Annotated in this window: 60 protein-coding genes (1 of these 60 only partly in view); 37 read left to right on the forward strand and 23 right to left on the reverse strand. The window is 60.5% G+C overall.

The genetic code is table 11. The features are described from left to right. Window positions 1-181: 181 nt before the first annotated feature. Both ACW9HX_RS17075 and ACW9HX_RS17080 read right to left on the reverse strand, forming a co-directional pair. Window positions 182-1402: a CaiB/BaiF CoA transferase family protein gene (locus ACW9HX_RS17075; RefSeq protein WP_457381491.1), complete on the reverse strand. Its 1221-nt coding sequence runs from the start codon at window positions 1400-1402 to the stop codon at window positions 182-184. Window positions 1403-1415: 13 nt separating this feature from the next. Continuing rightward, the gene (locus tag ACW9HX_RS17080) at window positions 1416-2597 is read right to left on the reverse strand and encodes an acyl-CoA dehydrogenase (protein WP_085712999.1); all 1182 of its coding nucleotides are present in this window, start codon (window positions 2595-2597) and stop codon (window positions 1416-1418) included. Window positions 2598-2755: 158 nt separating this feature from the next. Here ACW9HX_RS17080 and ACW9HX_RS17085 point away from each other — a divergent pair, with 158 nt between their 5' ends. From ACW9HX_RS17085 to ACW9HX_RS17135, 11 genes are all read left to right on the forward strand, one after another. Next, a complete protein-coding gene (locus ACW9HX_RS17085) occupies window positions 2756-3655 on the forward strand; it encodes a LysR family transcriptional regulator (RefSeq protein ID WP_457381492.1) in 900 nt (299 codons plus the stop codon). Between the two features lie 434 nt (window positions 3656-4089). Beyond that, complete coding sequence (locus ACW9HX_RS17090; RefSeq protein ID WP_457381493.1) at window positions 4090-5211, forward strand: Re/Si-specific NAD(P)(+) transhydrogenase subunit alpha; 1122 nt, start codon at window positions 4090-4092, stop codon at window positions 5209-5211. A 15-nt stretch (window positions 5212-5226) separates the two neighbouring features. Then, on the forward strand, window positions 5227-5547 hold the full coding sequence (locus tag ACW9HX_RS17095) for an NAD(P) transhydrogenase subunit alpha (protein WP_457381494.1): 321 nt from the start codon (window positions 5227-5229) through the stop codon (window positions 5545-5547). Continuing rightward, window positions 5547-6980: an NAD(P)(+) transhydrogenase (Re/Si-specific) subunit beta gene (locus tag ACW9HX_RS17100; protein WP_086794131.1), complete on the forward strand. Its 1434-nt coding sequence runs from the start codon at window positions 5547-5549 to the stop codon at window positions 6978-6980. Before ACW9HX_RS17095 ends, ACW9HX_RS17100 begins: the two co-directional genes overlap by 1 nt. 214 nt (window positions 6981-7194) lie before the next feature. Further along, the gene (locus tag ACW9HX_RS17105; RefSeq protein WP_457381495.1) at window positions 7195-8688 is read left to right on the forward strand and encodes an acetyl-CoA hydrolase/transferase family protein; all 1494 of its coding nucleotides are present in this window, start codon (window positions 7195-7197) and stop codon (window positions 8686-8688) included. Window positions 8689-9009: 321 nt separating this feature from the next. Then, window positions 9010-9225, forward strand: coding sequence for a DUF1127 domain-containing protein (locus ACW9HX_RS17110; protein ID WP_003220409.1), 216 nt, complete (start codon window positions 9010-9012; stop codon window positions 9223-9225). A gap of 258 nt (window positions 9226-9483) precedes the next feature. Next, a complete protein-coding gene (locus ACW9HX_RS17115) occupies window positions 9484-9774 on the forward strand; it encodes a DUF1127 domain-containing protein (protein WP_457381496.1) in 291 nt (96 codons plus the stop codon). A 53-nt stretch (window positions 9775-9827) separates the two neighbouring features. Then, window positions 9828-10145 (forward strand): DUF2388 domain-containing protein, encoded by a 318-nt coding sequence (locus ACW9HX_RS17120; RefSeq protein ID WP_457381497.1) that lies wholly within the window; start codon window positions 9828-9830, stop codon window positions 10143-10145. A gap of 107 nt (window positions 10146-10252) precedes the next feature. Beyond that, window positions 10253-10561 carry a DUF2388 domain-containing protein gene (locus ACW9HX_RS17125; RefSeq protein ID WP_457381498.1) on the forward strand — a complete coding sequence of 103 codons (309 nt, stop codon included), beginning with the start codon at window positions 10253-10255 and terminating at the stop codon, window positions 10559-10561. A 28-nt stretch (window positions 10562-10589) separates the two neighbouring features. Beyond that, window positions 10590-10910, forward strand: a complete 321-nt coding sequence (locus ACW9HX_RS17130; RefSeq protein ID WP_065260625.1) for a DUF2388 domain-containing protein — start codon at window positions 10590-10592, stop codon at window positions 10908-10910. After that, window positions 10907-12868 carry a DUF7844 domain-containing protein gene (locus ACW9HX_RS17135; protein ID WP_457381499.1) on the forward strand — a complete coding sequence of 654 codons (1962 nt, stop codon included), beginning with the start codon at window positions 10907-10909 and terminating at the stop codon, window positions 12866-12868. Before ACW9HX_RS17130 ends, ACW9HX_RS17135 begins: the two co-directional genes overlap by 4 nt. Window positions 12869-12921: 53 nt before the next feature. Here ACW9HX_RS17135 and ACW9HX_RS17140 read toward each other — a convergent pair whose 3' ends face one another. From ACW9HX_RS17140 to trpB, 3 genes are all read right to left on the reverse strand, one after another. Then, the gene (locus tag ACW9HX_RS17140; RefSeq protein WP_457381500.1) at window positions 12922-13365 is read right to left on the reverse strand and encodes an anti-virulence regulator CigR family protein; all 444 of its coding nucleotides are present in this window, start codon (window positions 13363-13365) and stop codon (window positions 12922-12924) included. 120 nt (window positions 13366-13485) lie between these two features. Further along, window positions 13486-14298, reverse strand: coding sequence for a tryptophan synthase subunit alpha (trpA, locus tag ACW9HX_RS17145; protein ID WP_457381501.1), 813 nt, complete (start codon window positions 14296-14298; stop codon window positions 13486-13488). Continuing rightward, window positions 14298-15530 carry a tryptophan synthase subunit beta gene (trpB, locus tag ACW9HX_RS17150; RefSeq protein ID WP_457381502.1) on the reverse strand — a complete coding sequence of 411 codons (1233 nt, stop codon included), beginning with the start codon at window positions 15528-15530 and terminating at the stop codon, window positions 14298-14300. The genes trpA and trpB overlap by 1 nt, the downstream gene beginning before the upstream one ends. A gap of 112 nt (window positions 15531-15642) precedes the next feature. On the opposite strand from trpB, the gene ACW9HX_RS17155 reads away from it, so the two are divergent. Then, window positions 15643-16560, forward strand: coding sequence for a LysR family transcriptional regulator (locus ACW9HX_RS17155; protein ID WP_457381503.1), 918 nt, complete (start codon window positions 15643-15645; stop codon window positions 16558-16560). Here the strand turns inward: ACW9HX_RS17155 and ACW9HX_RS17160 are convergent. After that, complete coding sequence (locus tag ACW9HX_RS17160) at window positions 16533-16859, reverse strand: DUF883 family protein (protein ID WP_007953918.1); 327 nt, start codon at window positions 16857-16859, stop codon at window positions 16533-16535. The two genes, ACW9HX_RS17155 and ACW9HX_RS17160, sit on opposite strands and share 28 nt — an antisense overlap. A gap of 156 nt (window positions 16860-17015) precedes the next feature. Here ACW9HX_RS17160 and ACW9HX_RS17165 point away from each other — a divergent pair, with 156 nt between their 5' ends. Together ACW9HX_RS17165 and ACW9HX_RS17170 are read left to right on the forward strand one after the other, a co-directional pair. Continuing rightward, the gene (locus ACW9HX_RS17165; protein WP_003220389.1) at window positions 17016-17231 is read left to right on the forward strand and encodes a dodecin; all 216 of its coding nucleotides are present in this window, start codon (window positions 17016-17018) and stop codon (window positions 17229-17231) included. Window positions 17232-17356: 125 nt separating this feature from the next. After that, window positions 17357-17581: a DUF1161 domain-containing protein gene (locus tag ACW9HX_RS17170; protein WP_457381504.1), complete on the forward strand. Its 225-nt coding sequence runs from the start codon at window positions 17357-17359 to the stop codon at window positions 17579-17581. Between the two features lie 78 nt (window positions 17582-17659). Here ACW9HX_RS17170 and ACW9HX_RS17175 read toward each other — a convergent pair whose 3' ends face one another. Next, a complete protein-coding gene (locus tag ACW9HX_RS17175) occupies window positions 17660-18661 on the reverse strand; it encodes an LLM class flavin-dependent oxidoreductase (RefSeq protein WP_039764807.1) in 1002 nt (333 codons plus the stop codon). 241 nt (window positions 18662-18902) lie between these two features. Here ACW9HX_RS17175 and ACW9HX_RS17180 point away from each other — a divergent pair, with 241 nt between their 5' ends. After that, on the forward strand, window positions 18903-19334 hold the full coding sequence (locus ACW9HX_RS17180; protein WP_065260634.1) for an OsmC family protein: 432 nt from the start codon (window positions 18903-18905) through the stop codon (window positions 19332-19334). Between the two features lie 102 nt (window positions 19335-19436). Beyond that, window positions 19437-19676: a DUF1161 domain-containing protein gene (locus tag ACW9HX_RS17185; RefSeq protein ID WP_457381505.1), complete on the forward strand. Its 240-nt coding sequence runs from the start codon at window positions 19437-19439 to the stop codon at window positions 19674-19676. Window positions 19677-19682: 6 nt separating this feature from the next. Here ACW9HX_RS17185 and ACW9HX_RS17190 read toward each other — a convergent pair whose 3' ends face one another. Together ACW9HX_RS17190 and ACW9HX_RS17195 are read right to left on the reverse strand one after the other, a co-directional pair. Further along, entirely contained in the window at window positions 19683-20102 is a 420-nt protein-coding gene (locus ACW9HX_RS17190; RefSeq protein WP_408987647.1) for a PA0061/PA0062 family lipoprotein, read from the reverse strand. Window positions 20103-20142: 40 nt separating this feature from the next. Continuing rightward, window positions 20143-20565 (reverse strand): PA0061/PA0062 family lipoprotein, encoded by a 423-nt coding sequence (locus tag ACW9HX_RS17195; RefSeq protein ID WP_457381506.1) that lies wholly within the window; start codon window positions 20563-20565, stop codon window positions 20143-20145. Between the two features lie 59 nt (window positions 20566-20624). Here ACW9HX_RS17195 and ACW9HX_RS17200 point away from each other — a divergent pair, with 59 nt between their 5' ends. After that, window positions 20625-21707, forward strand: coding sequence for an aminopeptidase (locus ACW9HX_RS17200; RefSeq protein WP_457381507.1), 1083 nt, complete (start codon window positions 20625-20627; stop codon window positions 21705-21707). A gap of 102 nt (window positions 21708-21809) precedes the next feature. On the opposite strand, the gene ACW9HX_RS17205 is transcribed toward ACW9HX_RS17200, so the two are convergent. Then, window positions 21810-22460 (reverse strand): HAD family hydrolase, encoded by a 651-nt coding sequence (locus tag ACW9HX_RS17205; RefSeq protein WP_457381508.1) that lies wholly within the window; start codon window positions 22458-22460, stop codon window positions 21810-21812. Between the two features lie 28 nt (window positions 22461-22488). Further along, a complete protein-coding gene (locus ACW9HX_RS17210) occupies window positions 22489-23034 on the reverse strand; it encodes a gamma carbonic anhydrase family protein (protein WP_085647197.1) in 546 nt (181 codons plus the stop codon). A 62-nt stretch (window positions 23035-23096) separates the two neighbouring features. Here ACW9HX_RS17210 and prlC point away from each other — a divergent pair, with 62 nt between their 5' ends. Continuing rightward, entirely contained in the window at window positions 23097-25175 is a 2079-nt protein-coding gene (gene prlC, locus ACW9HX_RS17215; protein WP_457381509.1) for an oligopeptidase A, read from the forward strand. After that, window positions 25172-25456: a YheV family putative zinc ribbon protein gene (locus ACW9HX_RS17220; RefSeq protein WP_457381510.1), complete on the forward strand. Its 285-nt coding sequence runs from the start codon at window positions 25172-25174 to the stop codon at window positions 25454-25456. Before prlC ends, ACW9HX_RS17220 begins: the two co-directional genes overlap by 4 nt. A 46-nt stretch (window positions 25457-25502) precedes the next feature. On the opposite strand, the gene ACW9HX_RS17225 is transcribed toward ACW9HX_RS17220, so the two are convergent. Then, window positions 25503-26147 carry a dual specificity protein phosphatase family protein gene (locus tag ACW9HX_RS17225; RefSeq protein ID WP_457381511.1) on the reverse strand — a complete coding sequence of 215 codons (645 nt, stop codon included), beginning with the start codon at window positions 26145-26147 and terminating at the stop codon, window positions 25503-25505. Between the two features lie 296 nt (window positions 26148-26443). Here ACW9HX_RS17225 and ACW9HX_RS17230 point away from each other — a divergent pair, with 296 nt between their 5' ends. The 6 genes from ACW9HX_RS17230 to ACW9HX_RS17255 all read left to right on the forward strand — a co-directional run bounded on the left by ACW9HX_RS17230 (window position 26444) and on the right by ACW9HX_RS17255 (window position 34011). Then, a complete protein-coding gene (locus ACW9HX_RS17230) occupies window positions 26444-27190 on the forward strand; it encodes a gluconate 2-dehydrogenase subunit 3 family protein (RefSeq protein WP_457381512.1) in 747 nt (248 codons plus the stop codon). Window positions 27191-27192: 2 nt separating this feature from the next. Then, a complete protein-coding gene (locus ACW9HX_RS17235; protein WP_457381513.1) occupies window positions 27193-28977 on the forward strand; it encodes a GMC family oxidoreductase in 1785 nt (594 codons plus the stop codon). Between the two features lie 12 nt (window positions 28978-28989). Further along, window positions 28990-30291 (forward strand): c-type cytochrome, encoded by a 1302-nt coding sequence (locus tag ACW9HX_RS17240; protein WP_457381514.1) that lies wholly within the window; start codon window positions 28990-28992, stop codon window positions 30289-30291. Window positions 30292-30365: 74 nt separating this feature from the next. Further along, entirely contained in the window at window positions 30366-31424 is a 1059-nt protein-coding gene (locus tag ACW9HX_RS17245) for a PA0069 family radical SAM protein (RefSeq protein ID WP_457381515.1), read from the forward strand. 238 nt (window positions 31425-31662) lie between these two features. Beyond that, the gene (locus ACW9HX_RS17250) at window positions 31663-32394 is read left to right on the forward strand and encodes a carbonic anhydrase (RefSeq protein ID WP_457381516.1); all 732 of its coding nucleotides are present in this window, start codon (window positions 31663-31665) and stop codon (window positions 32392-32394) included. A gap of 90 nt (window positions 32395-32484) precedes the next feature. After that, entirely contained in the window at window positions 32485-34011 is a 1527-nt protein-coding gene (locus tag ACW9HX_RS17255; protein ID WP_457381517.1) for a SulP family inorganic anion transporter, read from the forward strand. A 51-nt stretch (window positions 34012-34062) separates the two neighbouring features. Here ACW9HX_RS17255 and ACW9HX_RS17260 read toward each other — a convergent pair whose 3' ends face one another. Continuing rightward, complete coding sequence (locus ACW9HX_RS17260; protein WP_085733841.1) at window positions 34063-34695, reverse strand: hypothetical protein; 633 nt, start codon at window positions 34693-34695, stop codon at window positions 34063-34065. A 369-nt stretch (window positions 34696-35064) separates the two neighbouring features. On the opposite strand from ACW9HX_RS17260, the gene coxB reads away from it, so the two are divergent. The 4 genes from coxB to ACW9HX_RS17280 all read left to right on the forward strand — a co-directional run bounded on the left by coxB (window position 35065) and on the right by ACW9HX_RS17280 (window position 39455). After that, entirely contained in the window at window positions 35065-36192 is a 1128-nt protein-coding gene (gene coxB / locus ACW9HX_RS17265; RefSeq protein ID WP_457381518.1) for a cytochrome c oxidase subunit II, read from the forward strand. A gap of 82 nt (window positions 36193-36274) precedes the next feature. After that, the gene (ctaD, locus tag ACW9HX_RS17270) at window positions 36275-37861 is read left to right on the forward strand and encodes a cytochrome c oxidase subunit I (protein ID WP_102621155.1); all 1587 of its coding nucleotides are present in this window, start codon (window positions 36275-36277) and stop codon (window positions 37859-37861) included. Window positions 37862-37990: 129 nt separating this feature from the next. Then, window positions 37991-38542, forward strand: coding sequence for a cytochrome c oxidase assembly protein (locus ACW9HX_RS17275; protein WP_457381519.1), 552 nt, complete (start codon window positions 37991-37993; stop codon window positions 38540-38542). 25 nt (window positions 38543-38567) lie between these two features. Next, window positions 38568-39455, forward strand: a complete 888-nt coding sequence (locus ACW9HX_RS17280) for a cytochrome c oxidase subunit 3 (RefSeq protein ID WP_457381520.1) — start codon at window positions 38568-38570, stop codon at window positions 39453-39455. A 13-nt stretch (window positions 39456-39468) separates the two neighbouring features. Here ACW9HX_RS17280 and ACW9HX_RS17285 read toward each other — a convergent pair whose 3' ends face one another. Further along, window positions 39469-39672, reverse strand: a complete 204-nt coding sequence (locus ACW9HX_RS17285) for a twin transmembrane helix small protein (RefSeq protein ID WP_065260656.1) — start codon at window positions 39670-39672, stop codon at window positions 39469-39471. Between the two features lie 71 nt (window positions 39673-39743). Here ACW9HX_RS17285 and ACW9HX_RS17290 point away from each other — a divergent pair, with 71 nt between their 5' ends. The 5 genes from ACW9HX_RS17290 to ACW9HX_RS17310 are packed head-to-tail and all read left to right on the forward strand — an operon-like array spanning window position 39744 to window position 43652. Then, window positions 39744-40484 carry an SURF1 family protein gene (locus tag ACW9HX_RS17290; protein WP_457381521.1) on the forward strand — a complete coding sequence of 247 codons (741 nt, stop codon included), beginning with the start codon at window positions 39744-39746 and terminating at the stop codon, window positions 40482-40484. Further along, on the forward strand, window positions 40450-41043 hold the full coding sequence (locus ACW9HX_RS17295) for a hypothetical protein (protein WP_457381522.1): 594 nt from the start codon (window positions 40450-40452) through the stop codon (window positions 41041-41043). Before ACW9HX_RS17290 ends, ACW9HX_RS17295 begins: the two co-directional genes overlap by 35 nt. Window positions 41044-41053: 10 nt before the next feature. Beyond that, window positions 41054-42133: a COX15/CtaA family protein gene (locus tag ACW9HX_RS17300; protein WP_457381523.1), complete on the forward strand. Its 1080-nt coding sequence runs from the start codon at window positions 41054-41056 to the stop codon at window positions 42131-42133. Next, window positions 42121-43020 carry a heme o synthase gene (gene cyoE, locus ACW9HX_RS17305; RefSeq protein WP_085733847.1) on the forward strand — a complete coding sequence of 300 codons (900 nt, stop codon included), beginning with the start codon at window positions 42121-42123 and terminating at the stop codon, window positions 43018-43020. The genes ACW9HX_RS17300 and cyoE overlap by 13 nt, the downstream gene beginning before the upstream one ends. Continuing rightward, a complete protein-coding gene (locus ACW9HX_RS17310; protein ID WP_457381524.1) occupies window positions 43017-43652 on the forward strand; it encodes an SCO family protein in 636 nt (211 codons plus the stop codon). Before cyoE ends, ACW9HX_RS17310 begins: the two co-directional genes overlap by 4 nt. A gap of 280 nt (window positions 43653-43932) precedes the next feature. On the opposite strand, the gene ACW9HX_RS17315 is transcribed toward ACW9HX_RS17310, so the two are convergent. From ACW9HX_RS17315 to ACW9HX_RS17325, 3 genes are all read right to left on the reverse strand, one after another. Next, a complete protein-coding gene (locus ACW9HX_RS17315) occupies window positions 43933-44703 on the reverse strand; it encodes a MetQ/NlpA family ABC transporter substrate-binding protein (RefSeq protein WP_457381525.1) in 771 nt (256 codons plus the stop codon). 74 nt (window positions 44704-44777) lie between these two features. After that, on the reverse strand, window positions 44778-45452 hold the full coding sequence (locus ACW9HX_RS17320) for a methionine ABC transporter permease (protein WP_065260662.1): 675 nt from the start codon (window positions 45450-45452) through the stop codon (window positions 44778-44780). Beyond that, entirely contained in the window at window positions 45452-46459 is a 1008-nt protein-coding gene (locus ACW9HX_RS17325; RefSeq protein ID WP_457381526.1) for a methionine ABC transporter ATP-binding protein, read from the reverse strand. Before ACW9HX_RS17325 ends, ACW9HX_RS17320 begins: the two co-directional genes overlap by 1 nt. A 259-nt stretch (window positions 46460-46718) precedes the next feature. On the opposite strand from ACW9HX_RS17325, the gene katE reads away from it, so the two are divergent. Next, window positions 46719-48860, forward strand: coding sequence for a catalase HPII (gene katE / locus ACW9HX_RS17330; protein ID WP_457381527.1), 2142 nt, complete (start codon window positions 46719-46721; stop codon window positions 48858-48860). 37 nt (window positions 48861-48897) lie between these two features. On the opposite strand, the gene ACW9HX_RS17335 is transcribed toward katE, so the two are convergent. From ACW9HX_RS17335 to zur, 4 genes are read right to left on the reverse strand one after another with little or no spacing between them, the layout of a single operon-like run. Beyond that, complete coding sequence (locus ACW9HX_RS17335) at window positions 48898-49611, reverse strand: PA5502 family lipoprotein (RefSeq protein WP_457381528.1); 714 nt, start codon at window positions 49609-49611, stop codon at window positions 48898-48900. Between the two features lie 37 nt (window positions 49612-49648). Beyond that, window positions 49649-50437, reverse strand: a complete 789-nt coding sequence (znuB, locus tag ACW9HX_RS17340) for a zinc ABC transporter permease subunit ZnuB (protein WP_065260666.1) — start codon at window positions 50435-50437, stop codon at window positions 49649-49651. Next, window positions 50430-51215: a zinc ABC transporter ATP-binding protein ZnuC gene (gene znuC, locus ACW9HX_RS17345; RefSeq protein WP_096822428.1), complete on the reverse strand. Its 786-nt coding sequence runs from the start codon at window positions 51213-51215 to the stop codon at window positions 50430-50432. Before znuC ends, znuB begins: the two co-directional genes overlap by 8 nt. Then, window positions 51215-51697, reverse strand: a complete 483-nt coding sequence (gene zur, locus ACW9HX_RS17350) for a zinc uptake transcriptional repressor Zur (protein ID WP_011331783.1) — start codon at window positions 51695-51697, stop codon at window positions 51215-51217. Before zur ends, znuC begins: the two co-directional genes overlap by 1 nt. A gap of 66 nt (window positions 51698-51763) precedes the next feature. On the opposite strand from zur, the gene ACW9HX_RS17355 reads away from it, so the two are divergent. Then, entirely contained in the window at window positions 51764-52684 is a 921-nt protein-coding gene (locus tag ACW9HX_RS17355; RefSeq protein ID WP_457381529.1) for a zinc ABC transporter substrate-binding protein, read from the forward strand. 40 nt (window positions 52685-52724) lie between these two features. Here the strand turns inward: ACW9HX_RS17355 and ACW9HX_RS17360 are convergent, their stop codons facing one another. Both ACW9HX_RS17360 and ACW9HX_RS17365 read right to left on the reverse strand, forming a co-directional pair. Next, window positions 52725-53678 carry a homoserine kinase gene (locus tag ACW9HX_RS17360; RefSeq protein ID WP_457381530.1) on the reverse strand — a complete coding sequence of 318 codons (954 nt, stop codon included), beginning with the start codon at window positions 53676-53678 and terminating at the stop codon, window positions 52725-52727. A gap of 60 nt (window positions 53679-53738) precedes the next feature. Next, entirely contained in the window at window positions 53739-54029 is a 291-nt protein-coding gene (locus ACW9HX_RS17365) for a DUF2782 domain-containing protein (protein ID WP_457381531.1), read from the reverse strand. Between the two features lie 74 nt (window positions 54030-54103). Between ACW9HX_RS17365 and polA the strand changes: the two genes are divergently transcribed. Further along, on the forward strand, window positions 54104-54864 hold the 5' portion of the coding sequence (gene polA / locus ACW9HX_RS17370; RefSeq protein WP_457381532.1) for a DNA polymerase I. It continues 2044 nt past the right edge of the window; 761 of the gene's 2805 nt are visible here — the first part of the coding sequence; the start codon lies at window positions 54104-54106; its stop codon lies off the right edge, out of view.

The following is a 54864-nucleotide window of genomic DNA, read 5'->3' on the forward strand; positions in this document are numbered from 1 at the left end:
TTGAATCTCAAGGAGTTTTCCGTTTCAACTGCGCCGGAAGTGGGGCGAATTATAGAGACTCAGAATCTGCCGTCAACCCTTAATTTGGGTTTCTTTCAATAACTTGCAGATAGACCAAAAAACGCTCAAGACCCTCTATATAGAAGAAGGACTCAATACCCCTTCTATATAGAGAGAACCTTCAGAGCACCCCATCCTCTTTCATCGCAGCCACCGCCCCAGCACCCAGACCCAGCACCCGCTGCAAAACCTCCAGCGTATGCTCGCCCAACAAAGGAGGCGCACGACGATACTCAACAGGCGTCCGAGACAACCGAATCGGACTGGCCACCTGCGGCACCATCCCCGCCAGTGCATGAGGCAACTCAATCGCCAACCCACGAGACTTCACCTGCGGATCCTCGAACACCTGCGACAGATCATTGATCGGCCCGCACGGCACACCCGCCTGCTCCAGCTGAGCCACCCACTCGGCGGTCGTCTTGAAGACCGTCGCCTGGCGGATCAGTGGAATCAACACCGCCCGATTCGCAACCCGCATCTTATTAGTAGCGAAACGCGGATCGTCTGCCCACTGTGGCTGTCCGGCCACTTCGGCAAATTTGCGGAACTGCCCGTCATTGCCCACGGTAAGGATGAAGTCACCATCAGCCGTAGGAAAATCCTGGTACGGCACAATATTCGGATGTGCATTCCCCAACCGCTTTGGCGCATTGCCTGTCGTCAGGTAGTTCATCGCCTGGTTAGCCAGACATGCCACCTGCACATCCAGCAACGCCATATCAATGTGCTGCCCACCGCCATCGTGATCACGATGAGCCAGCGCCGCCAGGATCGCCACGGTCGAATAAAGCCCCGTGAGGATATCCGTGAGCGCCACACCCACTTTCACCGGCCCGGCACCGTCATCACCCTCAGGTCGCCCGGTGAGGCTCATCAGCCCGCCAAGCCCCTGAATCATGAAGTCATAACCCGCGCGCTTGGCATACGGCCCGGTCTGGCCAAAACCAGTGATCGAGCAGTAGATCAGATCCGGATTGATCGCCTTCAACGATTCGTAGTCCAGACCATAAGCCGCCAGCCCTCCAACCTTGAAGTTCTCGATCAGGATGTCCGACTTGGCAGCCAGCTCCCGTACAAGCTTCTGACCTTCGGGACGCGTGAAGTCGATCGTCACCGATTGCTTGTTGCGATTCGCCGACAGGTAATAAGCCGCCTCGCTGGTGTTCTCGCCGTAAGCGTCTTTCAGGAAGGGCGGCCCCCAGGCGCGAGTATCGTCACCATTGCCCGGGCGCTCGACCTTGATCACTTCCGCCCCAAGGTCGGCAAGGATCTGACCAGCCCACGGACCGGCCAGCACTCGCGATAAATCCAGTACCCGCAGATGCGACAACGCGCCCATGGTCGTTCTCCTGTTAATAGAACGCCTGCAGGCCGGTCTGCGCACGACCGAGAATCAGCGCGTGAACGTCATGAGTACCTTCATAGGTATTCACCACTTCAAGGTTGACCAGGTGACGGGCCACCCCGAACTCATCGGAGATCCCGTTACCGCCCAACATGTCACGTGCCATGCGAGCGATATCCAGAGACTTGCCGCAAGAGTTGCGCTTCATGATCGAAGTGATTTCAACCGCAGCGGTGCCTTCGTCCTTCATGCGACCCAGACGCAGGCAGCCTTGCAGCGCCAGAGTGATCTCGGTCTGCATGTCAGCCAGCTTCTTCTGGATCAACTGAGTGGCGGCCAGCGGACGACCGAACTGTTGACGGTCCAGGGTGTACTGGCGAGCGGTATGCCAGCAGAACTCAGCGGCGCCCAGCGCACCCCAGGAGATACCGTAACGCGCAGAGTTGAGGCAGGTGAACGGACCTTTCAGACCACGCACGTCCGGGAAGATGTTCTCTTCCGGTACGAACACATTGTCCATGACGATTTCACCGGTGATCGAAGCTCGCAGGCCGACCTTGCCGTGAATCGCCGGAGCGCTCAGGCCTTTCCAGCCCTTCTCCAGAACGAAGCCACGGATGTCGCCGGCATCGTCTTTGGCCCAGACCACGAACACATCGGCGATCGGGCTGTTGGTGATCCACATCTTTGCGCCGGTCAGGCTGTAACCGCCTTCTACTTTGCGCGCACGAGTAATCATCGCGCCCGGGTCGGAACCGTGGTTCGGTTCGGTCAGACCGAAGCAGCCGATCCATTCGCCGGAAGCCAGTTTCGGCAGATACTTCTGTTTCTGCGCTTCAGTACCGAATTCGTTGATCGGCACCATCACCAGCGAAGACTGCACGCTCATCATCGAGCGGTAGCCAGAGTCAACGCGCTCGACTTCACGAGCAATCAGACCGTAGCTGACATAGTTGAGACCGCTGCCACCGTACTGCTCGGGGATGGTTGCGCCCAACAGCCCGACCTCACCCATCTCACGAAAGATCGCCGGGTCAGTCTTCTCATGACGGAAGGCTTCGAGAACGCGCGGCGCGAGACTTTGCTGGGCGAATTGCTCGGCAGTGTCGCGAATCATGCGTTCTTCTTCAGTCAGCTGTTGATCCAGCAGCAGTGGATCGATCCAGTTGAAGCTAGCTTTACCGCCCATGAGTGAGTCCTCGCAAATCGGGTGAATTAACGTGGCATTGATCCTAGGCCCGCTCCGCCGCCCCGGCAAACGAGGATTTCGCATCCTGTTGTGCTAATTTCTCACTCCGAAACGTCGCGAATTGCCGATAGAGCGATGTATTAGTGAGGTTGACGTACATGCGCCGCAAGATACCCAGCACCACCGCCCTGATCAGCTTCGAGGCCGCCGCCCGCCACGAGAGTTTTACCAAGGCCGCCGAAGAACTTTCCCTCACTCAAGGCGCGATTTGCCGGCAGATCGCCAGCCTTGAAGACTTCCTCAGTGTCGAACTATTCCGGCGCTCACGGCGCGGAGTGAAGCTTACGGAAGCTGGCCTTTCCTACAGCCGACGTGTCGCCACCCAGCTTGACGCCGTGGAAAGAGACACTCTGTCAGTGATGGGCCAGCAGGGCGCGAATGTGATCGAGCTCGCCGTGGTGCCCACCTTCGGCACGCAATGGCTGTTGCCAAGGCTGAAGGACTTCCAACTCAAACATCCAGAAGTGACCGTCAACCTGACGAACCGCACCCTCCCCTTCCTGTTCGCCGACACTGACTTCGATGCCGCCATCTATTTCGGTGATGCCGATTGGTCCGGTACCGAATCCCACAGGCTGATGGGCGAGAATCCGATGCCGGTATGTAGCCCTGCCCTGCTCGGCAACAAGACGCACCTGACACCCGATGAAATCGCCGAACTGTCTCTGCTCCAGCAAACCACTCGCCCTTATGCCTGGCGACAGTGGTTCAACTCGCAACACCTGAACATCCCCCGCGACATGACAGGTCCGCGTTACGAGCTATTCTCCATGCTGGCCCAAGCCGCCATGCACGACATGGGCATCGCGCTGATCCCACCGTTCCTGATTCAGCGCGAACTGGCCGAGAAACGCCTGGTCATTGCCAACCCGAACGCGCTCTCCAGCATCAAGGCGTATTACCTGATGATTCCGGAGCGAAAGGTCGAATCCGCGTCACTCAAGGCTTTTCGCGACTGGTTAGTGAACCAGGCACAGAGCTACAACCTAGAAGGCTAAAGGGTTTCAGCGATTGCTAACCCCGTAGTCAGGAAAATCAAAGCCCTACAGATATAACTATTTGTCGCAAATAGACAGACTGTATCCGAAAGTCGTACAGACGTCCCACAAGCGCCTGACGACGTGGCTTTGCGCCCTCATTCGCGACTCATTGCGACCTATTCACGTCACCGATGAGAAAATTCTTCAAATTCATCCAGACTCCTTGAAAGGCACGGCCTGCAAGGGATTCAACTGGCCATCTGCGACATTCGGTCACGGGATGACTTGTAGTTAATTTTCCGTCACCCGTCATAATCCCTTGAAGGGCATAAACTTCGCCTGCAAAATGCCGCGCCCCGCCCTGATTTGGCGGGATCGTGCTGATCGGCCGCCCCAGTCGCACCATCCGTAGTGCATGGGTTTACTCAATAAGATCACGCAGGAGATTTGACGTGCACATTGGTGTTCCTCTCGAAACCCAGACCGGTGAAACACGGGTTGCTGCAACCCCGGAAACCATTAAAAAGCTGATCAGCCAAGGTCATAAGGTCACTGTGCAAACCGGCGCCGGCGTTAAAGCCAGCGTTGTCGACAGTGCCTATGAAGCGGCAGGCGCAACCATTGGCAGTGCCAATGACGCGTTTGGCGCCGAGCTGATTCTCAAAGTGGTCGCGCCAAACGATGCCGAACTGACGCTGATCAAGCGCGGGACGGTGCTGGTGGGCATGCTCAACCCGTTCAACAACGACACCATCGCCAAGATGGCCGAGTGCGGGATTACCGCGTTCGCCCTGGAAGCAGCGCCACGCACCTCCCGGGCCCAGAGCCTCGACGTACTGTCGTCCCAGGCGAACATTGCCGGCTATAAAGCCGTGCTGCTGGCCGCTCACTACTATCCGCGCTTCATGCCGATGCTGATGACCGCTGCGGGCACCGTGAAAGCGGCACGCGTGCTGATTCTTGGTGCCGGTGTGGCCGGGTTGCAGGCAATTGCCACGGCGAAACGTCTGGGTGCCGTCATCGAAGCGTCTGACGTACGTCCGGCCGTGAAGGAACAGATCGAGTCCCTCGGCGCCAAATTCGTCGACGTGCCTTACGAGACCGATGAAGAACGCGAATGCGCAGTCGGCGTCGGCGGTTACGCACGCCCGATGCCGGCGAGCTGGATGCAGCGTCAGGCCCAGGCCGTGCACGAGCGCGCCAAGCAGGCTGACATCGTCATCACCACCGCTCTGATCCCGGGCCGCAAGGCTCCGACACTGCTCAGCGCGGACACCGTGGCGCAGATGAAACCCGGCTCGGTGGTCATCGACCTCGCTGCAGCCCAGGGTGGCAACTGCCCGCTGACCGTGGCCGATCAGGTTGTGATCGAGAACGGGGTGACCATCGTCGGCCCGACCAACCTCGCCGGTGAAGTCGCTGCAGATGCTTCAGCACTGTACGCACGCAACCTGCTGGACTTCCTGAAGCTGGTATTCACCAAAGAAGGCCAGTTCGAAGTGAACCTCGAAGACGACATCGTCGCCGCGTGCCTGATGTGCCGCGACGGCCAAGTCATCCGCAAAAACGCCTAAGCAGGGATTCAGACGATGGAAGAGCTTATCTCCCCCGGTATCTACAACCTGATCATCTTCGTGCTGGCAATTTATGTCGGTTACCACGTGGTCTGGAACGTTACGCCTGCGCTGCACACGCCGCTGATGGCGGTGACCAACGCCATTTCGGCAATCGTGATCGTCGGCGCCATGATTGCGGCCGCACTGACCGTCACGCCGCTGGGCAAGACCATGGGCACCCTCGCCGTGGCGCTGGCCGCGGTAAACGTGTTCGGTGGCTTCCTGGTGACCCGCCGCATGCTTGAGATGTTCAAGAAGAAAGCCCCGAAAGTAAAAGAAGAGGCGCCGAAGTAATGAGCATGAATCTCGTCACGACGCTCTACCTGATCGCGTCGATCTGCTTCATCCAGGCCCTCAAAGGCCTTTCGCACCCGACCACGTCACGCCGCGGCAACCTGTTCGGCATGCTCGGCATGGCGTTGGCGATCCTCACCACCATCGGCCTCATTTATAAGCTCGGTGCAGAACTGGCGACTGCCGGCATCGGCTACGTGATTGTCGGCCTGCTGATCGGCGGCACTGCTGGTTCGATCATGGCCAAACGCGTTGAAATGACCAAGATGCCGGAACTGGTCGCCTTCATGCACAGCATGATCGGCCTGGCAGCGGTGTTCATCGCCATCGCTGCCGTGGTTGAGCCGCAATCGCTGGGCATCGTCAAGCAACTCGGCGACTCGATCCCGGCGGGCAACCGTCTGGAGCTGTTCCTCGGCGCGGCGATTGGTGCAATCACCTTCTCCGGTTCGGTGATCGCGTTTGGCAAGCTGTCGGGCAAGTACAAGTTCCGCCTGTTCCAGGGTGCACCGGTACAGTTCTCCGGTCAGCACAAGCTGAACGCGGTGCTGGGTCTGGCAACTCTGGTACTGGGTGTGACCTTCATGCTCACCGGCAACCTCGCCGCGTTCGCATTGATGCTGGCCCTGGCGTTCGTCATGGGCGTGCTGATCATCATCCCGATCGGCGGCGCCGACATGCCGGTTGTAGTGTCGATGCTCAACAGTTATTCCGGCTGGGCAGCGGCGGGTATCGGCTTCTCGCTGAACAACTCGATGCTGATCATTGCAGGTTCCCTGGTGGGTTCAAGCGGTGCGATCCTCTCGTACATCATGTGCAAGGCGATGAATCGTTCCTTCTTTAATGTACTGCTCGGCGGTTTCGGCAATACAGCGGATGCAGGCCCGGCCGGTGCGAAGGAAGCGCGTCCGGTGAAATCCGGTTCGGCTGACGACGCGACCTTCCTGCTGACCAACGCCGACACCGTGATCATCGTGCCTGGCTATGGTCTGGCGGTGGCCCGTGCGCAACATGCGCTGAAAGAGTTGACCGAGAAGCTGACCCATCGTGGCGTGACGGTGAAGTACGCGATCCACCCGGTGGCCGGTCGGATGCCTGGTCACATGAACGTGCTGCTGGCGGAGGCCGAAGTGCCGTACGACCAGGTCTTCGAAATGGAAGACATCAACTCCGAGTTCGGTCAGGCCGACGTGGTACTGGTGCTCGGCGCCAACGACGTGGTCAACCCGGCCGCCAAGAACGATCCGAAATCGCCGATTGCCGGCATGCCGATCCTCGAAGCGTTCAAGGCCAAGACCATCATCGTCAACAAGCGCTCGATGGCTAGCGGCTATGCCGGTCTGGACAACGAACTGTTCTATCTGGACAAGACCATGATGGTGTTCGGCGACGCGAAGAAAGTTATCGAAGACATGGTCAAAGCGGTCGAGTAACCCTCGCAGGTAATGCAGAACGCCCCGACTTGTCGGGGCGTTTTTGTTTGCGCAAAGCGTTGGACAATATGCCGCGTTGTTGCAGATCCGGTAACGGTGTTTTACTTGAAACCCGCTAAATAGACGCCTCGTTTGCGACCTTGGTAGCGGGACAGGCGCCCGCGAAATTCACTAGACTGCGCATCCTGCTACTCGCTGCCCGAGAAAATAATCCATGTACCGTGACCGTATTCGCCTGCCTTCGTTGTTGGATAAAGTGATGAGCGCCGCCGACGCCGCTGCGCTGATTGAGGACGGCATGACCGTCGGCATGAGCGGCTTCACTCGCGCCGGCGAAGCCAAGGCCGTGCCCCATGCGCTGGCGGAGCGAGCCAAGGTCACGCCGCTGAAGATCAGCCTGATGACCGGTGCCAGCCTGGGCAACGACCTCGACAAGCAACTGACCGAGGCCGGCGTGCTGTCCCGGCGCATGCCGTTCCAGGTCGACAGCACCTTGCGCAAGGCGATCAACGCCGGCGAAGTGATGTTCATCGACCAGCACCTGTCGGAAACCGTGGAGCAACTGCGCAACCAGCAACTGAAGCTGCCGGACATTGCAGTGATCGAAGCCGTGGCCATCACCGAACAAGGCCACATCGTGCCGACCACTTCGGTAGGCAACTCGGCGAGCTTCGCGATTTTTGCCAAGCACGTGATCGTCGAGATCAACCTGGCGCACAACGCCAACCTCGAAGGTCTGCATGACATCTATATCCCGACCTATCGCCCGACCCGCACACCCATCCCGCTGGTAAAAGTCGACGATCGTATCGGCAGTACCGCGATCCCGATCCCGCCGGAGAAGATCGTCGCCATCGTCATTACCCAGCAGTCGGATTCGCCTTCCACCGTCTCGGCACCTGATGTCGACACCAAAGCCATCGCTGATCACTTGATCACCTTCCTCAAACAGGAAGTCGATGCCGGACGCATGACCAACAAGCTCGGCCCGTTGCAGGCCGGGATCGGCAACATTGCCAACGCGGTGATGTGTGGGTTGATCGACTCGCCGTTCGAAGATCTGACCATGTACTCCGAAGTGCTGCAGGACTCGACCTTCGACCTGATCGATGCCGGCAAGCTGAGCTTTGCCTCGGGCAGCTCGATCACCCTGTCGGAGCGGCGCAACAGCGACGTGTTCGGCAATCTGGAGAAGTACAAGGACAAGCTGGTGCTGCGCCCGCAAGAAATCTCGAACCACCCGGAAGTGGTTCGGCGTCTGGGCATCATCGGCATTAACACGGCTCTTGAATTCGACATTTATGGCAACGTCAACTCCACCCACGTCTGCGGTACGCGAATGATGAACGGCATTGGCGGTTCGGGTGACTTCGCGCGCAACGCGCACCTGGCGGTGTTCGTGACCAAGTCGATCGCCAAGGGCGGCGCGATTTCCAGCGTGGTGCCGATGGTCAGCCACGTCGACCACACCGAGCATGACGTCGACATCCTGGTAACCGAGGTGGGTCTCGCCGACCTGCGCGGCCTTGCGCCACGGGAACGCGCCCGGGTCATCATCGATAACTGTGTGCACCCGGATTACCGCCAGGCGCTGAACAATTACTTCACGGCGGCCTGCGCCATCGGCGGCCACACCCCGCACATCCTGCGCGATGCCCTGAGCTGGCACATCAATCTGGAAGAAACCGGGCGCATGCTGAAGGCGTGATCCGCACAGATATTCCGCTGGCGCAAACACAGTTTCGTCAGCGGGATTTTAAAAACTTCCGATATCGTCAAAAACTGTACTGCTGTACCGGTCTTTTCCTTCAGCTTTTACCCACCAAAATCGTCTAGCTGGGTAAAAATGCACCAAATAGGAGCGGACAGGTACAGTTTGCGCAATTTTGACCCGTACACCCCCTATAAACAGTTAACTGGTCACTCACAATACAAGTGAACTGTATCTAGAGAGTCTGGCCAAACGAGAGGATCATGGGCACCAGTTAAACCACTACCTGATCCCGCCACAAGCGGAAGGATGTCAACCATGGAACGTACACTCAGTTCCGAACTGTTCTTCGAAGACAAAGCTGCAAAAACCCAGGCTTCCCTGCCTCTTCGCGTTATCGCCAACCTGATGTTGTGGCAGCGCCGCATCTCCAGCCGCCACCAGTTGGCTCGTCTGGATTCGCGTCTGCTGGCTGACGCCGGTATCAGCGAAGCTCAACGCTACGAAGAGCTGAGCAAGCCGTTCTGGCGCTAAGTAGCGTCGCTGGCTCTGGTCGTTAGACCCACCGCCAGCAACCCGAATTGAACAAACAAGACCCGTCGCGGGAAACCGCGACGGGTCTTGTCGTTTCGGGTCCGGAAAACACCCGGTAAAGATGCCTGTATCTAAGACATGTACAGTTTTAATTTATCTAAAACATAACCAGTACAGTTTTGCCGGAGTGTATCTGCCGTGCTTACGGCATTCGCCCTCAACATGACCTTCCGCCTCCACTGACATAAGGAAGACGTCATGAATCACATACAGGATATTTCAGCAGTCACGGTCGAACACTCTCCTCGCCTCTGTCATCTACGAAGGCTATTCAGAGGTTTCTGGCACGGCCTGGAGCGCGCCAGGACACGGCGCCTGCTGGCTCAACTCGATGAGCGGGATCTCGCCGATCTGGGTACCAGTCACACTGACCTGCAGAACGAACTGGAGAAACCCTTCTGGCGCCAGCATTCTGCCCACTGTGCGAACTTCGCGCACAGGCCTAATATCCGGGCAGAACGTGGCGAATGCCGTGCGACTGGCGTCTGACTCCTCAGACACCAAGCCACCTCTCAATACGATATTTCCAGAGGAGTTACACCATGTCCCGTCTTCGCCTGCTCAGCGCTGCCGCCCTGCTGGCCGTAGCTGCCAATGCCAGCGCTACCAGTTTCATCGTCACCACCGACGCGGTCGTCGGCGCACTTAAGTCCTCTTCCGATGCCACTTCCGACGTCACTTCATCCTTCCGTGACGACAAGATCGTCCTCGCAGCCCGTGACGACGCTGCCAGCTTCGTTGCCAGCCAAGGTGAAATCCGTGGCGTGAAACTGGAAAGCGCCCTGGACCATATCCGTAACAAGGCACCACAACTGAACGCGACCGACGCACAGCTGGCCCAGGCCATCCTGACGATCTAAGCGATCGCCGCATCGGGGGACATGCCAGTCATGTCCCGATGTTTCGCCGCTGGCTCTAGAACGGGCATTGCGCTAGCCTTGGGGCTCGCTAACAGCTCCTGAGACCCATGCGTTTTCATCAAAATCTGCTCATCCCTTCTGTTCTGATCACTGTCTGCTGGGCGACTTCGGTCGATGCCTTTGACGTCTCGACGCAAAACACCGTTGTCAGCGGCTATGCCACCAGCATGGTGTCTTCCGCGCCTTTCGACCGTAAACTGCTGCTTGCCGCCCACGACGATGCCGCGGCATTCGTTGCCAGCGACGGCCAGTTGCGAGGCGCTCAGCTGGAATCCGCACTGCATTACCTGCGCAAATCCCGGCCAAAACTTCATGTAAGCGACCTTGAACTGGCACAGGCAATTCTCGTCCAATAGTTATTCTTGTCCCCTTCGGAGTCGTTCCATGCGTAGCCCGCTGATTGCTGCCGCCCTTGGCCTGCTGTTGTTGGCCGATATGGCCCAGGCGCACACCCTGGTAGCCACCAGTAACATCATCGTTCGTGCTTCCCAGCGCACCATCGATTTCACTTCCGACACCACCACTTCGATCCGCGATTCGAAAATTATCCGCGAAGCCCACGACGACGCCGCCAGCTTCGTCGCCAGCAACGGTGATATCCGTGGCGCGCACCTGGAAGCCGCCCTCAATACCTTGCGCACCCGCGTGCCGGAAGCCCGCGACGCCAGTGATCAGGTTCTCGCCGAAGCCATCCTCGCATTGTGAAGTCTCTCAGCGCCTGGCTGCTGGCCGGGGCGTTGCTGCTGATCGGCAGCAACGCTCACGCCAGCCTGCAACTGCGGCTCAAGACCGACGGCCTGAGCCCCGCCCAACAACAGGCCAGCCAGGCGCTGCTCGATGAAGCGATGCAGAAACTGCCGCCCAGCTTCATCGAGCGCCTGGATCGACGCATCGATGTCGGCTGGACCGACGACATGCCCGCCAACGCCTATGGCCAGGCGACGCTGGTCTCCGAGCTGGATCTGAACCGCAAACTGCTCGCCGGGCTCACCGACGGCAGCGCAGCCAAACAAAAAACCAATCGCCCCCACGGCACTGTGCGTCAGGAACTGCTGGCCACGGTGCTGCACGAAATCACTCATATTTACGATCGCGCACGCCTGTGGCCGACCGCCGAACGCACGCTGATCCAGCGCTGCACGCGCCGCAACAACAGCGCCGGGCTGGTCGGCCTGCCGGATGAATGCCGTGGCCAGAATGACCGGCGTTTCACTCTCAGCGATGATCCGCGCCTGCTCGACCTTGCCGGCTGGCAGCAATACGTCGGCCGCCGTGGCGAACGTGAACAGCACAACCGCCAGATCGCCCGCAGCCCGGACCTGTACGAGATCTCCAGCCCGAAGGAGTTCGTCGCGGTCAACATGGAGTACTTCCTCCTCGACCCGAGCTACGCCTGCCGCCGGCCCGCGCTGTACCGCTATTACAAGGAACACTTCGGCTGGGCGCCGCCGGAAAAGGAAACCTGCGCCAAATCCTTCGCCTTCCTCAATGCCGGCAACGACTTTGCCAAACAGCCACTGGGGCAGGTTGACCCGGAACGGGTCTACGCCATCGATTACCTGCTGGCCGAAGCAAACCAGAACTGGGTCAGCCGCTGGGGGCACAGCATGCTGCGCCTGGTGATCTGCGCCCCGGGCCGGCCACGCGGGCCGGACTGCCGGCTGGATCTGGACCAGCATCTGGTGCTGTCCTACCGCGCATTTGTCGGTGATGTGCAGCTGTCGAGCTGGGACGGCCTGGTCGGCAAGTACCCTTCGCGTCTGTTCGTCCTGCCGTTGGCGCAGGTGATCGACGAATACACCAAGACCGAACTGCGCAGCCTCGCCTCGGTGCCGCTGAACCTGTCGCGCAGCGAGATCGAAGACGTGGTCGAACACGCCGCCGAGATGCACTGGAGCTACGACGGCAACTACTTTTTCCTGTCCAACAACTGCGCGGTGGAGAGCCTGAAGCTGCTGCGTAGCGGCAGCAACAATGCGCAGCTCACCGGCCTCGACAGCATCATGCCCAACGGCTTGCTGGAAGTTCTCAAGGGCCGAGGACTGGCGGATACCAGCGTGCTGGACAACCCCAAAGAGGCGTTGCGTCTGGGTTACCGCTTCGACTCGTTCCGAGATCGCTATCAGGCAATGTTTGATGTGCTGAAGAAACAATTGCCGATCAAGCAGACCAGCGTCGAAGAATGGCTGTCGCTGTCTGCCGAAGAGCGGCGGCCATGGTTCGAACGCGCTGACCTGCGCACCAGCGCTGCGTTGCTGCTGTTGGAACAGGCCAGTTTCCGTCGCCAGTTGCTGCTGGCCCAGGATGAGGTCAAGCAACGCTACCTCGGTGCCCGGGAGCTGGAAAACGGCGGCATGGACAAGGCCAACGCAACCTTGCAGCAAATCCTCGCCAACAGCGGCTTCCTCAGTCGCCCGGCGGAACTGCTCGATTCTCGTGGTTACGGCCTGCCGCAACCGAGCGAATTCAGCCGACTGGAAGCCGAAAGCAGTCAGCGCCAGAAACAGCTGCTGGTGCTGAGCGGCGATCTGGACAAGGAAGTGCGTGCGCTGTTGGAGCCCAAGCGAGCGGCAGAAATTGCGGCCAACGAGGCCAACGTGAAACAAATTGGCGAGCATTTACGCAAACTGCACAAAGCCTCGGGCGGCCTGGAGCTGCCCTGAAAACAAAAGACCGCAGCCTATAACGGGCTGCGGTCTTTTTTATTGCCTGCAAATCAGTACAGAACGCCGTCCAGCACTTCGTAGACGATCCCGGTACCGACTGCGATCAACACGATATCGCCACCGGCCCGACGCCACTCATAACCCGGATACACCGGCAAACGCCCCAGCGCCCGGGGATCCAGCCGCTCACCGTAATAACCGTGTGGCAACGGCCGGCCGCGTTCCAGGCGAATACCAGGAGGTGGCGGCGCACCGCGAACGAAATAGCCGTGGTTGTCACGGATCACCTGACGCACTGGCCCGAAGTCACGCGGTGGCGGGCCGCCACGATGGCTGCTTTGCCAATCATGGTGATCGTCACCGCGATTGTCGTAATGACCCTGTTGCGGGCCGCCGTGGTCGTGATCGTCGCGTGGGTCGGCGCTGGCCAGCAGCGGCGTCGCGCTGATCATCAGCACGCCCAGACTGGCAATCAGACGTTTCGGCATTTTCATGGGTTTTCCTCACTGCACTAACAGCAAAAAGGGACCCAGAACGTGGTTCTGAATCCCTCGGTCTTGCTTGATTAGTCTGTACCGCGAGGTGCTAATTCCTCTGTATCAGGAACTTTACCTTCAGCTGACGCGGGCCTTACGCACGCCTTCGGACAGTGCCGAACACAGGCTCAGCACGCCATCGATGGCTTGATCCGGCGTGGTCGCGTTGGCGATGTGATCGATCAGGGCCGAGCCCACCACCACACCATCGGCCAGACGCGCGATGGACGCAGCCTGTTCCGGTGTACGGATACCGAAACCGATGCTGATCGGCAGGTCGGTATGACGACGCAGACGCGCCACGGCTTCCTCGACATGTTCCAGAGTCGCCGCACCGGCACCGGTCACACCGGCAACCGACACGTAGTAAACGAAACCGGAGCTGCCGTTCAGTACTTTCGGCAAACGTGCGTCATCGGTAGTTGGCGTGGTCAGGCGGATGAAGTCGATGCCTGCAGCCTGGGCCGGGTCGCACAGCTCCGAGTTGTGCTCCGGCGGCATGTCGACCACGATCAGGCCGTCAACGCCGGCTTCTTTGGCTTCGGCGATGAAACGCTCGACGCCGAACTTGTGGATCGGGTTGAAGTAACCCATCAGCACCAGCGGCGTGTCGCTGTTGTCCTTGCGGAACTCGCGGACCATTTGCAGGGTTTTGATCAGGTTCTGTTTGGCGCCCAAGGCACGGATGTTCGCCAACTGGATCGCCGGGCCGTCGGCCATCGGGTCGGTGAACGGCATGCCCAGTTCGATCACGTCGGCACCAGCTCTCGGCAGCCCCTTGAGGATCGCCAGCGAAGTGTCGTAATCCGGATCACCGGCGGTAACGAAGGTCACCAACGCGGCGCGGTTCTGTTCTTTGAGTTCGGCAAAGCGGGTTTGCAGGCGGCTCATCAGTGTTTCTCCTGCTTGGAAGTTTCCATGTGGTGCATGACGGTCTGCATGTCTTTGTCGCCGCGACCGGACAAGTTGACCACCATCAGGTGATCCTTCGGCAGCTTAGGTGCGCGTTTGAATACTTCAGCCAGGGCATGGGCGCTTTCCAGTGCCGGGATGATGCCTTCGAGGCGGCAGCACTGGTGGAACGCAGCGAGGGCTTCGTCGTCCGTCACCGAGGTGTACTGGACACGGCCGATGTCATGCAACCAGGCGTGCTCCGGGCCGATGCCCGGGTAGTCGAGACCGGCGGAAATCGAGTGGGCGTCGATGATCTGGCCATCGTCGTCCTGCAGCAGGAAGGTACGGTTGCCGTGCAGCACACCCGGTACGCCGCCGTTGAGGCTGGCCGCGTGTTTGCCGGTTTTGATGCCGTAACCGGCGGCTTCGACGCCGATGATTTCCACGCTCTTGTCATCAAGGAACGGGTGGAACAGGCCCATGGCGTTGGAACCGCCGCCGATGCACGCCACCAGGCTGTCCGGCAGGCGACCTTCCTGAGCTTGCAGCTGCTCGCGGGTTTCCTTGCCGATCACCGCCTGGAAGTCACGGACCATTGCTGGATAAGGATGCGGGCCGGCCACGGTGCCAATCAGGTAGAAGGTGCTGTCGACGTTGGTCACCCAGTCACGCAGCGCTTCGTTCATCGCGTCTTTCAGGGTGCCGGTGCCGGCGACCACCGGGATCACTTCGGCGCCCAGCAGCTTCATGCGGAACACGTTGGCCTGCTGACGCTCGATGTCTGTGGTGCCCATGTAGATCACGCAGTCCAGACCAAAACGCGCAGCCACGGTAGCGGTGGCCACGCCGTGCATGCCGGCGCCGGTCTCGGCGATGATGCGTTTCTTGCCCATGCGCCGCGCCAGCAGGATCTGGCCGATGCAGTTGTTGATCTTGTGCGCGCCGGTGTGGTTCAGCTCTTCGCGCTTGAGGTAGATCTTGGCGCCGCCGCAGAACTCGGTAAGACGCTCGGCGAAATACAGCGGGCTCGGACGTCCGACGTAGTCACGCTGGAAGTAGGCCAATTCCTCTTTGAACGCCGGATCTTCCTTGGCCGCTTCGTATTCGCGGGCCAGATCGAGGATCAACGGCATCAGGGTTTCTGCTACGTAACGGCCGCCGAACGAGCCAAACAGGCCGTTGGCGTCAGGGCCGTTACGCAGATCGGAGGTGTTCGAAGTCTGGGTCATGGTTCGCTCCAGCGGATTTCACGAGAAGACAATGGCGTTCACTCTACCCCTGACCTTGCAGGCTGAAAACCGATAAGATCGCCACAACCTGTCAGGAAAACTCACAGATATCATGAGCCATGACCTTCCCCCGCTGAACGCCCTGCGTGCATTCGAAGCCACCGCCCGCCTGAACAGCGTCAGCCAGGCTGCCGAGCAACTGCACGTCACCCACGGCGCGGTCAGCCGCCAGCTCAAAGTGCTGGAAGAGCACCTCGGCGTCAGTCTTTTCGTCAAGGACGGTCGCGGCCTGAAACTCACAGATGCCGGCATCCGCCTGCGCGATGCCAGCGGCGAGGCGTTCGACCGCTTGCGCAGCGTCTGCGCCGAACTGACTCAAAGCACCGTTGACGCTCCGTTCGTGCTCGGTTGCTCCGGCAGTCTGCTGGCGCGCTGGTTCATCCCACGACTGGGCCGACTGAATGCCGATCTGCCGGATTTGCGACTGCACCTGTCCGCCGGTGAAGGAGATCTCGACCCGCGCCGCCCGGGGCTGGATGCATTGCTACTGTTCGCCGAACCGCCATGGCCGGCCGACATGCAAGTCTATGAGCTGGCCAGCGAGCGTATCGGCCCGGTCATGAGCCCGCTGTTCAGCGGCTATCAACAACTGCAATCGGCACCACCCACTGCCTTGCTTGTCGAGCCGTTACTGCACACGACCTCTCGCCCACAAGCCTGGCCGAGCTGGGCGCAGCAAAGCGGCCTCGATGCCAAGGCATTGAAGCTGGGACAAGGTTTTGAGCATTTGTATTACTTGCTGGAGGCTGCCGTAGCAGGATTGGGCGTAGCGATTGCTCCGGAACCATTGGTCGCCGAAGACTTGAAGGCCGGACGCCTGGTCGCGCCATGGGGTTTTTGCGAAACCCCGGCGCAACTGGCGTTGTGGCTACCCAAGCGCGCCGCAGACGGGCGCGCCCGGCAATTGGCGCAGTGGCTCAAGTACGAGCTGCGCCAGGCGGATCACTCGCCGCGCTTGAACAGCAAATAAGCGGCCAGCAGACCCAGCGCACCGACCGCCACACCGGCGGTCGTCCACGGATGTTCCTGCGCGTAGTCACGGGTGGCGATCCCGGTCTCGCGGGTTTTGACTTTGACTTCTTCGTAGGCATCGCTGAGCAGGCTGCGCGAATGTTTCAGCGCGCTTTCGGCGTTGCCCTTGAGCGCCTTGAGGGTCTTGCGCGACTCGTCTGAAGCGTCGTCCTTCAGGCTTTCCAACGACTTGAGCAGACTCTCGATCTCCGCTTCCATGCTTTGCAACGAGGCTTTGCGTAACGAGGTGTTGGCCATGGTGGCTCTCCTGCATTGGTGATGAGTGGCGTGTGTTGTTTGGGACTTCACGGGTTCCGGAAAGTGCAGAAAATCTGAACTCCGGATTCTCCCGGCGACCGAAATCAACAGCGCAAATCGCTGCTAGGCTCAAATCCACACGCCAAGGAGATCGCCATGAGTGACCATCACACCTACAAGAAAGTCGAGCTGGTCGGTTCGTCCACCAGCAGCATCGAAGACGCTATCAACAACGCGTTGGCCGAGGCCAACAAGAGCATCAAGCATCTGGAATGGTTTGAAGTGGTCGATACCCGCGGCCACATCAAGGACGGCAAGGCTGCCCACTTTCAAGTGACTTTGAAAGTCGGGTTCAGGATTGCCAGCAGCTGAGTTTGGGCTACGCTTCTGAACTTGCGCGCTGGCCGAGTGCCATAGGAATGGCAAAGCGCTACAGGGTGAGCGCATCGAGTGAACTCGATGTCCGCCTCTTTTAATCCGACCAGGGAGTGCGACCGATGAAGAAGTTCATGTTGGCAGTAGGTTTGTTGAGCCTTGCGGGTGGTGCGTTTGCTGCCGGCAAGCCTTGCGAAGAAGTGAAAGCCGAGATCGCGGCAAAACTGGACGCGAAACACGTCTCCGGTTATTCGCTGGAAATCGTCGATAAAGCTGCAGCAGCGGGCGGCAAGGTCGTCGGCAAGTGCGAGGGCGGCACCAAGGAAATCGTCTACAAACGCGGTTGATCGCGCCTGAAATGCAAAAGCCGACGCAATGCGTCGGCTTTTTTGTACCCGGCTATCTTTGTGCAGAACTATCAGAACTCAGCCCTTCATCACCTGCGCCAGCAATTCGTAGGAATGCAGGCGATCGGCATGTTCGTACAGATCGCAGGTAAAAATGAGCTCATCGGCCTGGGTCTGTTCGATCAGCACTTCCAGTTTCGCGCGGATTTTCTGCGGGCTGCCGACCATCGCCAGACCGAGGAAATCCCCCACCGCCTCACGCTCGTGTGGAAGCCACAGGCCGTCCATGGTTTTCACCGGAGGACGCTGCACCAGACTTTGCCCACGCATCAGCGCAAGGATTCGCTGGTACACCGAGGTTGCCAGGTAATCGGCCTGTTCGTCGGTGTCGGCAGCCACCAGCGGCACGCCGAGCATCACGTACGGTTTATCGAGCACCGCCGAGGGCTTGAAGTGATTGCGGTAGACCCGAATCGCTTCGTGCATGAAGCGCGGTGCGAAATGCGAGGCAAAGGCGTAAGGCAAACCGCGCTCACCGGCCAGTTGCGCACTGAACAGGCTGGAGCCGAGCAACCAGATCGGCACGTTGGTGCCGGTGCCCGGCATCGCGATCACACGTTGATCCGGAGTACGCGGGCCGAGGAACCGCGCCAGTTCGGCCACGTCTTCCGGGAAGTCGTCGGCACTGCCGGAGCGCTCACGGCGCAGGGCTCGGGCAGTCATCTGATCGGAGCCGGGCGCACGGCCCAGGCCGAGGTCGATCCGCCCCGGATACAGGCTTTCAAGGGTGCCGAACTGCTCGGCAATCACCAGCGGCGCGTGGTTGGGCAGCATCACGCCACCAGAACCGACACGGATGGTCGACGTGCCGCCGGCCAGATAGCCCAGCAAAACAGAGGTGGCGGAACTGGCGATGCCGTCCATGTTGTGGTGCTCGGCGACCCAGAATCGGGTGTAGCCGAACTTCTCGACATGCTGCGCCAGATCCAGCGAGTTGCGCAGCGACTGCGCCGGGCTGCCGTTTTCGCGCACCGGCACCAGATCGAGGGTGGAAAACTTTACGTCGGACAGTTGCTTCATAAACCTGCATCTCCGATTGAGGGCGCAGGTTTGTTCTTGGCGAACGCAAACCTGCCCAATTCATAAGCGTGTTCTGTGCAATAAGGGCATATACCCGAGTTTCAATAGCCGATCCGAAATTTCCTACTAAAAAAGTCAACGATTCAGATGAGCTGAACTTTGTTCCGGCGTCTATCCTCAGAAGCCTTGCAAGTAAAAACCCTGAAGGCGCGGCGTTTCGCGCCGAATTGAGGAGGCACACATGGCTATCGTGAAGAAGGCATCCGCACATTGGGAAGGTGACCTGAAAACCGGCATCGGCTCGATCTCCACCGAAACCGGCGTCCTGCGGGAAGCGCCTTACGGCTTCAAGGCCCGCTTCGAGGGCGGCAAGGGCACCAACCCGGAAGAACTGATCGGCGCCGCCCATGCCGGCTGTTTCTCCATGGCGTTCTCGATGATCCTCGGTGATGCCGGGCTCAAGGCCGAAAGCATCGACACCCAGGCCGAAGTCACCCTCGATCAGGTTGACGGCGGTTTCGCGATCACTGCAGTGAAGCTGATACTCAAGGCGAAAATTCCCGGTGCAACCCAGGCGCAGTTCGAAGAACTGAGCAACAAAGCCAAGGAAGGTTGCCCGGTGTCGAAAGTACTGAACGCGAAGATCAGCCTGGATGCGTCGCTGGTCAGTTGATTGACTTGAGCCGAATCAGAACCCGCCAGGCAAAAATGTGGTCGAATAAATGACAGCAGCTTTCGCGCATCTTCGTGCGCGCTGCTCCCAGGAGCTTCAACCATGAAACGTTTTGCTTTGGCGGTTATCTGTGGCGTGCTGGCAACGTCGGCCTTCGCGGCGCCAAAAGATTGCGAAGAACTCAAGAAAGAGATCGAAATCAAGATTCAGGCGAATGCCGTGCCCTCCTACACCCTGGAGATAGTCTCCAAAGAGGAAGCCGAAAAGCATGACGTCGCTATGGTCGTCGGCACTTGCGACAACGGTTCAAAAGCCATCATCTACCAGAAGAACGACAGCTGATTCAGGCTAGATGGCGCAATAGGTGTCGCGATCCTCGGCGACGATTTCCCGCTTGGCGTTATACAGCCGGGCGCTGGGCGTAAACATCAGGGAGCGACCCTCCAGCACGTAACGCTGACCCGCTTCGAAATGGTCGAAGCGGATGGTCAGGTAGCACAGGCGCTCCACAGGGTCGTTCAACATGCCAGCTCCTCCACCGGGTGCCTCGAAATCGAAACGTACCAGCAACTCATGGCTGCCGGGCGTTACCTGGAAAAAACGCCCGTCATTCAAGCTCTGCTTGTCGAGACGCTCGGCCATCAGCAGTTTTCCGCCCGGGGTCGGCGTCGAGAACTCGACCCAGGCCATGTTGGGGTCAACCGGTGGCATCGGCGTCTGACAACCGGCGAGCACGCCGGCAACCAGTAACAGCATCGACTTGCGCATGATGAATGTCCGTGAATTCGGGCATCCAGCATAACGCCGATCAGGTGCGCTGACAGCCTGCCGGCTTACCTTGGCCGACTACGTTTTTCTGCTGGTCATAGAGCTTGGCCCACGGCCGGAAACCGATGTTGCCAGCCTGGAGCTGATAGCGCTGGCCGGCGTTGAAGTCGGTGAATTTCAGGTTCAGCTGGCAATCGCGCCACAGTGGTTCGGCGTCCGGGCCGATGTTGGTCGCCGCCACCGGAAACTGATAGCGCACCGTCAACTCATGGCTGCCGGGTTGTACCTCGAAGTAGCGTTTGTCGACGGCAGCCTTGTTGTCGACTTCCAGCGCTTGCAGCGCCGTGTCCTGTTGCCGGGTATCCAGATCGATCCAGGCTTGAGTGGGGTCGGGCGAAGGCATTCCGAATCCGGCACAACCGGCCAGCGTCAGCAGGCCTCCCGTCAGTATCAACATGCGCATGGCGGAGCTCCAATGGGCGGGATAGTCTTGCGATCAGACTTTCCGGGGGATTTCTTATTGTGATCAGGCCGTTTCCAAGCCTTGGGTTACTTGATCGCGTTTTGCGGGTTTTGTTTCCGAGCACATTGCTTTTGCTGCTCAACGGTTGTTCCAGCGTCAGCTATTACAGCCAGTTGGCCAGCGGCCAGTTGCAATTGCTGCGGGCTCGCGAGCCGGTGGCCAAGGTGATCGCCGACCCGAGCCGGGACGCCACACTGCGTGCCCACCTGGCCCAGTCGCAGAAGGCCCGGGATTTCGCCAGCGAACACCTGCACCTGCCGGATAACCAGAGCTATCGCCTGTACGCCGATATCCATCGGCCGTACGTGGTGTGGAACGTGTTCGCCACCCCGGAGTTTTCCCTGAGCCCGCAGAACCATTGCTTCCCGGTTGCCGGTTGCGTGGCCTATCGCGGCTACTACAACCAGAGTGCAGCGCGGGGCGAGGCGGCGATCCAGCGTCTGCAAGGCATGGATGTGTCGATTGGCGGCGTCGAAGCCTATTCGACCCTGGGCTGGTTCAATGACCCGATCCTCAACTCGATGATGGGCTGGGGCGACGAACGGTTGGCCACGCTGATCTTTCATGAGCTGGGCCACCAACGTTTCTATGTGAAGGACGACACCGAGTTCAACGAATCCTATGCCACGTTTGTCGAGCAGGAAGGCACCCGGCAGTGGCGGGCGTTTCGTGGCCTGCCGCCAGAGAACGACGCTCAGCTCAAACGCCGGGATCAGTTCATTCAACTGATCCTCGATACCCGCGCCCGGCTGGAAAAGCTGTACACACAACCGATGCCCGTCGAGCAGATGCGCGAACGCAAGGCCGACGAATTCGAACGGTTTCGCCGGGACTATCGGCTGATGCGCGACAGCCAGTGGGCCGGAGACAAGCGTTACGACGCCTGGGTCAATGCGCCGCTGAACAATGCGCGGTTGTTGCCGTTCGGGCTGTATGACCAGTGGGTGCCGGCGTTTGCTGCCTTGTTCAGGCAGGTCGGTGGGGATTGGCTGAGGTTTTATGCGGAGGTGGAGAGGTTGGGTGAGTTGCCGGTGACTGAGCGCAAAGCGGCATTGAAAGCCTTGGTAGATTCGAAAGTTTGAGTGGCTGAAAGGGCCTCTTCGCGAGCAAACCCGCTCCCACATTGATTTTGTGTTTAACACAGACCCAATGTGGGAGCGGGCTTGCTCGCGAAGGCTATCTGATCAGCGCTGCAGAAACGCCTGATGCAACTCGGCCAGGGTTTCGAAGTGATAAGCCGGCGCCTCGGCATTCAACTCTTCAAAACTGCCAAACCCATAACCAACAGCCGCGGCATCCAGCCCGTTGCTGCGGGCACCGATCAGGTCGTGCTTGCGGTCACCGATCATCAGCGTGCTGGCCGGATCCAGCCCTTCTTCGGCGATCAAGTGGGCAATCAGCTCGACCTTGTTGGTACGGGTGCCGTCCAGCTCGCTGCCGTAAATCACCTTGAAGTGTTTGGCAAAATCAAAGTGCCGGGCGATTTCCCGAGCGAACACCCACGGTTTTGAAGTCGCGATATACAGCTGCCGGCCTTGGCCACCAAGGGTTTCCAGCAACGGCGTGACGCCCTCGAACACCCGATTCTCGTACAGGCCTGTCACCTTGAAGCGCTCGCGATAGAAATTCACCGCCTCCCAGGCCTTTGCTTCATCGAAGCCATAAAACTGCATGAACGCCTGCAACAGCGGCGGGCCGATGAAGTGTTCCAGCTTGGTCAGGTCCGGCTCATCGATGCCGAGTTTGCTCAAGGCGAACTGGATGGAACGAGTGATGCCCTCACGCGGGTCGGTCAGGGTGCCATCGAGGTCGAACAGTACGGTCTGGTAATGCATGAAAAATCCCGAGCAATAGAGTGAAAAGTCAGAGCTGGTCGTAGCCTTCGGCCAGATGCAGGTCCTTGAGCTTCACGTAGTTCGCCGCGCTGTAGGTAAAAAAGGCATTTTCCTTGTCGGTCAACGGGCGGACCTGCTTCACCGGGCTGCCGACGTACAGGAAACCGCTTTCCAGGCGCTTGCCCGGTGGCACCAGGCTGCCGGCGCCAATGATCACGTCGTCCTCGACCACCGCGCCGTCCATGACGATGCTGCCCATGCCGATCAGCACGCGGCTGCCGACGGTGCAGCCATGCAGCATCACCTTGTGGGCGATGGTCACGTCATCGCCGATCAGCAGCGGAAAACCGTCCGGATTGAACGGTCCGGCGTGAGTGATGTGCAACACGCAGCCATCCTGCACGCTGGTGCGTGCGCCGATACGGATGCGGTGCATGTCGCCCCGGATCACCGTCAACGGCCACACGGAGCTGTCTTCGCCGATTTCGACGTCGCCGATCACCACCGCAGAGCCGTCGACAAAAGCGCCTTTGCTCAAGCGTGGGGTGTGATTCTGGTACTTGCGAAGGGACACGATTAGTTCTCTCTCTGTCGCCGATAGCTGCGGTGGGTGTCGATTGTAATTAAGATGGGCGCATGTTTCTTCCAGCCAAGGTGCCAACCGTGAGCGTGAACAACCCTCTTCTGCAGTCCTACGACCTGCCGCCGTTCTCCGCGATCCGTGCCGAACACGTGCAGCCGGCCATCGAAACCATCCTGGCCGACAACCGCGCCGCCATCGCCGAGATCCTCAAGACCCAGGGCCAGAACCCGACGTGGGCCGGGCTGGTGCTGGCGATGGACGAGCTAAATGATCGCCTGGGTGCTGCCTGGAGCCCGGTCAGCCACCTCAATGCCGTGTGCAACAGCGCCGAACTGCGCGAAGCCTACGAGTCGTGCCTGCCGGCATTGAGCGCCTACTCCACCGAAATGGGCCAGAACCGCGAGCTGTTCCAGGCCTATGAAGCCCTGGCCAACAGCCCGGAAGCCGCCGGTTTCGACGTGGCGCAGAAAACCATTCTGGAACACGCCCTGCGCGACTTCCGCTTGTCGGGTATCGATCTGCCGGAAGCCGAACAGAAGCGCTACGCCGAAGTGCAGAGCAAGCTGTCCGAGCTGGGCAGCCGCTTCTCCAACCAGTTGCTCGACGCCACTCAGGCCTGGACCAAGCACCTGACCGACGAAGCCGCCCTCGCCGGCCTGACCGACTCGGCCAAGGCGCAAATGGCCGCTGCGGCACAAGCCAAAGGTCTCGATGGCTGGCTGATCACCCTGGAATTCCCGAGCTACTACGCGGTAATGACCTACGCCCAGGACCGTGCGCTGCGCGAAGAAGTCTACGCCGCCTACTGCACCCGTGCGTCGGATCAAGGCCCGAATGCCGGCCAGAACGACAACGGCCCGGTCATGGGTGAAATCCTCGACCTGCGTCAGGAACTGGCCAAACTGCTCGGTTTCTCCAGCTTCTCCGAGTTGAGCCTGGCGACCAAAATGGCCGAATCCAGCGATCAGGTGCTGAGCTTCCTGCGCGACCTGGCCAAGCGCAGCAAGCAGTTCGCCGCCCAGGACCTGCAACAGCTCAAGGCTTACGCCGCCGAACAGGGCTGCGCCGATCTGCAAAGCTGGGATAGCGGTTTCTACGGGGAAAAACTCCGCGAACAACGCTACAGCGTCGCCCAGGAAACCCTGCGCGCTTACTTCCCGATCGACAAGGTACTGGGCGGCCTGTTCGCTATCGTTCAGCGTCTGTACGGCATCGAAATCGCCGAACTGAAAGGCTTCGACACCTGGCATCCGGACGTTCGCCTGTTCGAAATCAAGGAAAACGGCCAGCACGTCGGCCGCTTCTTCTTCGACCTCTACGCCCGCGCCAACAAGCGCGGCGGTGCCTGGATGGACGGCGCCCGCGACCGTCGCCGCACGATCGACGGCGTGCTGCAAAGCCCGGTGGCGAACCTTGTGTGCAACTTCACCCCGGCCGACAGCGGCAAGCCTGCGCTGCTGACCCACGATGAAGTCACCACCCTGTTCCACGAATTCGGCCACGGCCTGCATCACCTGCTGACCCGCGTCGAGCATGCCGGCGTGTCCGGCATCAACGGCGTGGCGTGGGACGCGGTCGAGCTGCCGAGCCAGTTCATGGAAAACTGGTGCTGGGAGCCGGAAGGTCTGGCACTGATTTCCGGCCACTACGAGACCGGCGAACCGCTGCCGCAGGATCTGCTGGAAAAAATGCTCGCGGCGAAGAACTTCCAGTCCGGCCTGATGATGGTGCGTCAGCTGGAATTCTCGCTGTTCGACTTCGAACTGCACGCCACTCACGGCGACGGCCGCAGTGTGCTGCAAGTGCTCGAAGGCGTGCGTGACGAGGTGTCGGTGATGCGTCCTCCGGCGTACAACCGCTTCCCGAACAGCTTTGCGCATATCTTCGCCGGCGGTTACGCGGCGGGTTACTACAGCTACAAGTGGGCAGAAGTGCTGTCGGCGGATGCCTTCTCCAAGTTCGAAGAAGATGGCGTGCTGAATGCCGACACCGGTCGCGCCTTCCGCGAAGCGATCCTCGCCCGCGGCGGCTCGCAGGAGCCGATGGTGCTGTTCGTCGACTTTCGTGGCCGTGAGCCGTCGATTGACGCACTCTTGCGCCACAGCGGCCTGAGTGAGGACGCGGCAGCATGAGTGAGGCACCTGTGAAGACCAAAAAACGCTTTATCGCCGGGGCAGTCTGTCCGGCGTGCAGCGAGCCGGACAAGCTGATGATGTGGAGCGAGGACGACGTTCCGCACCGCGAATGCGTGGCTTGCGGCTACAGCGATACGCTCAATGCCCAAGGGCTGTCGGTTCCGAAAGAGCTGGGTACGCGGGTCAACACCAGCGCGCTCAAGCCTGCACCGGACAAGACGGTTCAGGCGGTGCAGTTCTTCCCGAATCCGAAGCTGAAGAAAAAGCCCGAAGACTGATACCGAGAATCGACCTTCCACGGTGCAATGCCGTGGAAGGTGCGAATTACTTGAGGTTGACGGTCTGGAACCAGCTCTTCATCGAGCAGGTAGCGAACGCACTGGTGCTGCAATCGCCATTGGCCAACGCGGTACGCAGCTTGTCGACATCAGCCTGCATCACGTAGCGCACGCCGTCCTTGAAGTGACCGCTTTCACCGAAACCGCCCTGGGTCATTTCGTTCAGGGCGTCTTCCTTGCTCCAGCCTTGCACCACGATGCGGTACATCGCGGCCATCAGGCCGGTGCGGTCGGAACCGTGCTTGCAATGCATCAATACCGGACCGCTGGCTTCGGCAGTCTGGATTGCACGCAGGGTCTTGAGCACGTCGCTGTCATCGACATGATTGGTGCGATACGGCAGTTGCACCTGATTGATGCCCGGGGCATTCAGCCAGCTCGAATCCGCTTCCGGCAGAAAGTTGATGACCGTGGCCACTTTCAGGTTTTGCAGCAACGGCACTGCACCGGCATCAGGGAGCGCACTGCGATAAAGCGTGGGCGACATCTGAAAGAAGTTGTATTTCACTTCGACCGGTTGCGCCCACTCCGGAGGGCGAGAAACCGGCGCATCTGCGGCATGGGCCGGGATCGAGCCGAGCAGGGCAAACAGCGAGAAACAGATCGCAGAGGAAAAACGCTTCAAGGACATGCTGTGCGGTGACCGTGTGGGATTCGTCAGTGAGGGCGGCAGCTTGAGGGTTGTCCAGTCAAATCCCCGTGAGGCGTATGTCAAAGAAACGTGAAGCCAGGGAAATCCTTCGTCGCAAATTCGGGCTTTTTTCGACTGAATCGATTCATCCGGTTGGTTAGGCTGCTACCATTTGTCACATCATGTTGCAGGTGCGTCCCCCTTTTCCGGGTCATTCCTGCTTCGTCGCAACCAACCACTCCAAAGCCGTCCCCAGAAACGGCTGATAACCATCAATGCCTGATGAGGTGCACCCCATGTCTGATCAAGATCGAGACAACCCGCGGCGTGAGTTTTTGCGCAAATCCCTGACCCTGATCCCGGTGGTCACCCTCGCTGGCACCGGCCTGGGCAGCAGCGTGCTGCAAGCCGCCCCGCAAAGCGCACCGGATGCGGCGCCGGCAAAACCGGCCGCCGCTGACGCAAATGTCTATCAGCCGAGCTACTTCACCGCCGAAGAGTGGGCGTTCATCAATGCCGCCGTCGCGCAGTTGATCCCCAACGATGCCCAGGGCCCCGGTGCTCTCGAGGCTGGCGTGCCGGAATACATCGACCGTCAGATGAACACCCCGTATGCCGCCGGTGCCCTCTGGTACATGCAAGGCCCGTTCAACGCCGACGCCGCGCCGGAGATGGGCTGGCAGAGCAAACTGGTCCCGAAAGAGATCTATCGCCTCGGCATCGCCGCCACGGATCAGTGGGCAAAATCCCTCAACGGTAAAACATTTGCCGAGCAAGACAGCGCTACCCGAGACGATTTGCTCAAGCAGCTTGAAGCCGGAAAACCACAATTCGACGCCGTTCCGGCGAAGATTTTCTTCAATCTTTTGCTGCAAAACACCAAGGAAGGGTTCTTCTGCGACCCGATCCACGGTGGCAATAAAGGCATGGTCGGCTGGACCATGATCGGCTTCCCCGGCGCCCGCGCCGATTTCATGGATTGGGTGGAACGTAACGAGCAATACCCCTTCCCGGCAGTTTCGATTCGCGGCGAGAGGGCGTGAGCATGGCAACGGTAATGAAGAAGGTTGACGCAGTGATCGTCGGTTTCGGCTGGACAGGCGCGATCATGGCCAAGGAACTGACCGAAGCAGGCCTCAACGTGCTGGCGCTGGAGCGCGGGCCCATGCAGGACACCTACCCTGACGGCAACTATCCTCAGGTGATCGACGAACTCACCTACAGCGTGCGGAAAAAACTCTTTCAGGACATATCCAAAGAGACCGTCACCATTCGTCACAGCGTCAACGACATCGCCCTGCCGAACCGCCAGTTGGGTGCGTTCCTGCCGGGCAATGGCGTAGGCGGCGCCGGGCTGCACTGGTCGGGGGTGCACTTTCGCGTCGATCCGATCGAGTTGCGCATGCGCAGCCACTACGAAGAGCGTTACGGCAAAAGCTTCATCCCCAAGGACATGACCATCCAGGACTTCGGCGTCAGCTATGAAGAGCTGGAACCGTTCTTCGATTTCGCCGAAAAAGTCTTCGGCACCTCCGGCCAGGCCTGGACCGTGAAAGGCCAACTGGTCGGCCAGGGCAAGGGTGGCAACCCATACGCGCCGGATCGTTCAAACCCGTTTCCGCTGGAAGCGCAGAAGAACACGGTTTCCGCACAACTGTTCGGCAAAGCGGCCACAGAGGTCGGTTACAAACCCTACAACCTGCCTTCCGCAAATACTTCGGGCCCGTACACCAACCCTTACGGCGCGCAGATGGGTCCGTGCAACTTCTGCGGTTTCTGCAGTGGCTACGTTTGCTACATGTATTCCAAGGCTTCGCCAAACGTGAACATTCTGCCGGCGCTGAAACCGCTGCCGAATTTCGAACTGCGGCCCAACGCCCACGTCCTGCGGGTCAACCTCGACAGCACGAAGACCAAAGCCACCGGCGTCACCTACATCGACGGCCAGGGCCGGGAGATCGAGCAACCGGCGGATCTGGTGATCCTCGGCGCGTTCCAGTTGCACAACGTGCGGCTGATGCTGCTCTCCGGCATTGGTAAACCGTACGACCCGGTCAGCGGCGAAGGCGTGGTCGGGCGTAACTTCGCCTACCAGAACATGGCGACCATCAAGGCGTTCTTCGACAAGGACACTCACACCAACAACTTCATTGGCGCCGGTGGCAACGGCGTGGCGCTGGACGATTTCAACGCCGACAACTTCGACCACGGCCCACACGGCTTCGTCGGTGGCTCGCCGATGTGGGTCAACCAGGCTGGCAGCCGACCGATTGCCGGCACCTCCAACCCGCCGGGCACGCCGGCCTGGGGCAGCGACTGGAAACGCGCGACCGCCGACTACTACACCCATCAGGTGTCGATGGACGCTCACGGCGCGCATCAGTCCTACCGTGGCAACTACCTCGATCTGGATCCGGTGTACCGCGATGCCTACGGCCTGCCGCTGCTGCGGATGACCTTCGACTGGCAGGAAAACGACATCAAGATGAACCGCTTCATGGTCGAAAAAATGGGCAAGGTCGCGCAAGCCATGGGACCGAAAGCCATTGCCGTGCTCGGCAAGAAAGTCGGCGAGCACTTCAACACCGCGTCCTACCAGACCACCCACCTCAACGGTGGCGCGATCATGGGCACCAATCCGAAGACCAGCGCGTTGAACCGCTACTTGCAGAGCTGGGACGTGCACAACGTGTTCGTTCCGGGTGCCTCGGCGTTCCCGCAGGGCCTCGGTTACAACCCGACCGGGCTGGTCGCCGCGCTGACCTACTGGTCGGCCAAAGCGATCCGCGAGCAATACCTGAAAAACCCCGGCCCGCTGGTTCAGGCTTAAGGAGCGATGACCATGAAGACTCTCGTTATCGCGACCCTGGCGCTGCTCGGCAGCGCTGTTGTTCATGGCGCCGAAGTTGATCAATCCTTGATCAAGAAAGGTGAATACCTCGCCCGTGCCGGTGACTGCGTGGCTTGCCACACGGCCAAGGACGGCAAACCGTTCGCCGGCGGCCTGCCGATGGAAACCCCGATCGGTACGATCTACTCGACCAACATCACCCCGGACAACACCGGGCTGGGCGGCTACAGCTTCGAGGAGTTCGACCAGGCCGTGCGGCATGGTGTGGCCAAAAACGGCAGTACCTTGTACCCGGCGATGCCGTACCCGTCCTACGCCCGCGTCAGCGAAACCGACATGCAGGCGCTGTACGCCTACTTCATGCACGGCGTTGAACCGGTTGCGCAGGAGAACAAGGCCAGCGACATCCCGTGGCCATTGAGCATGCGCTGGCCGCTGATGGGCTGGCGCTGGCTGTTTGCGCCGAAGGTCGAGGACTACAAACCCGCGTCGGACGATGCCGTCGTCAGCCGTGGGGCGTATCTGGTGGAAGGCCTCGGACATTGCGGCGCCTGCCATACGCCACGGGCCCTGACCATGCAGGAAAAATCCCTGAGCGCGGCCGAAGGCAGCAGTTTTCTGTCAGGCAGTGCCCCGCTGGAAGGCTGGATCGCCAAGAGCCTGCGCGGCGACCACAAGGACGGCCTCGGCGGCTGGAGCGAAGAACAACTGGTGCAGTTCCTGAAGACCGGCCGCAGCGACCGCAGCGCGGTGTTCGGCGGCATGAGCGACGTGGTCACCCACAGCATGCAGTACATGACCGACGCCGACCTGACTGCAATTGCCCGTTATCTGAAATCGCTGCCGGCGAATGATCCTGCCGATCAGCCGCACCAGTACGACGAGAAAGCCGCCAAGGCCCTGTGGAACGGTGATGACAGTCAGCGTGGCGCGTCGGTGTACATCGACAACTGCGCGGCGTGCCACCGCACCGACGGCCACGGCTACACCCGGGTATTCCCGGCGCTTGCGGGCAATCCGGTGCTGCAATCGGACGACCCGACCTCGCTGATCCACATCGTTCTCAAGGGCGGCACCCTGCCTGCGACGCACACTGCTCCATCGACCTTCACCATGCCTGGCTTCGCCTGGCGCCTGTCAGATCAGGAAGTGGCGGACGTGGTGAGCTTTATCCGTGGCAGTTGGGGTAACAAAGGTGCGCCGGTCAAGGCCGCTGATGTTGCCGAGTTGCGCAAGGAAGACATGAAGCACACCTCGAACGATGACCTCGGCCAGGTGACACAGCACAACTGACTGTTCGCCCAACGGCACTAGTCAGATGCACAGCGCCCCGATACTGTACATACACACAGTATCGAGGCGCTGCCATGTCCACTCCCCTTCCCCCGCGCGGTCGCGGCACCGCCACCAATCCGCACAACCGCTTCGCCCCGAGCCGATCAGTGGCCGAGGACGACGGCTGGTATCAAGAAGTGCCACTGACCCAGGGCACTGAAGTCAGCTTCGAGACGGCGAAAACCATCATCACCCGCAACACCTCGCCGGACCTGCCCTTCGACCGCTCCATCAATCCCTATCGCGGCTGCGAGCATGGTTGCATCTATTGCTACGCACGGCCGAGCCACGCCTACTGGGACATGTCGCCGGGGCTGGATTTCGAAACGAAGCTGATCGCCAAGACCAACGCCGCCCAGGTGCTGGAAGAACAGCTGGGAAAAAAAGGCTATCAATGCGCGCCAATCAACCTTGGCTCCAATACCGATCCCTACCAGCCGATCGAACGCGAACACCGGATCACCCGGCAAACCCTCGAAGTGCTGCTGCGCTACCGGCACCCGGTGACTATCGTCACCAAGGGCTCGCTGATCCTGCGCGACCTCGATCTGCTCACCGAACTGGCGCAACAACGGCTGGTGGCAGTGATGATCAGCCTCACCACCCTGGACGACGAACTCAAACGCATCCTCGAACCCCGCGCCGCCGCGCCCAAGGCCCGATTGCGGGCGATCCGGGTGATGCGCGAAGCAGGAATTCCGGTCGGTGTGCTGTGTTCGCCGATGATTCCAATGATCAACGACAGTGAAATCGAAAGCCTGCTGACCGAAGCCCACGCCGCCGGCGCCCAGAGCGCCGCGTACATGATGTTGCGCCTGCCGCTGGAAGTGGCGCCGCTGTTCGAGGAATGGCTGGAGGCGCACTATCCGCAGCGTGCCGCCCATGTGTTGAGCCTGATCCGCCAGAGTCGTGGCGGTGAGCTCTACGACAGCCGTTTTGGCGCACGCATGCGCGGTGAAGGGCCGTTCGCCGACCTGCTCGCACAGCGCTTCACCAAAGCGCTCAAGCGCCTGGGGCTCAATCACCGGGAAGGCTTCAACCTCGACTGCACGGCCTTCTGTCCGCCGGGTCGTCAGATGGCGCTGATTTAGGAACAATTGGCCTGTGGTTGCGAGGAAGGAATGCTTGACCCGGTTTACGCCGGTCATACATTTTGTGACCTGGAACACACGTTCTAGAGCGCTTGATTCAGTTTGAGTTAAGTTTCGGCGGTTACCTTGTTCATCGAGTGACTGACGGGTCGGGATGACTCGGATGTTCTAAACAGCCACTGGCTTCACACCGGAATACACGGGAACGACTCCCCGAATCCGCCAATGAGGATGAATCATGAGTGACAAGGATAAACAGCCGTTGGCTGCGTCGGCGCAAGCCGCCCCTGTGGCGGAATCCGCCGATGCAGCGTTGAAGCATATCGTTGACGGCTTTTTGCATTTTCATCATGAGGTCTTTCCGCAACAGGAAGAACTCTTCAAGAAACTCGCCACGGCCCAGTCACCACGGGCCATGTTCATCACCTGCGCCGACTCGCGCATCGTGCCTGAACTGATCACCCAGAGTTCGCCCGGCGATCTGTTCGTGACCCGTAACGTCGGCAACGTCGTTCCGCCCTACGGCCAGATGAACGGTGGCGTTTCCACCGCCATCGAATACGCGGTACTGGCCCTTGGTGTGCAGCACATCATCATTTGTGGCCACTCCGATTGCGGCGCCATGCGCGCAGTGCTCAATCCGGACAGCCTGGAAAAGATGCCGACGGTCAAAGCCTGGCTGCGCCACGCCGAAGTCGCGAAAACCATGGTGCATGACAACTGCAACTGCACCGACGAAAAAGAAAGCATGCCGATCCTCACCGAGGAAAACGTCATCGCCCAACTGCAGCACTTGCGAACCCATCCTTCGGTAGCCTCGCGCATGGCGAACGGCCAACTGTTCATCCATGGCTGGGTCTACAACATCGAAACCAGCGAAATCAAAGCTTACGACGCGGATCAGGGACGCTTCCTGCCGCTCGACGGCAGCCATCCGATTCCGGTGGCGACGCCCAAAGCGCGCTTCTAAATCCTCCTAAAAATCCGTGTGGTCTGACGCCGGTCGCTGTTTCAGCGACCATGCTTCACCACGCCTGAAGAAAACTTCGGGAGAGTCATCATGCGTGCGGCTCAATTGAAAGCTGTGTTGCCACGGGAGCTGCTCGCTTCAGTGGTGGTGTTTCTGGTCGCCCTGCCGCTGTGCATGGGCATTGCGATTGCTTCGGGGCTACCGCCGGCCAAAGGTCTGATTACCGGGATCATCGGGGGTCTGGTGGTGGGCTGGCTGGCGGGTTCGCCGTTGCAGGTCAGCGGGCCGGCGGCGGGTCTGGCGGTGCTGGTGTTCGAACTGGTGCGTCAGCACGGCATCGAGATGCTCGGGCCGATCCTGCTGCTGGCGGGTTTTCTGCAACTGGTGGCCGGGCGTCTGAAGCTTGGTTGCTGGTTCCGGGTCACAGCACCAGCGGTGGTCTACGGGATGCTCGCGGGGATCGGCGTGCTGATCGTGCTCTCGCAGGTGCATGTAATGCTGGATGCCGCGCCGAAACCTTCGGGGCTGGACAACCTGACAGCGTTTCCCGGCGCGGTGGCGCAGGCCATGCCGTCCTTTGGCTGGCAGGCCGGGTTGCTCGGGCTGTCGACCATCGCCGTGATGTGGTTGTGGGAGAAGTTTCGCCCGCATTCACTGCGCTTCATTCCCGGTGCGCTGCTCGGCGTCGGTCTGGCGACAGGCGCCAGCCTGTTGTTGGCGCTGCAAGTGAAGCGGGTTGAAGTGCCGGCAAATCTGGCCGAAGCCATCGACTGGCTGAAACCGGCGGACCTGCTGAGTCTGGCCGACCCGACGCTGCTCATCGCCGCGTTCGCCGTGGCGTTCATCGCCAGCGCCGAAACCCTGCTCTCTGCCGCCGCCGTGGATCGCATGCACAGCGGCCCGCGTTCGGACTTCGACCGCGAGCTGTCGGCACAAGGGGTCGGCAACATGCTCTGCGGGCTGGTCGGCGCGCTGCCGATGACGGGGGTGATCGTGCGCAGTTCGGCCAACGTCCAGGCCGGTGCGACCACGCGCTACTCGACGATTTTCCATGGTCTGTGGCTGCTGGCCTTCGTGCTGTTGCTGTCGAGTGTGCTGCAGAGCATTCCAGTGGCGAGTCTGGCCGGGGTGCTGGTCTACACCGGTTTCAAACTGGTGGATCTGAAAGCCTTTCGCGGCCTGGGGCGTTATGGGCGGATGCCGATGTTCACCTACGCCGCGACGGCGCTGGCGATCATCTTCACCGACCTGTTGACTGGCGTACTGATCGGTTTCGGCCTGACCCTGGTGAAACTGGCGTTCAAGGCTTCGCGGCTGAAGATCAGCCTGGTCGATCTGCCGCAGGACGGGGAAATGGAATTGCGTCTGGTGGGCGCGGCGACGTTTCTCAAGGTGCCGGCCCTGACTCAGGTGCTGGCCAGCATTCCTCAGGGCACGACGGTGCATGTGCCGCTCAACAACCTGAGCTACATCGACCATTCGTGTCTGGAATTGCTTGAGGAGTGGGGCCGGGCCAATGCGGCCAAGGGTTCGAAGCTGTTGATCGAGTCGCGCGGGTTGAAGCGCAGGCTTGAGGGAAGGATCCGAACCACCACCGGCATCGGTGCGGCGGGCTGAAAATATTTGGGGGAACAGAGCCATCTGTTCCCCCAAACGTTTGCGCAGAGATCAAGCCGCAGGCTGATCCAGTTCCAGGCCCACGCCCAGACGGCGGCTCATGCACGGCCAGCGTTTCCACGCCGCGCCGGTGTCCGGGCTGCTGAGTTTCTCGCGGTAGGCTTCCACTGACTCCAGCGCAAAGCTGTCGTCGTCGAGCATGCTGTCCACCGCGTGGTGCACCACTTCATCAAGTTGATTGGCAAATTCCTCACCGAGCAACTGGTGAGCAATCAGATTGGCGACCGTCATGTCCAGGGGGATCAGTGGCTGGCCGAAATGCTTGATGTACAGGTCGTTGACCTCTTCGACAAAGCGATGCGCCAGGTAGGCTTCGTCCAGCAGACTGTCCAGGCCGACAGGCGGCTGGAGAAAGTACTGTTCGGCGATTTTCAGCACCGGTTTGATCTGTGACTCGATTCCCGCTTCCCTGGCGACTTCATTGGCTGCATCCAGCAGGTCTGGCACTTCATCGATGTAGGCGGCGACAAAACGCGTCAGCACGCCGTTGGCGTCGGTTTCCGGCAACTGGATCGCCGGGTGCAGGTGTTGCAGTTGGCTTTCGAGCTGACGGGTCAGCTTTCCGGTTTCAATCTCGTGTTGTCGGGCTATATGGATCTGCTCGCGCAATGCGGCGGTGTTCATGAAAACTCCAGGAAACAAGGCAATGAAATAGGGAAGACATAACTTAGCTGGCTTACGAAAAATGCTAAGACGCATTTGTCATAATTATTTCATCCTTGATGCAACGGCGTTATATCGGTTTGCCACCACTCGTCTGCATCCTTCTCCATTCGTGCCCTTGAACGCAAGTGCCAGCTGTTTCATTCGATTTACGTCCCCGCATTGCATTTTTCAGCCGCTGTCTATACTCGCCATTGAATGGAGTTAGCTGATGACGCCCGACTGCACCCGCAGCAAGGCCCGGCGATTCAAGTTCGTAGTCTGATGCAGCCGCTCCCTTGCCGCAGGCGAAAGCCGGCGGGATAACAAGAACGATAAGGGGAACCCGCAATGATGCGACATCCACACGTCTGGATGGGCCTCCTGTTGTGGTCGATTTTCAGCCCGGTGCAAGCTGCCTGGACTGTGAATATGGCGCCTGGAGCGACTGAAATCAGTCACGCAGTATTCGACCTGCACATGACCATTTTCTGGATCTGTGTGGTGATCGGGATCATCGTCTTCGGCGCCATGTTCTGGTCGATGATGGTGCACCGCCGTTCTACCGGGCAGGTCGCCGCAAAATTCCACGAAAGCACCACCGTCGAGATTCTCTGGACCGTCGTCCCGCTGCTGATCCTGGTTGCGATGGCGGTACCGGCGACCGCCACCCTGATCCGCATGTACGACACCAGTGAGCCGGATATCGATATCCAGATCACCGGTTATCAGTGGAAGTGGCACTACAAATACCTGGGCCAGGACGTCGAGTTCTTCAGCAACCTGGCTACTCCCGCCGAGCAGATCCACAACAAGGAAGCCAAGGGCGAGCATTACCTGCTCGAGGTCGACAAGCCGCTGGTGCTGCCGACCGGCGCCAAGGTGCGCTTCCTCGTCACCTCCGCCGACGTGATCCACTCCTGGTGGGTGCCGGCCTTCGCGGTCAAGCGCGATGCGATCCCCGGGTTCGTCAACGAAGCCTGGACCCGCATCGACAAGCCCGGCATCTACCGGGGCCAGTGCGCCGAGCTGTGCGGCAAGGATCACGGCTTCATGCCGATCGTGGTCGACGTCAAGGAGAAGGCCGACTACGAAAAATGGCTGGCCGATCGCAAAGCCGAGGCTGCGCAACTCAAAGAGCTGACCAGCAAGGAATGGACCCTCGACGAGCTCAAGGAGCGCGGCGACAAGATCTACCACACCACCTGCGTGGCCTGTCACCAGGCCGAAGGCCAGGGCCTGCCGCCGATGTTCCCGGCGCTCAAGGGCTCGCCGATTGCCACCGGGCCGAAGGCCGATCACCTGCACCGCGTGTACTTCGGCAAACCGGGCACCGCCATGGCGGCGTTCGGCAAGCAACTCTCGGAAGTCGATATCGCAGCGGTCGTGACCTACGAACGTAACGCCTGGGGCAACAACAAGGGCGACATGGTCACGCCAAAAGAAGTGCTGGAGCTGAAACAGGCGGAAAGCAAATGAGCCGGTCTATTGCGTACTTCGTGAACCGGCCGGGGCAAGGCGCCCCGGCCTGCCAAGTCCACTCACTTGAAGGAGACCGGCCATGAGCGCTGTCATCGATGACCACGGTCATGCCGACCACGCCCACGGCCCCGCCAAAGGCCTGATGCGCTGGGTGCTGACCACCAACCACAAGGACATCGGCACGCTGTACCTGTGGTTCGCGTTCTGCATGTTCCTGCTCGGCGGCTCGTTCGCCATGGTGATCCGCGCCGAGCTGTTCCAGCCCGGCCTGCAGATCGTCGAGCCTGCGTTCTTCAACCAGATGACCACCATGCACGGGCTGGTGATGGTGTTCGGTGCGGTGATGCCGGCGTTCGTCGGCCTCGCCAACTGGATGATCCCGTTGATGATCGGCGCGCCGGACATGGCCCTGCCTCGGATGAACAACTTCAGCTTCTGGCTGCTGCCGGCGGCGTTCCTGCTGCTGGTCTCGACCCTGTTCACCGCGGGTGGCGGGCCGAACTTCGGCTGGACGTTCTATGCACCACTGTCCACGACCTACGCACCGGAAAGCGTCACCTACTTCATCTTCGCCATCCACTTGATGGGGATCAGTTCGATCATGGGCGCGATCAACGTGATCGCGACCATCCTCAATCTGCGCGCCCCCGGCATGACCCTGATGAAAATGCCGCTGTTCGTCTGGACCTGGCTGATCACCGCGTTCCTGCTGATCGCGGTGATGCCGGTGCTGGCCGGGTGCGTGACGATGATGCTGATGGACATCCACTTCGGCACCAGTTTCTTCAGTGCCGCCGGTGGCGGTGACCCGGTGCTGTTCCAGCATGTGTTCTGGTTCTTCGGCCACCCCGAGGTGTACATCATGATCCTGCCGGCCTTCGGCGCCGTCAGCCAGATCATCCCGACCTTCTCGCGCAAGCCGCTGTTCGGCTACACCTCGATGGTCTACGCCACGGCGAGCATTGCGTTTCTGTCGTTCATCGTCTGGGCGCACCACATGTTCGTGGTGGGCATTCCGCTGGTGGGCGAGTTGTTCTTCATGTACGCGACCATGCTGATTGCGGTGCCGACCGGGGTGAAGGTGTTCAACTGGGCCAGCACCATGTGGCAAGGCTCGCTGACCTTCGAGACGCCGATGCTGTTTGCCGTGGCGTTCGTGATCCTGTTCTCCATCGGCGGTTTCTCCGGGCTGATGCTGGCCATCGCCCCGGCGGACTTCCAGTACCAGGACACCTACTTCGTGGTCGCGCACTTCCACTACGTACTGGTGCCGGGGGCGATCTTCGGGATCTTCGCTTCCGCCTACTACTGGCTGCCGAAATGGACCGGCCACATGTACGACGAAACCCTGGGCAAGCTGCACTTCTGGCTGTCCTTCGTCGGCATGAACATGACCTTCTTCCCGATGCACTTCGTGGGGCTGGCGGGGATGCCGCGGCGGATTCCGGACTACAACCTGCAGTTCGCCGACTTCAACATGGTCTCGTCGATCGGCGCGTTCATGTTTGGCGCCACGCAGATCTTCTTCCTGTTCATCGTGATCAAGACCATCCGTGGCGGCGAGCCGGCACCGGCCAAGCCGTGGGATGGTGCCGAAGGTCTGGAGTGGAGCGTGCCGTCGCCGGCGCCGTATCACACCTTCACCACGCCGCCGGAAGTGAAATGAACACTTTCTGCCTTGTGGAAACTCCTGTGGGAGCGGGCTTGCCCGCGATGGCGGCCTGCCTGAAACACCGCGTCGGCTGCATCGCTGGCAAGCCAGCTCCCACAGGGTTCTCGGCCGAGGGCAAAGATCATGGCTGACTCGATCTCGATGAAGAAGCTGGTCACCCGACTGCTCGGCGTGGTGGTGGCGATGTTTGTCTTCGGTTTTGCCCTGGTGCCGATCTACGACGTGATGTGCAAGGCGTTCGGCATCAATGGCAAGACCGCCGGGCAGTACGAAGGCGAGCAGGTTGTGGATAAGTCCCGACAGGTGCGGGTGCAGTTCCTGTCGACCAACAATGTCGACATGCCTTGGGATTTCTATCCCAAGCATGACGAACTGACGGCTAACCCTGGCGCGGTCAACGAGATGATCTTTATCGCCCGCAATCCCACCGACAAACCGATGAGCGCCCAGGCCGTGCCAAGCATCGCCCCGAGCGAAGCGGCGGCGTATTTCCACAAGACCGAATGCTTTTGCTTTACCCAGCAGGTGCTGCAGCCCGGTCAGCAGATCGAGATGCCGGTGCGTTTCATCGTTGACCGCGACATGCCCAAGGACGTGAAGCACCTGACGCTGTCCTACACGCTGTTCGATATCACCGCCCGACATCCTCCGGTGGCTGCAAACACTGGCGGTTAAGCGTGCCCGATAAGGAGAACAATAAATGGCAACTCATGAGCACTATTACGTCCCGGCCCAGAGCAAATGGCCGATCGTCGCGACCATCGGCATGGTCACCACGGTGTACGGCCTGGCGACCTGGTTCAACGATCTGAAGGCAGCGCGGCCGGAATCCCACGGCCCGCTGATCTTTTTCGTCGGTGGCCTGTTGCTGGCGTACATGCTGTTCGGCTGGTTCGGCACAGTGATCAAGGAAAGCCGTGCGGGGCTGTACAGCCCGCAGCTGGACCGCTCGTTCCGCTGGGGCATGAGCTGGTTCATCTTCTCCGAGGTGATGTTCTTCATCGCCTTCTTCGGCGCGCTGTTCTATGTGCGGCACATTTCCGGCCCGGCGCTGGGCGGCGAAGGCACCAAAGGCATCGCCCACATGCTCTGGCCGAACTTCCAGTTCACCTGGCCACTGCTGCACACACCGGATCCGAAAATGTTCCCGCCGCCCAAGGAAGTCATCAGCCCCTGGGGTTTGCCGCTGATCAACACCATCCTGCTGGTGAGCTCCAGCGTGACCATCACCATCGCCCACCACGCCTTGAAGAAAGGTCATCGCGGTGCGCTGAAACTGTGGCTGTTGATCACCGTGCTGCTGGGCTGTGGCTTCCTCGCCTTGCAGGCCGAGGAGTACATGCATGCCTACCACGAACTGGGCCTGACCCTCGGTTCCGGCATCTACGGCGCGACGTTCTTCATGCTCACCGGTTTCCACGGCGCCCACGTGACCATCGGCACGATCATCCTGTTCGTGATGTTGATGCGGATCATGCGCGGGCACTTCGACAACGAGCACCAGTTCGGCTTCGAAGCCGCGAGCTGGTACTGGCACTTCGTCGATGTGGTGTGGATCGGCTTGTTCATCTTCGTTTACGTGCTCTGAGGATCGGACAGAGCTACCAAGGCGCGTGCGACACCAGTTGGCCGCTGTAGAAACCCCAGGCAATCAAGCCGACGGTGCAAGCGGCCAATGCCACCCGAACACTCAAGGCGATGACCAGGCGATTTGAACTGCTGTCGTCCTTGACCAGGAAAAACAGGCCGCTGAACAGGCTGATCACCGTGGCAATCAGCATCAGGACGATCGCTGCTTTGAGCATGGGAAGACTCCGGGGGTACAGGCGATGCAATCAAGTATAGCGGTCGCATTCACTGCTTTTCTGGCGCGGCCATGAAGCGCTTTCGGCCGGGCGTCGTGCCGACGCTGGTGGTCGCCTTGCTGCTGCCGCTGCTGATTTCGCTGGGCTTCTGGCAACTGGGCCGGGGCGCGGAGAAAACCGCCCTGCTCGCCAGCTACGCCGAACGCCGGGCCGCAGAACCGATGGCCAGTACCGAGCTGCTGCACAGCGCCGATCCGGCCTTTCGCCGGGTGCATTTGCACGGCCGGTTCGATGCCGATCACAGCCTGCTGCTGGACAACCGTCAGCGGGACGGAAAGGTCGGCGTCGAATTGCTGCAACCGTTTCAGGATCAGCGCACCGGCCGGTGGCTGCTGGTCAATCGCGGATGGCTGCCTTGGCCGGACCGGCGCGTTACCCCGCAATTCAAGACACCGGCCGATGCCGTGAATGTCGATGCCTGGGTGTATGTCGCTCCCGGCGCGACCTTCCAGCTACACGCCGACCCGGTCAGCAGCACCTGGCCGCAAACCGTCACCGCCGTCGAACCCGCCAAGTTGTGGAAAACCCTTGAGCGCGACGGCTTCGCCTATGAATTACGTGCTGAACCTGGCCCAGCCAGTTATCAGGCCGATTGGCCGGTGGTTGCCATGGGCCCGGAAAAACACCTCGGTTACGCCGTGCAGTGGTTCGCCATGGCCACCGCCCTGTTCGGTCTCTACCTCTATCTCGGCTGGCACAACGCAAAGGAGAAACACCATGGGAGCGGCCATGAATCCACCCAGCATGTCTGAAGCAAAAGCCCCGGCCAGTCGTCGTCGCGGACGCATTCAACTGCTGCTGATCCTGCTCGGCGTGATCGGCCCGATGATCCTCGCCACCGGCATGTACAAGTTGCAGTTCTGGGTGCCGGACGGTCGCAGTTATCACGGCGAACTGATCGGCAACGGCCAGAGCCGCGCCGACCTCGGTGTAACGGCTGGCGAAGAACGCTGGCAGATGCTGGTGACCGCACCGAAAGACTGCGCGGTGGACTGCCAGCAACTGGTGTACCTGGCGCGGCAGATCCAGATCGGCCTCGGCCGCGATGCCGGGCGCGCCAGCCATGCCCTCGCCGCCGCGCAACCTTTGAGCGCCGACTACGAAGCCAAGCTGACCCGCGAATATCCACAGCTACAACGTTACCCGCTGGACACCGCCGCATTCAGCAAGGCTACCGGCGACAAAGCCACGCCACAGCTGTGGATCATCGATCCCCACGGCAATCTCGTGCTGCGCTACGACCCGAGTGTGAAGGGCAAGGATCTGCTCAACGACCTGCGTCACCTGCTGAAACTGTCGAACATCGGATAAGGGCATCGTCATGGCCAAACCTGGATTTCGCCTCGCGCTGTTTGCCACCCTGCTGGCGCTGATCGTGGTGCTGCTCGGCGCCTACACCCGCCTGACTCACGCCGGTCTCGGCTGCCCCGACTGGCCGGGCTGCTACGGGTTCATCAGCGTGCCGAAAAGCGAAGCCCAACTGGCCCATGCCGAACTGCATTACCCCGACTCGCCGGTGGAGGCACACAAAGGCTGGAACGAGATGATCCACCGCTACTTCGCCGGCACCCTTGGCATGCTGATTTCGATTCTGGCCGGGCGCGCGTGGGTTAACCGTCGTCATCCGGGGCAACCGCTGAAACTGCCGCTGTTTCTGCTGGCGGTGGTGTTCGCCCAAGCCGCGTTCGGCATGTGGACGGTGACGCTCAAGCTCTGGCCGCAAGTGGTGACCGGGCATTTGCTCGGTGGCTTCGCGACCTTGAGCCTGCTGTTTCTGCTGACGTTGAGACTGTCCGGCGTGTTGCCGGCGCTGACCGTGCCCAAGCGGCTGCAATATTGGGCGACTGCCGGATTGCTGTTGGTGATCGGCCAGATCGCTCTCGGCGGCTGGGTCAGTTCCAACTATGCGGCGGTGGCCTGCATCGACTTCCCGACTTGCCACGGCCAATGGTTGCCGCCGGCGGACTTCGCCAACGGCTTTCACCTGACTCAACACATCGGCCCCAATTACCTCGGCGGGCAACTCGACAGCGACGCGCGCACGGCGATTCACCTGACCCACCGCATCGGTGCCTTGCTGGTGACGATTGTCCTGCTCGGGCTGGCGTGGCAACTGAAAGTCGTGGGCATGACGAGGCTGGCCGGGCTGGTGCTGATCGCCCTCGGCGCACAGATCACCCTTGGCATCAGCAACGTGCTGTTTCATCTGCCGCTGCCGGTGGCCGTGGCGCACAACGCCGGCGGCGCGGCACTGCTGCTGACCATGGTGCTGGTCAACTATCACGCGCGAACCAGTCTGGTTCGGGTCAAGCAGCCGATGCTCGTGCGCTGGCACCTGAGCCCGCGTAAACAGTCGGCGGCGCCCATCACTATAAAAGGAGAGACGCCATGGCGATTCTGATCGGCGAACGTCCCGCGCAGGCGTTGTGGCGAGACTATCTGGAGCTGACCAAACCGAAAGTCGTGGTGCTGATGCTCATCACCTCGCTGGTCGGCATGTTCCTCGCGACCCGCGCCGGGGTGCCGTGGACGGTGCTGGTGTTCGGCAACCTGGGGATCGCGCTGTGTGCCGGTGGTGCGGCGGCGGTCAATCACGTGGTGGACCGGCGCATCGATGCGGTCATGGCGCGCACCCACAAACGGCCACTGGCCGAAGGTCGGGTTTCACCCACGGCAGCGCTGACCTTTGCGCTGGTACTGGCGCTGCTCGGCCAGGCCCTGCTGCTGACTTTCACCAACCCGCTGACCGCGTGGCTGACCCTGGCCTCGTTGCTCGGCTACGCGGTGATCTACACCGGATTCCTCAAACGTGCGACGCCGCAGAACATCGTCATCGGCGGCCTCGCCGGCGCCGCACCGCCGCTGCTTGGCTGGACAGCCGCCACCGGCCACGTCAGCGCCGAACCGTTGCTGCTGGTGCTGATCATCTTCGCCTGGACCCCGCCGCACTTCTGGGCGCTGGCGATCCACCGCAAGGAGGAATACGCCAAGGCCGACATCCCGATGCTGCCGGTCACCCACGGCGAGCACTACACCAAGGTGCACATTCTGCTGTACACCTTCGCCCTGCTGGCGGTCAGCCTCTTGCCCTACGTGATCCACATGAGCGGCGCGCTGTACCTGATCTGCGCCCTCGGCCTGGGCGCAAGGTTTCTGCAATGGGCCGTGGTGCTGTACCGTGGCACTCGGCCGCACGCGGCGATCAACACCTTCAAGTACTCTATCTGGTACTTGTTTCTGCTGTTCATCGCCCTGCTCGTAGACCACTACTTACTGTTGAACCTATGACTCGAACCCAGAAAACCGTCTTCATCCTCGTGGCCGTGATCGCGCTGATCCTCGGCCTGACCGTCAACAAAGTGCTGAGCGGCAAGGGCCAGGGCGACCCGACCGCGCTGATCGACGCCGGCATCATCCTGCTGCCGCAGAGCCGCAACCTGCCGGACGTGACGATGACCAATCAGGACGGCCAACCGGTCACGGTCAACGAGCTCAAGGGAAAATGGAGCCTGCTGTTCTTCGGCTACACCTTCTGCCCGGACATCTGCCCGACCACCCTCGCCCAACTGCGCCAGATCAAAAGCGAGTTGCCGAAGGATGCTGTGGATAAATTGCAGATCGTACTGGTCAGCGTCGACCCGAACCGCGACAGCCCCGCGCAGTTGAAGCAGTACCTGGGCTACTTCGATCCGCAGTTCATCGGCCTGACGCCGAAGTCGATCGAGGAGCTGCAGAAGGTAGCGAACGCGGTGAGCATTCCGTTCATTCCGGCGGATACCAGCAAGCCGAACTACACGGTGGATCACAGCGGGAATCTGGCGGTAATCGGGCCGGACGGGACGCAGCGCGGGTTTATTCGGGCGCCGTTGAACAATGCCAAGCTGGTTGCGCAGTTGCCGGTGATGCTTAACCGCAAGTAAGAAGATCAAAAGCTAGCCCTCACCCTAACCCTCTCCCGGAGGGAGAGGGAACCGATTGGGGGATGCTGCAGATTTACGTCGACCTGATCATGCTTCACCGAATCCATAATCGACTCGAACTTGCAGGTCGACAGATAGCGCAAGACACCTCGGTCGGCCCCCTCTCCCTCCGGGAGAGGGCTGGGGTGAGGGGGAGGGTTCACTGCGGGACCAAAGCCGAAAACCAGACACAAAAAAGGGGACGCCACAGGCGTCCCCTTTTTCGTTACAGCTATCTGAATCAGAACGCCGGCAACACCGCACCTTTGTACTTCTCGGTAATGAATTTCTTCACTTCCGGGCTGTGCAGGGCAGCGGCCAGTTTCTTCATGGCGTCGCTGTCCTTGTTGTCCGCGCGGGACACCAGGATGTTCACATAAGGCGAGTCGCTGCCTTCGATGATCAGCGCGTCCTTGGACGGATCAAGCTTGGCTTCCAGCGCGTAGTTGGTGTTGATCAGCGCCAGGTCGACCTGGGTCAGCACGCGCGGGATGGTTGCGGCTTCCAGTTCACGGATCTTCAGGTCTTTCGGGTTCTGGGCGATGTCCTTGACGGTCGACAGGATGTTGGTCGGATCCTTCAGGGTGATCACGCCAGCCTTGGCCAGCAGCAACAGCGCACGGCCGCCGTTGGTGGCGTCGTTCGGGATCACCACGTTGGCGCCGCTTGGCAGTTCGTCGAGCTTCTTGATCTTGCTGGAGTAAGCGCCCAGCGGCTCCAGGTGCACACCGGTCACGGCGACCAGGCTGGTGCCCTTGGCCTTGTTGAACTCATCGAGGTACGGCTGGTGCTGGAAGAAGTTGGCGTCCAGACGCTTTTCGGCAACCTGTACGTTCGGCTGAATGTAGTCGGTGAAGACCTTGACCTTCAGATCCACGCCTTCTTTGGCCAGGGCTGGCTTCACGAACTCGAGGATTTCTGCGTGCGGCACCGGAGTGGCAGCAACGGTCAGGGTTTCAGCGTGAGCCGAAAAAGCGGCTACGGCAGCGAAAGCAGCGATCAGTTTTTTCATTCAGCTAACTCCTTTTTACGGCGCCCGTCTGGCGCCTGCCAGCGAATGGCCGGCTCATGTCATTACAAAACCGGTTATTTGCGCGAGAAGTGAACGACCAGTCGGTCGCCAACCATTTGCAGCACTTGCACCAGAATCAGCAGCAACACCACGGTGACAATCATCACATCGGTCTGGAAACGCTGGTAACCGAAACGGATAGCCAGGTCACCCAGACCACCGGCGCCGACCACACCCGCCATTGCGGTGTAGGAAACCAGTGTAATCGCCGTCACCGTAATCGCCGCGAAGATGCCCGGACGGGCCTCCGGCAGCAAGGCGTTCATGATGATCTGCCGGGTGGTCGCGCCCATGGACTGGGTCGCTTCGATGATGCCGCGATCGACTTCACGAAGGGCGGTTTCCACCAGTCGTGCGAAGAACGGCGTTGCTCCCACTACCAGCGGCGGAATCGCACCGGCCACGCCCAGCGAGGTGCCGGTGATCAGCACGGTGAACGGGATCATCACGATCAACAGAATAATGAACGGCAGCGAACGCAGGATGTTCACCACCAGCGACAGCAGCGCATACACACCTTTGGCTTCAAGCAACTGACGCGGACTGCACAGGAACAACAACACGCCCAGCGGCAGGCCGAGCAACACGGTGAACAGCAGCGAACCGCCGAGCATCATCATGGTGTCGCCGGTGGCCAGCCAGATTTCGTACCAGTCGATATTGGTGAAGAAACTCATCAGGTCTGCCATTAGCGCAACACCTCCATGTGAACGTCAGCGGCGGTGAAGCGGGCAAACGCCGCTTTCATGTCGCCGCCGGTGACGGCGAGGGTCAATTGCCCGTAAGGAATGTCTTTGATGCGGTCGATGCGACCGGCCAGGATGCTGTAGTCCACACCGGTTTCCCGGGCGACGGTACCGAGCAACGGCGCGTAGGTCGCTTCGCCCTGGAAGGTCAGACGCACGATGCGGCCTGGCACGTGAGCGAAGTCATCGCGCTGCTCGCTTTCGTCGATCTGCTCGTCTTCCTGGACGAAACGCTTGGTGGTCGGGTGCTTCGGATGCAGGAACACCTCGGCCACCGAACCTTGTTCGACGATCACGCCGGCGTCCATCACCGCCACCTGATCGCAGACACGGCGGATCACGTCCATCTCGTGGGTGATCAGCACGATGGTCAGTTTCAGCTCGCGGTTGATCTCGGCCAGCAGTTGCAGCACAGATGCGGTGGTCTGCGGGTCGAGGGCGCTGGTGGCTTCGTCGCACAGCAGGATTTTCGGCTTGGTCGCCAGGGCGCGGGCGATGCCGACGCGCTGCTTCTGACCGCCGGAAAGCTGAGCCGGATACTTTTTGGCGTGATCGGACAGACCGACCCGCGCCAGCAACTCGGCCACACGCTGGTCGATCTCGGCACGGGACAGTTCACCGGCCAGGGTCAGCGGCAGCGCGACGTTGTCGGCCACGGTCTTGGACGCCAGCAGGTTGAAGTGCTGGAAGATCATCCCGACCTGCTGACGGAAACGGCGCAGGCCGTTGGCGTCCAGCGCGGTGACTTCTTCGCCGTCGACGATGATCTTGCCGCCACTGGAATCTTCCAGGCGATTGATCAGACGCAGCAGGGTACTTTTTCCCGCACCGGAATGGCCAATCAGGCCGAACACCTGACCATTCTCGATGGAGAAACTGGTCGGGTGCAGCGCGGTGATGTCCTTACCGGCGACGCGGTAAGTCTTATGGACGTTTTGAAACTCGATCACGTAGCGAACCTTGTGGGGCGCGTTGGAAAAGGATCAGCGGTTAGCCGGGCGCGCATTTTAGCCTGTCCGTATAGAGGTTCTTAGCATTTATTTCGCGATTAACCTTCAATTTGGCAATAACAAGATCAAAGGTCATAAAAAAGGAACGCCCAAAACCCTCGTCAGTCACTAAGTAAGCGACTTGAAAACCCTGGGTGCCGTGCCTGGGAAACACTCAAGGGTCCCGGGCCATCCCGGGGCAAACAGGAGTTCATGACTGATGAGTACCAAGAAACCTGCCACTGACAAAAGCCAAATGGCCGGCACCGATACTGCGGATCGCGCCAATACCAACGCCAAACTCGACAGCCTGGAAAAATTCCGCTCCGACGCTACTGGCCAGGCCCTGCGCACCAATCAGGGCGTGAAAGTCGCGGACAATCAGAACACGCTGAAGGCCGGGGCCCGCGGGCCGTCGCTGCTGGAAGACTTCATCATGCGTGAGAAAATCACGCACTTTGACCATGAGCGGATTCCCGAGCGCATCGTCCACGCCCGCGGCACCGGTGCCCATGGTTTCTTTCAAACTTACGAGAACCATTCGGCATTGACCAAGGCCGGTTTCCTGCGTGACCCCGGGAAAAAAACGCCTGTGTTCGTGCGTTTTTCCACGGTGCAGGGGCCACGCGGTTCCGGCGATACCGTGCGTGACGTACGTGGTTTTGCCGTGAAGTTCTTCACCGACGAAGGCAACTTCGATCTGGTCGGCAACAACATGCCGGTATTTTTCATACAGGACGCGATCAAGTTTCCTGACTTCGTCCACGCGGTAAAACCCGAGCCCCACAATGAAATCCCTACCGGTGGCTCGGCCCACGATACCTTCTGGGACTTCGTGTCGCTGGTGCCGGAATCGGCGCACATGGTGATCTGGGCCATGTCCGACCGGGCGATCCCAAAAAGCCTGCGCAGCATGCAGGGGTTCGGCGTGCACACCTTCCGGCTGATCAATGCCGAGGGCAAATCGCGCTTCGTCAAATTCCACTGGCGCCCCACCGCCGGCACCTGTTCGCTGGTGTGGGACGAAGCACAGAAGCTGGCCGGTAAAGATACTGACTACCATCGGCGCGATCTCTGGGAGGCCATCGAGACCGGGGACTACCCGGAGTGGGAACTTGGCGTACAGGTCATCGAGGAGGAAAACGAGCACGACTTCGATTTCGACATACTCGACCCGACCAAGCTGATTCCCGAAGAAATCGTTCCGATCACACCGCTGGGCAAGATGACCCTCAACCGCAACCCGGACAACTTCTTCGCCGAAACCGAGCAGGTCGCTTTCTGCCCCGGCCATATCGTGCCGGGCATCGACTTTTCCAATGACCCGCTGCTGCAAGGTCGGCTGTTTTCCTACACCGACACGCAGATCAGCCGACTCGGCGGGCCAAACTTTCATGAGCTGCCGATCAATCGCCCGGTCGCACCGTTCCATAACGGCCAGCGCGATGCCCAGCACCGCACATTGATCGACAAGGGCCGTGCGTCCTACGAGCCTAACTCCATCGATGGCGGCTGGCCGAAAGAAACCCCGCCGGCGGCCCAGGACGGCGGGTTCGAGAGTTATCCGGAGCGCATCGACGCCAACAAGATCCGTCAGCGCAGCGAGTCGTTCAGCGATCACTTCTCCCAGGCGCGGCTGTTCTTCAAGAGCATGAGCAAGCACGAGCAGGAACACATCATTTCGGCCTACAGCTTCGAACTGGGCAAGGTTGAGCGCGAGCACATTCGGGCGCGGGAAGTGAACGAGATTCTGGCCAATATCGATCTGGAACTGGCCAAGCGCGTGGCTCAGAACCTCGGGTTGCCGGCGCCGGCCAAGGGCACGGTCGAGGTGCGCAAAACATCACTGGATCACTCACCGTCCCTGAGTCAGGCCAATCTGTTGCCGGAGAACATAAAGACACGAAAAGTGGCGATTCTGGCGGCCAATGGTGTCGATGGTGCCGCAATTGATGCGATGAAGAAGGCTCTGGCGGCGGAAGGTGCACACGCCAAACTGCTCGGCCCGACTTCGGCACCGGTGAAGACAGCCGATGGCAAAAGCCTGGCGGTGGATGCGTCGATGGAAGGTTTGCCTTCGGTAGCGTTCGATGCGGTGTTCGTGCCGGGTGGCGCGGCGTCGGTCAAGGCGTTGAGCGGTGACGGCGTGGCGTTGCATTACCTGCTGGAGGCTTACAAACACTTGAAGGCGATTGCGCTGCATGGCGAGGCCAAACAGTTGCTGGACGTGTTGAAACTGGAGGCGGATGCCGGATTGATCGAGGGCAAGGATGTGAAAGCGCTGACCAGGCCGTTCTTTGCGGCGATCGGGCAGCATCGGGTTTGGGATCGGGAGGCGAAAGCCAAAGCCATTCCGGCCTGAAAAAAACCGCAGCCTGCGATCAGCAGGCTGCGGTTATTCAGGGTTTGCGCGGGCTCAGAACCATCTGCGCCGGGACCGTGCGCAAAATCTGCTTCTCGATCTGCAGATCGAAATCCGGATCGAGCTTCTTCACGCGTTTGGTGATCAACGTCGACAGCCACGGATAATCATTGGTGCGCGGCGCCTGAATGCTCACTGCACAATCGTAATTCACCACATCGGCGGCGATCGCGTCGAGTTGACGGCGAAGTTTGCGGCTATCGGTGATGTTCAGCGCAACCGTGGTGCTTTCGGCGGTCGGATCGATCACCTTGGCTTTCGGCTTGGCTTCAGCGGCCTGGAGCGCTGCTTCGGCTTTCTCCAGTTCAGCCTTGCGGGCTTCGGTGATGGCGCCGTTGACGCCACCGGTCAGCGCCGGGGCCTTGGGCATCAGCGCGCGGGCGCGGGCCAAAGCGGTTGCGGCCGCATTCACATCGCCCTTTTGCAGGACGATCTGGCTGCGGCGCAGATAGGCTTCGGCCAACTGGCGCTGGTATTGCTCAAGGGACTGATCGTTGGGCGTTTCGGCCTGCAAGGCTGCCAATTGGTCTTCGGCAGTGGCCAGTTCGCTGCTGGCCAGGCTTTGCTCCAGCTGTGCGATGGCCGTGGCCCGCGCATCGGGAGCTTCGGCCACCGGCGGCGTGCTTTGGCAGGCGCCCAGCAGCACTGAAAATGCGACAAGGAGCAGATAACGGGAGGCGAACGGCTTCATTCCTGCGACTCTCTATTTGCGCAAAAAACGAGCAAGTCTACACCCCTCGACGGGGCAGAACAAAACTCAGCAGAAACAGTGCGGCCGCCGTCACAACGATTGACGGCCCCGCCGGGGTGTCCTTGAACCAGGACAGCGCCAGCCCGCCACACACGGCGAGCATGCCCAGCAGGCTCGCGCCCAGTGCCATCTGCTCCGGCGAGCGGGCGTGACGTTGTGCCGCAGCCGCCGGGATGATCAACAGCGACGTAATCAGCAACACACCGACGATTTTCATCGCCACGGCGATCACCACCGCGATCAGCAGCATCAGCGCCATGCGCAAACCGGCCACCGGCAGGCCTTCGACCCGGGCCAGCTCTTCGTGCACGGTAATCGCCAGCAGCGGTCGCCACAGCGTCACCAGCAACACCAGCACCGCCGCGCTGCCGCCGAGGATCCAAGCCAGATCAGTCGGGCTGATCGCCAGCAGGTCACCGAACAGATAGGCCATCAGGTCGATCCGCACTTCATGCATGAAGCTTAGTACCACCAGGCCCAGAGAGAGCGTGCTCGGCGCAAGAATGCCCAGCAACGTGTCGGACGCCAGCGGCTGACGCTGTTGCAGGGTCACCAGCAGCACCGCCAGCAGCAGACAGCCCACGGTGACCGCAACGGTCGGGCTGACATCCAGCAGAAAACCCAGCGCCACACCGAGCAGCGCGGCGTGGGACAGCGTGTCGCCGAAATAGGCCATGCGCCGCCAGACCACGAACGAGCCGAGAGGCCCCGCGACCACCGCCAACGCCAGACCTGCAAGCAGGGCGTAGAACAGAAAATCAGCCATGCTTGCAGCTATCTCCGTGAACGTGAGGTTGGCCCGTCACAGGCCCTTTGACCACCGAACCGTGCAGGTCGTGGGCGTGGTCGTGATGGTGGTGATAGACCGCCAGGCTTGGCGCGTGGTTGCCGAACAGCTCGACGAAAGCAGGGTCGCCGCTGACTTGTTCGGGGTGCCCCGAGCAGCAGACGTGGCGATTGAGGCACACCACCTGATCCGTGGTGCTCATCACCAGATGCAGATCGTGAGACACCATCAAAACGCCGCAACCGTGACGGTCGCGCAGCCGGGTGATCAGGCTGTACAGCTCGGCCTGCCCGGCAACATCGACGCCCTGCACCGGTTCGTCGAGTACCAGCAACTCCGGCTCGCGCAACAAGGCACGAGCCAGCAATACGCGCTGCATTTCACCGCCGGAAACGCTTTGCACCGGGCTGTCGATGACGTGCTCTGCGCCGACTTCCTTGAGTGCCGCCAGCGCACGCGGACGATCAACGCCCGGCACCAGCCGCAGGAAGCGCAGCACCGACAGCGGCAAGGTCGGATCGACGTGCAGCTTCTGCGGCATGTAACCGATGCGCAATTTCGGCTTGCGCCAGACGCTGCCGCTGTCGGGTTTCAGCAGCCCGAGTACGGCGCGTACCAGCGTGGTCTTGCCTGCGCCGTTGGGGCCGATCAGGGTGACGATCTGCCCCGGTTCGACGCTCAGGTGAATGTTGTCCAGCACGTTCTGCCCGGCAAACCGGACAGCCACCTGCTCCAGACGGATCAACGCATCGCTCATCAAGCCCCCCGGCAACCGGAGCAGAGGCCGACCACTTCGACGGTCTGGGCCTCGACGATGAAACCGACGTCCTTGGCGCTGTGGACGATGGCGTCGCTGATGGTTTTTTGCTCAAGCTCGATAGCGGCATGGCATTCGCGGCAGATCAGGAACTGACCCTGGTGCGAGTGTTTAGGGTGAACGCAGCCGACAAAGGCGTTCAGCGAGGAGATGCGGTGCACCAGGCCGTTTTCCAGCAGGAAATCCAGCGCGCGGTACACAGTCGGCGGCGCGGCGCGGCGGCCGTCCTGCTCGCTGAGCACAGCCAGAATGTCGTAGGCACCCAGCGGCTTGTGGCTCTGCCAGACCAGTTCCAGCACCCGCCGACGCAATGCGGTCAGGCGCAGGCCTTTCTGTGCACACAAGGCATCGGCCTCGGACAGGGCGCTGTGGACGCAATGGGAGTGGTCGTGGGGACGGCTGGCAATCGGGGTAATAGGCATGAGCGGCGACGAGTTTGGTTAGAGACGTTATTATGTTACCCGTTCTCGCCTCCTTGAGTGGTCATCGTGTCCCGACTTTTTTCTGTTTTTGTGGCATTTGTCGCCAGTTTTCTGCTGATCGGTTCGGCTCAAGCCGAAGTCAGAGTCCTCACCAGCATCAAGCCGCTGCAATTGATTGCCGCTGCGGTACAGGACGGTGTGGCGATTCCGGAAGTGCTGCTGCCACCGGGGGCTTCGCCGCATAACTACGCGTTGCGCCCGTCCGACGTGCGCAAGGTGCAATCGGTGGATCTTTTGTACTGGATCGGCCCGGACATGGAAGGTTTCCTGCCCCGCGTGCTGAACGGTCGTACGCTGCCGAGCGTTGCCGTACAGGACCTGCCGGGCATGAAGCTGCGTCGCTTCGCCGAAGACAGCCACTCCCACGCCGAAGATGCAGACGAGCATGATCACGACCATCGTCCGGGCACCCTCGATGCGCATTTGTGGCTATCACCGGTGAACGCGCGGGTTATTGCCGATAAAATGGCCGCTGACCTGAGCGCCGCCGACCCGGCCAATGCCGAGCGCTATCAAAGCAATGCCAAGGCGTTCGACGAGCGTCTCGATGCGCTGGATCAGCGTTTGAAGAAGCGTCTGGCCAGCGTTGAAGGCAAACCCTACTTCGTCTTCCACGAAGCTTTCGACTACTTCGAAGATGCCTACGGCTTGAAACACACCGGTGTGTTCAGCGTTGCGGCGGAAGTGCAGCCAGGCGCCCAACATGTGGCAGCGATGCGCGCGCGTTTGCAGGAAGTTGGCAAGACCTGCGTGTTCAGTGAACCACCGCTGCGTCCACGTCTGGCCGAAACCCTGGTGGCGGGCCTGCCGGTGAAGCTGGCGGAGCTGGATGCGTTGGGTGGTTATACGCCGGCGACTGCTCAGGGTTATGAGCACGTGCTGGAGAAGTTGGGGAATGATCTGGCGGGTTGTCTCGAGTCGCTCTAATACAAAAAAACCGCAGCCTGCAGGCTGCGGTTTTTTTCTTTTAAAGGGCAAATGGCAGCGGTGTGCTGACCTGCTGACGCTGCGCCAGACGCTGCTCGAACTCTTTCGGATCGTGAATCAGCACGTCCTGTCCGGCGAACGATTCCGCCGCGATCAACCGCGACAGCCAGAACCGCACGCACGCCACTCGCAGCATGGTCGGCCACAATTCGGCCTCCGCCGCCGTGAACGGACGCAGCGTCGCGTAGGCACCAAGGAACGCCCGAGCCCGAGGGCCGTCGATCAGTCCGTCATCATCCGAACACCAGTCATTCAGGGCAATCGCCACGTCGTAGAGCATCGGCCCGGAACAGGCGTTGTAGAAGTCGATCAGCCCGGTCAGGTGCGTGCCTTCGAACATCGCGTTGTCGCGGAACAGGTCGGCGTGGATGTTCGCCCGCGGCAGCGCGAGAATTTTCTCTTTCTGTTGCGTGATTTCATCCAGCGCGGTTTGCAGCAGCGCGCGCGGCTCGTCGCTCAGGTGCGAGAGAAACTGCGTGCCCTCTTCCAGCATCCAGTCCAGGCCACGATCGGTCTTGCGCTTGATCATGTTGTCGCCCTGGGTCGCCAGGTGCAGGTGCGCCTGCAAGTCACCAACCTGCGCGCAATGCTGGGCGTTGGCCTGCTTGATGTGCTTGCCGGCCAGACGTGGTTGCAACAGCGCCGGCTTGCCTTTCAGCTCGCGCAGGGCGACGCCATCGGTGGTGCGCAGTGCGTATGGCACCGGCAGGTCAGCTTCGTGGAGGACATCGAGCAGGTCGATGAAGAATGGCATTTCCTGCACCGGGCCGCGTTCGACCAGGGTCAGGACGAACTCGCCCTTTTCCATGCTGATGAAGAAGTTGGTGTTTTCGCTGCCGGCGGCGATCCCCTGGAAATCGAGCAGACGGCCGAGCCCGTAAGGGGCGAGAAAGGTTTCCAGCTCGGGCCGAGCCAGGGGGGTGAACACAGACATGGTTAAAAACTGCTCAGTTCTGGCGCCGCCATCGCGTCGGCGCCGGTTGAAATTAAGAAACTACTTCCACTCGAAAATCTTCCATGCGGGGATCAGCATATCCGGCTGGTCCGAGCGGATGAAGTTTGCATCAGTACCGTCCGCGCGCACCAGAAAATAGGGAGGAAACCCCTTCTTGGTCACCTTGATCGCGTACAGGAAACCGTTCTGCCGGTACTCCTGGATGGTTCTATCACCTTCGGTACGGATGGTGACCTCCGGTTCCGCTGACGGCGCATCATCCGCCGCGATCGCGGCCAGCGGTGAGACAGCAATCAGACTGACCAGCAGCAAGCGATTTAACGTACGCATGATAACCTTGTCCCTTTGTCGTCAACGGTCCCGCTATTCTAGCGCCGGACCCGCCGAAAAGGTTGATCCTGCTCATGAGCCAAGCCCCCCTCGTCCTGGTGGACGGTTCGTCTTACCTGTACCGCGCCTTTCACGCGCTGCCACCGCTGACCACGTCCAAAGGCCTGCCGACCGGTGCGGTCAAGGGCGTGCTGAACATGCTCAAGAGCCTGCGCAAGCAGTATCCGGACAGCCCGTTCGCCGTGGTGTTCGACGCCAAGGGCGGGACATTTCGCGATGAGATGTACGCCGAATACAAGGCCAACCGCCCAAGCATGCCCGACGACATGCGCGTGCAGATCGAACCGCTGCACCAGAGCGTGAAAGCCCTCGGTTTCCCGCTGCTATGCGTCGAAGGCGTAGAGGCCGATGACGTGATCGGCACCCTGGCCCGCAGCAGCGCGGCCGCCAATCGCCCGGTGATCATCTCCACCGGCGACAAGGACATGGCGCAACTGGTCGACGGCCACATTACCTTGGTCAACACCATGTCCGGTAGCTCGATGGACGTGGAGGGCGTGAAGGAGAAATTCGGCGTCGCTCCGGAGCAGATCATCGATTATCTGGCCCTGATGGGCGACTCTTCCGACAACATCCCCGGCGTTCCCGGCATCGGGCCGAAAACCGCGTCCGGCCTGCTGGTCGGCGTCAACGGCGGCCTGACCGAACTCTATGCGCAGCTCGATATCGTGCCGACCCTGCCGATCCGCGGCGCCAAGACCCTGCCGGCCAAGCTTGAAGAGCACAAGGAGATGGCATTCCTCTCCTATCAACTGGCGACCATCAAGGTCGACGT

It is taken from the genome of Pseudomonas sp. SDO52101_S400 (assembly GCF_054071635.1).

Excerpts from the sequence above, each read along its gene's own strand:
- ACW9HX_RS17075 (WP_457381491.1), bottom strand. The coding sequence starts at position 1,402 with ATGGGCGCGTTGTCGCATCTGCGGGTACTGGATTTATCGCGAGTGCTG.
- ACW9HX_RS17080 (WP_085712999.1), bottom strand. The coding sequence starts at position 2,597 with ATGGGCGGTAAAGCTAGCTTCAACTGGATCGATCCACTGCTGCTGGAT.
- ACW9HX_RS17085 (WP_457381492.1), top strand. The coding sequence starts at position 2,756 with ATGCGCCGCAAGATACCCAGCACCACCGCCCTGATCAGCTTCGAGGCC.
- ACW9HX_RS17095 (WP_457381494.1), top strand. The coding sequence starts at position 5,227 with ATGGAAGAGCTTATCTCCCCCGGTATCTACAACCTGATCATCTTCGTG.
- ACW9HX_RS17100 (WP_086794131.1), top strand. The coding sequence starts at position 5,547 with ATGAGCATGAATCTCGTCACGACGCTCTACCTGATCGCGTCGATCTGC.
- ACW9HX_RS17105 (WP_457381495.1), top strand. The coding sequence starts at position 7,195 with ATGTACCGTGACCGTATTCGCCTGCCTTCGTTGTTGGATAAAGTGATG.
- ACW9HX_RS17110 (WP_003220409.1), top strand. The coding sequence starts at position 9,010 with ATGGAACGTACACTCAGTTCCGAACTGTTCTTCGAAGACAAAGCTGCA.
- ACW9HX_RS17115 (WP_457381496.1), top strand. The coding sequence starts at position 9,484 with ATGAATCACATACAGGATATTTCAGCAGTCACGGTCGAACACTCTCCT.
- ACW9HX_RS17120 (WP_457381497.1), top strand. The coding sequence starts at position 9,828 with ATGTCCCGTCTTCGCCTGCTCAGCGCTGCCGCCCTGCTGGCCGTAGCT.
- ACW9HX_RS17125 (WP_457381498.1), top strand. The coding sequence starts at position 10,253 with ATGCGTTTTCATCAAAATCTGCTCATCCCTTCTGTTCTGATCACTGTC.
- ACW9HX_RS17130 (WP_065260625.1), top strand. The coding sequence starts at position 10,590 with ATGCGTAGCCCGCTGATTGCTGCCGCCCTTGGCCTGCTGTTGTTGGCC.
- ACW9HX_RS17140 (WP_457381500.1), bottom strand. The coding sequence starts at position 13,365 with ATGAAAATGCCGAAACGTCTGATTGCCAGTCTGGGCGTGCTGATGATC.
- trpA (WP_457381501.1), bottom strand. The coding sequence starts at position 14,298 with ATGAGCCGCCTGCAAACCCGCTTTGCCGAACTCAAAGAACAGAACCGC.
- trpB (WP_457381502.1), bottom strand. The coding sequence starts at position 15,530 with ATGACCCAGACTTCGAACACCTCCGATCTGCGTAACGGCCCTGACGCC.
- ACW9HX_RS17155 (WP_457381503.1), top strand. The coding sequence starts at position 15,643 with ATGAGCCATGACCTTCCCCCGCTGAACGCCCTGCGTGCATTCGAAGCC.
- ACW9HX_RS17160 (WP_007953918.1), bottom strand. The coding sequence starts at position 16,859 with ATGGCCAACACCTCGTTACGCAAAGCCTCGTTGCAAAGCATGGAAGCG.
- ACW9HX_RS17165 (WP_003220389.1), top strand. The coding sequence starts at position 17,016 with ATGAGTGACCATCACACCTACAAGAAAGTCGAGCTGGTCGGTTCGTCC.
- ACW9HX_RS17170 (WP_457381504.1), top strand. The coding sequence starts at position 17,357 with ATGAAGAAGTTCATGTTGGCAGTAGGTTTGTTGAGCCTTGCGGGTGGT.
- ACW9HX_RS17175 (WP_039764807.1), bottom strand. The coding sequence starts at position 18,661 with ATGAAGCAACTGTCCGACGTAAAGTTTTCCACCCTCGATCTGGTGCCG.
- ACW9HX_RS17180 (WP_065260634.1), top strand. The coding sequence starts at position 18,903 with ATGGCTATCGTGAAGAAGGCATCCGCACATTGGGAAGGTGACCTGAAA.
- ACW9HX_RS17185 (WP_457381505.1), top strand. The coding sequence starts at position 19,437 with ATGAAACGTTTTGCTTTGGCGGTTATCTGTGGCGTGCTGGCAACGTCG.
- ACW9HX_RS17190 (WP_408987647.1), bottom strand. The coding sequence starts at position 20,102 with ATGCGCAAGTCGATGCTGTTACTGGTTGCCGGCGTGCTCGCCGGTTGT.
- ACW9HX_RS17195 (WP_457381506.1), bottom strand. The coding sequence starts at position 20,565 with ATGCGCATGTTGATACTGACGGGAGGCCTGCTGACGCTGGCCGGTTGT.
- ACW9HX_RS17205 (WP_457381508.1), bottom strand. The coding sequence starts at position 22,460 with ATGCATTACCAGACCGTACTGTTCGACCTCGATGGCACCCTGACCGAC.
- prlC (WP_457381509.1), top strand. The coding sequence starts at position 23,097 with ATGTTTCTTCCAGCCAAGGTGCCAACCGTGAGCGTGAACAACCCTCTT.
- ACW9HX_RS17220 (WP_457381510.1), top strand. The coding sequence starts at position 25,172 with ATGAGTGAGGCACCTGTGAAGACCAAAAAACGCTTTATCGCCGGGGCA.
- ACW9HX_RS17225 (WP_457381511.1), bottom strand. The coding sequence starts at position 26,147 with ATGTCCTTGAAGCGTTTTTCCTCTGCGATCTGTTTCTCGCTGTTTGCC.
- ACW9HX_RS17230 (WP_457381512.1), top strand. The coding sequence starts at position 26,444 with ATGTCTGATCAAGATCGAGACAACCCGCGGCGTGAGTTTTTGCGCAAA.
- ACW9HX_RS17235 (WP_457381513.1), top strand. The coding sequence starts at position 27,193 with ATGGCAACGGTAATGAAGAAGGTTGACGCAGTGATCGTCGGTTTCGGC.
- ACW9HX_RS17240 (WP_457381514.1), top strand. The coding sequence starts at position 28,990 with ATGAAGACTCTCGTTATCGCGACCCTGGCGCTGCTCGGCAGCGCTGTT.
- ACW9HX_RS17245 (WP_457381515.1), top strand. The coding sequence starts at position 30,366 with ATGTCCACTCCCCTTCCCCCGCGCGGTCGCGGCACCGCCACCAATCCG.
- ACW9HX_RS17250 (WP_457381516.1), top strand. The coding sequence starts at position 31,663 with ATGAGTGACAAGGATAAACAGCCGTTGGCTGCGTCGGCGCAAGCCGCC.
- ACW9HX_RS17255 (WP_457381517.1), top strand. The coding sequence starts at position 32,485 with ATGCGTGCGGCTCAATTGAAAGCTGTGTTGCCACGGGAGCTGCTCGCT.
- ACW9HX_RS17260 (WP_085733841.1), bottom strand. The coding sequence starts at position 34,695 with ATGAACACCGCCGCATTGCGCGAGCAGATCCATATAGCCCGACAACAC.
- coxB (WP_457381518.1), top strand. The coding sequence starts at position 35,065 with ATGATGCGACATCCACACGTCTGGATGGGCCTCCTGTTGTGGTCGATT.
- ctaD (WP_102621155.1), top strand. The coding sequence starts at position 36,275 with ATGAGCGCTGTCATCGATGACCACGGTCATGCCGACCACGCCCACGGC.
- ACW9HX_RS17275 (WP_457381519.1), top strand. The coding sequence starts at position 37,991 with ATGGCTGACTCGATCTCGATGAAGAAGCTGGTCACCCGACTGCTCGGC.
- ACW9HX_RS17280 (WP_457381520.1), top strand. The coding sequence starts at position 38,568 with ATGGCAACTCATGAGCACTATTACGTCCCGGCCCAGAGCAAATGGCCG.
- ACW9HX_RS17285 (WP_065260656.1), bottom strand. The coding sequence starts at position 39,672 with ATGCTCAAAGCAGCGATCGTCCTGATGCTGATTGCCACGGTGATCAGC.
- ACW9HX_RS17290 (WP_457381521.1), top strand. The coding sequence starts at position 39,744 with ATGAAGCGCTTTCGGCCGGGCGTCGTGCCGACGCTGGTGGTCGCCTTG.
- ACW9HX_RS17295 (WP_457381522.1), top strand. The coding sequence starts at position 40,450 with ATGGGAGCGGCCATGAATCCACCCAGCATGTCTGAAGCAAAAGCCCCG.
- ACW9HX_RS17300 (WP_457381523.1), top strand. The coding sequence starts at position 41,054 with ATGGCCAAACCTGGATTTCGCCTCGCGCTGTTTGCCACCCTGCTGGCG.
- cyoE (WP_085733847.1), top strand. The coding sequence starts at position 42,121 with ATGGCGATTCTGATCGGCGAACGTCCCGCGCAGGCGTTGTGGCGAGAC.
- ACW9HX_RS17310 (WP_457381524.1), top strand. The coding sequence starts at position 43,017 with ATGACTCGAACCCAGAAAACCGTCTTCATCCTCGTGGCCGTGATCGCG.
- ACW9HX_RS17315 (WP_457381525.1), bottom strand. The coding sequence starts at position 44,703 with ATGAAAAAACTGATCGCTGCTTTCGCTGCCGTAGCCGCTTTTTCGGCT.
- ACW9HX_RS17320 (WP_065260662.1), bottom strand. The coding sequence starts at position 45,452 with ATGGCAGACCTGATGAGTTTCTTCACCAATATCGACTGGTACGAAATC.
- katE (WP_457381527.1), top strand. The coding sequence starts at position 46,719 with ATGAGTACCAAGAAACCTGCCACTGACAAAAGCCAAATGGCCGGCACC.
- ACW9HX_RS17335 (WP_457381528.1), bottom strand. The coding sequence starts at position 49,611 with ATGAAGCCGTTCGCCTCCCGTTATCTGCTCCTTGTCGCATTTTCAGTG.
- znuB (WP_065260666.1), bottom strand. The coding sequence starts at position 50,437 with ATGGCTGATTTTCTGTTCTACGCCCTGCTTGCAGGTCTGGCGTTGGCG.
- znuC (WP_096822428.1), bottom strand. The coding sequence starts at position 51,215 with ATGAGCGATGCGTTGATCCGTCTGGAGCAGGTGGCTGTCCGGTTTGCC.
- zur (WP_011331783.1), bottom strand. The coding sequence starts at position 51,697 with ATGCCTATTACCCCGATTGCCAGCCGTCCCCACGACCACTCCCATTGC.
- ACW9HX_RS17360 (WP_457381530.1), bottom strand. The coding sequence starts at position 53,678 with ATGTCTGTGTTCACCCCCCTGGCTCGGCCCGAGCTGGAAACCTTTCTC.
- ACW9HX_RS17365 (WP_457381531.1), bottom strand. The coding sequence starts at position 54,029 with ATGCGTACGTTAAATCGCTTGCTGCTGGTCAGTCTGATTGCTGTCTCA.